This is a genomic window from Phreatobacter sp. GW821-FHT04C01, from assembly GCF_059420385.1.
This window is the reverse complement of the sequence record NZ_JBWKTP010000014.1, coordinates 1-55580: the sequence shown is the minus strand read 5'-3', so window position 1 is coordinate 55580 and position 55580 is coordinate 1. Positions and strand designations below refer to the sequence as shown.

Annotated in this window: 51 protein-coding genes and 1 pseudogene (1 of these 52 running past the window's edge); 27 read left to right on the top strand and 25 right to left on the bottom strand. The window is 67.1% G+C overall.

The features are described from left to right. Positions 1–143: the 5' portion of a flavin reductase gene (locus tag AC07WJ_RS34020; protein ID WP_494939165.1), read on the bottom strand. Its footprint begins 385 nt before the window's first position; the window shows 143 of its 528 coding nt (coding positions 1–143); it begins with the start codon at positions 141–143; the stop codon falls past the left edge of the window. A gap of 331 nt (positions 144–474) precedes the next feature. Here AC07WJ_RS34020 and AC07WJ_RS34015 point away from each other — a divergent pair, with 331 nt between their 5' ends. The 6 genes from AC07WJ_RS34015 (at position 475) to AC07WJ_RS33990 (ending at position 6029) form a co-directional block, all read left to right on the top strand. Next, positions 475–1392, top strand: a complete 918-nt coding sequence (locus tag AC07WJ_RS34015) for a branched-chain amino acid ABC transporter permease (protein WP_494939164.1) — start codon at positions 475–477, stop codon at positions 1390–1392. Positions 1393–1396: 4 nt separating this feature from the next. Beyond that, positions 1397–2806 carry a high-affinity branched-chain amino acid ABC transporter permease LivM gene (livM, locus tag AC07WJ_RS34010; protein ID WP_494939163.1) on the top strand — a complete coding sequence of 470 codons (1410 nt, stop codon included), beginning with the start codon at positions 1397–1399 and terminating at the stop codon, positions 2804–2806. Between the two features lie 32 nt (positions 2807–2838). Continuing rightward, entirely contained in the window at positions 2839–3684 is an 846-nt protein-coding gene (locus tag AC07WJ_RS34005; protein WP_494939162.1) for an ABC transporter ATP-binding protein, read from the top strand. Then, positions 3681–4403, top strand: coding sequence for an ABC transporter ATP-binding protein (locus tag AC07WJ_RS34000; RefSeq protein WP_494939161.1), 723 nt, complete (start codon positions 3681–3683; stop codon positions 4401–4403). The genes AC07WJ_RS34005 and AC07WJ_RS34000 overlap by 4 nt, the downstream gene beginning before the upstream one ends. Then, complete coding sequence (locus AC07WJ_RS33995) at positions 4403–4780, top strand: DUF6867 family protein (RefSeq protein ID WP_494939160.1); 378 nt, start codon at positions 4403–4405, stop codon at positions 4778–4780. Before AC07WJ_RS34000 ends, AC07WJ_RS33995 begins: the two co-directional genes overlap by 1 nt. A gap of 130 nt (positions 4781–4910) precedes the next feature. Continuing rightward, a complete protein-coding gene (locus AC07WJ_RS33990) occupies positions 4911–6029 on the top strand; it encodes a branched-chain amino acid ABC transporter substrate-binding protein (RefSeq protein WP_494939159.1) in 1119 nt (372 codons plus the stop codon). 416 nt (positions 6030–6445) lie between these two features. Here the strand turns inward: AC07WJ_RS33990 and AC07WJ_RS33985 are convergent, their stop codons facing one another. After that, positions 6446–7177, bottom strand: a complete 732-nt coding sequence (locus AC07WJ_RS33985; protein WP_494939158.1) for a cytochrome c biogenesis CcdA family protein — start codon at positions 7175–7177, stop codon at positions 6446–6448. Between the two features lie 188 nt (positions 7178–7365). On the opposite strand from AC07WJ_RS33985, the gene AC07WJ_RS33980 reads away from it, so the two are divergent. Together AC07WJ_RS33980 and AC07WJ_RS33975 are read left to right on the top strand one after the other, a co-directional pair. After that, a complete protein-coding gene (locus AC07WJ_RS33980) occupies positions 7366–8364 on the top strand; it encodes a P1 family peptidase (RefSeq protein WP_494939249.1) in 999 nt (332 codons plus the stop codon). Further along, positions 8361–9020, top strand: coding sequence for a DsbA family protein (locus AC07WJ_RS33975; protein ID WP_494939157.1), 660 nt, complete (start codon positions 8361–8363; stop codon positions 9018–9020). Before AC07WJ_RS33980 ends, AC07WJ_RS33975 begins: the two co-directional genes overlap by 4 nt. Before the next feature lie 10 nt (positions 9021–9030). On the opposite strand, the gene AC07WJ_RS33970 is transcribed toward AC07WJ_RS33975, so the two are convergent. Continuing rightward, positions 9031–9657 (bottom strand): LysE family translocator, encoded by a 627-nt coding sequence (locus tag AC07WJ_RS33970; RefSeq protein WP_494939156.1) that lies wholly within the window; start codon positions 9655–9657, stop codon positions 9031–9033. A 186-nt stretch (positions 9658–9843) separates the two neighbouring features. Between AC07WJ_RS33970 and AC07WJ_RS33965 the strand changes: the two genes are divergently transcribed. Then, complete coding sequence (locus tag AC07WJ_RS33965; RefSeq protein ID WP_494939155.1) at positions 9844–10101, top strand: hypothetical protein; 258 nt, start codon at positions 9844–9846, stop codon at positions 10099–10101. A gap of 63 nt (positions 10102–10164) precedes the next feature. Here the strand turns inward: AC07WJ_RS33965 and AC07WJ_RS33960 are convergent, their stop codons facing one another. After that, positions 10165–10851 carry a DJ-1/PfpI family protein gene (locus AC07WJ_RS33960; protein ID WP_494939154.1) on the bottom strand — a complete coding sequence of 229 codons (687 nt, stop codon included), beginning with the start codon at positions 10849–10851 and terminating at the stop codon, positions 10165–10167. Between the two features lie 227 nt (positions 10852–11078). Further along, positions 11079–12326 (bottom strand): NAD(P)/FAD-dependent oxidoreductase, encoded by a 1248-nt coding sequence (locus AC07WJ_RS33955; RefSeq protein WP_494939153.1) that lies wholly within the window; start codon positions 12324–12326, stop codon positions 11079–11081. 127 nt (positions 12327–12453) lie between these two features. On the opposite strand from AC07WJ_RS33955, the gene rpe reads away from it, so the two are divergent. The 5 genes from rpe (at position 12454) to AC07WJ_RS33930 (ending at position 16827) form a co-directional block, all read left to right on the top strand. Beyond that, on the top strand, positions 12454–13137 hold the full coding sequence (gene rpe / locus AC07WJ_RS33950) for a ribulose-phosphate 3-epimerase (protein WP_494939152.1): 684 nt from the start codon (positions 12454–12456) through the stop codon (positions 13135–13137). Between the two features lie 503 nt (positions 13138–13640). Next, positions 13641–14123, top strand: coding sequence for a hypothetical protein (locus AC07WJ_RS33945; protein WP_494939151.1), 483 nt, complete (start codon positions 13641–13643; stop codon positions 14121–14123). A gap of 51 nt (positions 14124–14174) precedes the next feature. Continuing rightward, a complete protein-coding gene (locus tag AC07WJ_RS33940; protein WP_494939150.1) occupies positions 14175–14879 on the top strand; it encodes a DUF2259 domain-containing protein in 705 nt (234 codons plus the stop codon). Between the two features lie 81 nt (positions 14880–14960). Then, a complete protein-coding gene (purB, locus tag AC07WJ_RS33935; protein ID WP_494939149.1) occupies positions 14961–16268 on the top strand; it encodes an adenylosuccinate lyase in 1308 nt (435 codons plus the stop codon). A gap of 4 nt (positions 16269–16272) precedes the next feature. After that, complete coding sequence (locus AC07WJ_RS33930) at positions 16273–16827, top strand: RBBP9/YdeN family alpha/beta hydrolase (RefSeq protein WP_494939148.1); 555 nt, start codon at positions 16273–16275, stop codon at positions 16825–16827. Positions 16828–16848: 21 nt separating this feature from the next. Here AC07WJ_RS33930 and AC07WJ_RS33925 read toward each other — a convergent pair whose 3' ends face one another. Beyond that, positions 16849–17628, bottom strand: a complete 780-nt coding sequence (locus tag AC07WJ_RS33925; RefSeq protein ID WP_494939147.1) for an HpcH/HpaI aldolase family protein — start codon at positions 17626–17628, stop codon at positions 16849–16851. Positions 17629–17899: 271 nt separating this feature from the next. On the opposite strand from AC07WJ_RS33925, the gene murI reads away from it, so the two are divergent. Further along, positions 17900–18742 (top strand): glutamate racemase, encoded by an 843-nt coding sequence (gene murI / locus AC07WJ_RS33920; RefSeq protein WP_494939248.1) that lies wholly within the window; start codon positions 17900–17902, stop codon positions 18740–18742. A 172-nt stretch (positions 18743–18914) separates the two neighbouring features. Continuing rightward, complete coding sequence (gene rpsD, locus AC07WJ_RS33915) at positions 18915–19532, top strand: 30S ribosomal protein S4 (RefSeq protein ID WP_494939146.1); 618 nt, start codon at positions 18915–18917, stop codon at positions 19530–19532. 386 nt (positions 19533–19918) lie between these two features. Here rpsD and AC07WJ_RS33910 read toward each other — a convergent pair whose 3' ends face one another. The 11 genes from AC07WJ_RS33910 to purC form a co-directional block, all read right to left on the bottom strand. Then, complete coding sequence (locus AC07WJ_RS33910; protein ID WP_494939145.1) at positions 19919–20533, bottom strand: glutathione S-transferase; 615 nt, start codon at positions 20531–20533, stop codon at positions 19919–19921. A 122-nt stretch (positions 20534–20655) separates the two neighbouring features. Next, positions 20656–21810: a hypothetical protein gene (locus AC07WJ_RS33905; RefSeq protein ID WP_494939144.1), complete on the bottom strand. Its 1155-nt coding sequence runs from the start codon at positions 21808–21810 to the stop codon at positions 20656–20658. 217 nt (positions 21811–22027) lie between these two features. Further along, a complete protein-coding gene (gene grxD, locus AC07WJ_RS33900; protein WP_494939143.1) occupies positions 22028–22384 on the bottom strand; it encodes a Grx4 family monothiol glutaredoxin in 357 nt (118 codons plus the stop codon). A 37-nt stretch (positions 22385–22421) separates the two neighbouring features. Beyond that, positions 22422–22655, bottom strand: coding sequence for a BolA family protein (locus tag AC07WJ_RS33895; protein WP_494939142.1), 234 nt, complete (start codon positions 22653–22655; stop codon positions 22422–22424). Between the two features lie 15 nt (positions 22656–22670). After that, positions 22671–24899, bottom strand: coding sequence for a phosphoribosylformylglycinamidine synthase subunit PurL (purL, locus tag AC07WJ_RS33890; RefSeq protein ID WP_494939141.1), 2229 nt, complete (start codon positions 24897–24899; stop codon positions 22671–22673). A 181-nt stretch (positions 24900–25080) separates the two neighbouring features. Beyond that, a complete protein-coding gene (purQ, locus tag AC07WJ_RS33885; RefSeq protein WP_494939140.1) occupies positions 25081–25779 on the bottom strand; it encodes a phosphoribosylformylglycinamidine synthase subunit PurQ in 699 nt (232 codons plus the stop codon). Positions 25780–25827: 48 nt separating this feature from the next. Then, positions 25828–26523 (bottom strand): hypothetical protein, encoded by a 696-nt coding sequence (locus AC07WJ_RS33880; protein ID WP_494939139.1) that lies wholly within the window; start codon positions 26521–26523, stop codon positions 25828–25830. A 94-nt stretch (positions 26524–26617) separates the two neighbouring features. Next, positions 26618–26857 carry a phosphoribosylformylglycinamidine synthase subunit PurS gene (purS, locus tag AC07WJ_RS33875; RefSeq protein WP_494939138.1) on the bottom strand — a complete coding sequence of 80 codons (240 nt, stop codon included), beginning with the start codon at positions 26855–26857 and terminating at the stop codon, positions 26618–26620. A gap of 115 nt (positions 26858–26972) precedes the next feature. After that, on the bottom strand, positions 26973–27521 hold the full coding sequence (locus AC07WJ_RS33870) for a hypothetical protein (protein ID WP_494939137.1): 549 nt from the start codon (positions 27519–27521) through the stop codon (positions 26973–26975). 120 nt (positions 27522–27641) lie between these two features. Continuing rightward, a complete protein-coding gene (locus AC07WJ_RS33865; protein ID WP_494939136.1) occupies positions 27642–28367 on the bottom strand; it encodes a hypothetical protein in 726 nt (241 codons plus the stop codon). A 91-nt stretch (positions 28368–28458) separates the two neighbouring features. Then, positions 28459–29247: a phosphoribosylaminoimidazolesuccinocarboxamide synthase gene (purC, locus tag AC07WJ_RS33860; protein WP_494939135.1), complete on the bottom strand. Its 789-nt coding sequence runs from the start codon at positions 29245–29247 to the stop codon at positions 28459–28461. A gap of 264 nt (positions 29248–29511) precedes the next feature. Between purC and AC07WJ_RS33855 the strand changes: the two genes are divergently transcribed. Further along, complete coding sequence (locus AC07WJ_RS33855) at positions 29512–29832, top strand: DUF1476 domain-containing protein (RefSeq protein WP_494939134.1); 321 nt, start codon at positions 29512–29514, stop codon at positions 29830–29832. A gap of 108 nt (positions 29833–29940) precedes the next feature. Here the strand turns inward: AC07WJ_RS33855 and AC07WJ_RS33850 are convergent, their stop codons facing one another. The 3 genes from AC07WJ_RS33850 to AC07WJ_RS33840 all read right to left on the bottom strand — a co-directional run bounded on the left by AC07WJ_RS33850 (position 29941) and on the right by AC07WJ_RS33840 (position 34333). Further along, on the bottom strand, positions 29941–31233 hold the full coding sequence (locus AC07WJ_RS33850; protein ID WP_494939133.1) for a TadE/TadG family type IV pilus assembly protein: 1293 nt from the start codon (positions 31231–31233) through the stop codon (positions 29941–29943). Positions 31234–31555: 322 nt separating this feature from the next. After that, a complete protein-coding gene (locus tag AC07WJ_RS33845; RefSeq protein WP_494939132.1) occupies positions 31556–32899 on the bottom strand; it encodes a vWA domain-containing protein in 1344 nt (447 codons plus the stop codon). Between the two features lie 231 nt (positions 32900–33130). After that, the gene (locus AC07WJ_RS33840) at positions 33131–34333 is read right to left on the bottom strand and encodes a TrmH family RNA methyltransferase (RefSeq protein WP_494939131.1); all 1203 of its coding nucleotides are present in this window, start codon (positions 34331–34333) and stop codon (positions 33131–33133) included. A 206-nt stretch (positions 34334–34539) separates the two neighbouring features. Between AC07WJ_RS33840 and AC07WJ_RS33835 the strand changes: the two genes are divergently transcribed. The 3 genes from AC07WJ_RS33835 (at position 34540) to AC07WJ_RS33825 (ending at position 38837) form a co-directional block, all read left to right on the top strand. Beyond that, entirely contained in the window at positions 34540–35760 is a 1221-nt protein-coding gene (locus tag AC07WJ_RS33835; RefSeq protein WP_494939130.1) for an NADP-dependent isocitrate dehydrogenase, read from the top strand. Positions 35761–36246: 486 nt separating this feature from the next. Continuing rightward, a complete protein-coding gene (locus AC07WJ_RS33830) occupies positions 36247–38295 on the top strand; it encodes a prolyl oligopeptidase family serine peptidase (protein ID WP_494939129.1) in 2049 nt (682 codons plus the stop codon). A gap of 98 nt (positions 38296–38393) precedes the next feature. Further along, positions 38394–38837 (top strand): GNAT family N-acetyltransferase, encoded by a 444-nt coding sequence (locus AC07WJ_RS33825; protein ID WP_494939128.1) that lies wholly within the window; start codon positions 38394–38396, stop codon positions 38835–38837. A gap of 392 nt (positions 38838–39229) precedes the next feature. Here the strand turns inward: AC07WJ_RS33825 and alaS are convergent, their stop codons facing one another. The 4 genes from alaS to AC07WJ_RS33805 form a co-directional block, all read right to left on the bottom strand. Further along, positions 39230–41887, bottom strand: coding sequence for an alanine--tRNA ligase (gene alaS / locus AC07WJ_RS33820; RefSeq protein WP_494939127.1), 2658 nt, complete (start codon positions 41885–41887; stop codon positions 39230–39232). 253 nt (positions 41888–42140) lie between these two features. Next, entirely contained in the window at positions 42141–43220 is a 1080-nt protein-coding gene (gene recA / locus AC07WJ_RS33815; protein WP_494939126.1) for a recombinase RecA, read from the bottom strand. A gap of 215 nt (positions 43221–43435) precedes the next feature. Beyond that, a complete protein-coding gene (locus AC07WJ_RS33810) occupies positions 43436–43894 on the bottom strand; it encodes a hypothetical protein (protein ID WP_494939125.1) in 459 nt (152 codons plus the stop codon). A gap of 92 nt (positions 43895–43986) precedes the next feature. Beyond that, positions 43987–44541, bottom strand: a complete 555-nt coding sequence (locus AC07WJ_RS33805; RefSeq protein ID WP_494939124.1) for a UCP034077 family protein — start codon at positions 44539–44541, stop codon at positions 43987–43989. A gap of 392 nt (positions 44542–44933) precedes the next feature. Between AC07WJ_RS33805 and AC07WJ_RS33800 the strand changes: the two genes are divergently transcribed. The 4 genes and pseudogenes from AC07WJ_RS33800 (at position 44934) to AC07WJ_RS33785 (ending at position 48437) form a co-directional block, all read left to right on the top strand. Then, positions 44934–45851, top strand: coding sequence for a DMT family transporter (locus AC07WJ_RS33800; RefSeq protein ID WP_494939123.1), 918 nt, complete (start codon positions 44934–44936; stop codon positions 45849–45851). A 127-nt stretch (positions 45852–45978) separates the two neighbouring features. Continuing rightward, positions 45979–46503, top strand: a complete 525-nt coding sequence (locus AC07WJ_RS33795; protein ID WP_494939122.1) for a winged helix DNA-binding protein — start codon at positions 45979–45981, stop codon at positions 46501–46503. Between the two features lie 2 nt (positions 46504–46505). Further along, positions 46506–47948: pseudogene (dnaA, locus tag AC07WJ_RS33790) on the top strand (chromosomal replication initiator protein DnaA); the annotation flags it as partial. A gap of 351 nt (positions 47949–48299) precedes the next feature. Beyond that, on the top strand, positions 48300–48437 hold the full coding sequence (locus AC07WJ_RS33785; RefSeq protein ID WP_494939121.1) for a hypothetical protein: 138 nt from the start codon (positions 48300–48302) through the stop codon (positions 48435–48437). Between the two features lie 27 nt (positions 48438–48464). Here AC07WJ_RS33785 and AC07WJ_RS33780 read toward each other — a convergent pair whose 3' ends face one another. After that, on the bottom strand, positions 48465–49394 hold the full coding sequence (locus AC07WJ_RS33780; protein ID WP_494939120.1) for a LysR family transcriptional regulator: 930 nt from the start codon (positions 49392–49394) through the stop codon (positions 48465–48467). Positions 49395–49601: 207 nt separating this feature from the next. Between AC07WJ_RS33780 and AC07WJ_RS33775 the strand changes: the two genes are divergently transcribed. The 3 genes from AC07WJ_RS33775 (at position 49602) to AC07WJ_RS33765 (ending at position 55191) form a co-directional block, all read left to right on the top strand. Next, a complete protein-coding gene (locus tag AC07WJ_RS33775) occupies positions 49602–50444 on the top strand; it encodes an alpha/beta hydrolase (RefSeq protein WP_494939119.1) in 843 nt (280 codons plus the stop codon). Between the two features lie 308 nt (positions 50445–50752). Beyond that, entirely contained in the window at positions 50753–51904 is a 1152-nt protein-coding gene (locus AC07WJ_RS33770) for an efflux RND transporter periplasmic adaptor subunit (protein ID WP_494939247.1), read from the top strand. Positions 51905–52005: 101 nt separating this feature from the next. After that, the gene (locus AC07WJ_RS33765) at positions 52006–55191 is read left to right on the top strand and encodes an efflux RND transporter permease subunit (RefSeq protein ID WP_494939118.1); all 3186 of its coding nucleotides are present in this window, start codon (positions 52006–52008) and stop codon (positions 55189–55191) included. Positions 55192–55580 lie beyond the last annotated feature (389 nt).

Below are 55580 nucleotides of genomic sequence, written 5' to 3'. Positions count from 1 at the left end.
GCCGTGAAGCCGCTGGTGCCCGCGGGACCCGCGGTCGTCACCAGATGGACATGGCCCGCGACCGAGGCCATGCCGTCGCGATAGGCTTCCGGCGTAATGCTCGCGCCCGGCACGATCATGCTGCGGTTCGTTCCGCCTTCCATCGTCGACACCTCAAATCCCGGCCGGATATAGGCGCTCGGCTGCCGTTCGCCAATCGCGGGCGGGACAATCCTGGCATGACGGCGGTTAATCCTTCGGATGCATCGTCGTCGATCGAATCCAGCAGCCGCAGGCGGTCGCCCCGGTTTCGGGCCGGTACTATCCCATGGTCGCAGAGAAAAACGCGTAACAGCCATTGTCGCCCGGCAGAGCGCTTGCTACCCATTTCATCAGGCTGGTCTCCCAACCGAACCGCGCGGCAGTCGCGGAGGGGCCGGAGGTCGAGCCACGGCGTACCGTTTGCGCCGAGGGGAAAAAAGGGACGGAGTCGGCATGGAAGTCTTCTTCCAGCAGCTGATCAACGGGCTTACGCTCGGATCAATCTACGGCCTTATCGCCATCGGCTACACGATGGTCTTCGGCATCATCGGCATGGTCAATTTCGCCCATGGCGACGTGTTCATGGTGTCCGCCTTCATCGCGCTGATCGCGCTGATGGTGGTCACCACCTGGCTCGGCGTCGGCTCGATATTGCTCGCCTTGCTGATCGTGCTGATCGTCGCCATGGTCTTCACCTCGCTGATCAGCTGGACCATCGAACGGGTCGCCTACCGGCCGCTGCGCGGTTCGTTCCGGCTCGCCCCGCTGATCTCGGCGATCGGCATGTCGATCGTCCTGATGAACTTCGTCCAGGTCGCCCAGGGCCCGCGCAACAAGGCGGTCGATCCCATTCTCAACACGGTGATCACCCTGTTCGACGACGGCACCTACGCGGTGACCCTGTCCTATAAGCAGATCATGATCGCGGTCACCACGGCCGTGCTGCTCACCGTGTTCTGGTGGGTGGTGGCCAAGACGCCGCTCGGCCGGGCCCAGCGGGCCTGCGAGCAGGACCGCAAGATGGCCGCCCTGCTCGGCGTCGATGTCGACCGCACCATTTCGGTGACCTTCGTGATGGGCGCGGCGCTCGCCGCCGTCGCCGGCACCCTCTACCTCGTCTATTACGGCGTGGTGAACTTCGCCGACGGCTTCACGCCCGGGGTCAAGGCCTTCACCGCCGCCGTGCTCGGCGGCATCGGCTCGCTGCCCGGCGCGGTTCTGGGCGGCCTGCTGATCGGCCTGATCGAGACCTTCTGGTCGGCCTATTTTTCGGTCGAATACAAGGATGTCGCCGCCTTTTCCATCCTTGCCGTGGTGCTGATCTTCCTGCCCCAGGGCATTCTCGGCCGCCCCGACGTCGAGAAGGTGTGAGCGCGTGACCATCGCCCCCTCGCCGACCTCGCCCGCCGCCACTGTCGCCACCCCCGCCCGCGACGTCGCCGGCGCGGTCAAGGACGGCCTGTTCGCCGGCCTCATCGCACTTGGCGTGTTCGGCCCGCTGATCGGCTTCAAGACCGTTGCCGACATGCAGAACCGGCTGGTCCTGGAAACCCGCTGGGGCCTGCTGGCGATCATCGTGCTGATCGTCGCGGCCGGCCGTTTCCTGATCTCGGTCTATCAGCGCCGCACCGCGGATGCGCCACCGAGAGCCGGTTTCGTCCTGCCGGCCGCGATCTCCAGCCGCCTGCCGCCGGCGGCCCTCGTCCTCTGCTTCGTCTATCCCTTGATGATCTATTCGCTGACCGGCGGCACGGGCGCGCTGAAATGGGTCGACAATTTCGGCGTCCAGATCCTGATCTACATCATGCTCGCCTGGGGCCTGAACATCGTCGTCGGCCTCGCCGGCCTGCTCGATCTCGGCTATGTCGCTTTCTACGCGGTCGGCGCCTATGCCTATGCGCTGCTGGCGACCCAGGTCATCCCCGCCACCTTCCCCCAGCTCGGGGTCTGGGCCTTCTGGATCTGCCTGCCCATTGCCGGCATGCTGGCCGCCTTCTGGGGCGTGCTGCTCGGTTTCCCCGTGCTCAGGCTGCGCGGCGACTATCTGGCCATCGTGACGCTCGCCTTCGGCGAGATCATCCGGATGGTGCTGATCAACTGGAAGGATTTTTCCAACGGCTACGAGGGCATTTCGACCATCCCGCGGCCGTCCTTCTTCGGCATTCCCTTCAACGCCTCCGACACGGGTTTCGCCGCCGTCTTCGGGCTCGAATTCTCGCCGATCTACCGGACCATCTTTCTCTATTACGTCATCCTCTGCCTGGCGCTGCTGACCGCCTGGGTGTCCACCCGGCTGCGCCGCCTGCCGGTCGGCCGCGCCTGGGAGGCGCTACGCGAGGACGAGATCGCCTGCCGCTCGCTCGGCATCAACACGGTCAACACCAAGCTGACCGCCTTTGCCATCGGCGCCATGTTCGGCGGCTTCGCCGGCTCGTTCTTCGCCGCCCGCCAGGGCTTCATCTCGCCGGAGAGCTTCACCTTCCTGGAATCGGCGACGATCCTGGCGATCGTCGTGCTCGGCGGCATGGGCTCCCTGATGGGAACCGCGATCGCCGCCATCGCCATGATCGGCGGCACCGAATTGCTGCGCGAGCTCGACTGGATGAAGCTGATCTTCGGCAATGATTTCGACCCCGTGCAGTACCGCATGCTGATCTTCGGGCTCGCCATGGTCGCCATCATGATCTGGAAGCCGCGCGGCTTCGTTTCGACCCGCATGCCGACCGCCTTCCTGAAATCCCGCCGCTCGATCTCGAGCGATCTCGTCAAGGAAGGCCATGGATGAGTGATCCCATGAGCCATCCGATGAGCGGAGCCATGAGTGCTGCGGCCAACGCGCCGATCCTCACCGTCGAGCACCTGACCATGCGCTTCGGCGGCTTGGTTGCCGTCGGCGACCTGTCCTTCGAGGCGCGCCGCGGCGAGATCACCGCGGTGATCGGCCCGAACGGCGCCGGCAAGACCACGGTGTTCAACTGCATCACCGGCTTCTACAAGCCGACCGAGGGCCGGATCACGCTGAAGAACCCGGATACGGGCGACTTCCTGCTCGAGCAGATGCCGGACTTCATGATCACCCGGCGCGCCAAGGTGGCGCGCACCTTCCAGAACATCCGGCTGTTCTCCGGCATGACCGTGCTGGAGAACCTGCTGGTCGCCCAGCACAACCCCTTGATGCACGCCTCGCGCTGGTCGATCGGCGGCATCCTGGGCCTGCCGGGCTATGGCCGCGCCGAGAAGGAGGCCATCGCCAAGGCGGCCTACTGGCTCGATCATACCGGGCTGACCGATCGCGCCGACGATCCCGCCGGCGACCTGCCCTACGGCGCCCAGCGCCGCCTGGAGATCGCCCGCGCCATGTGCACCGAGCCGGTGCTGCTCTGCCTCGACGAGCCGGCCGCCGGCCTCAATCCGCGCGAATCGCTCGAACTCAACACGCTCCTGCGCTTCATCCGCAAAGAGCACGGCACCTCGCTCCTGCTGATCGAGCACGACATGAGCGTCGTGATGGAGATTTCCGACCACGTCGTCGTGCTCGACTATGGCCGCAAGATTTCCGACGGCACGCCCGGCGAGGTCCGCGAAGACCCGAAGGTCATCGCCGCCTATCTCGGCGTCGACGACAGCGAAGTCGAGAAGGTCGAAGCGGAGGTCGGGTTATGACGGCGCTTCTGTCGGTTCGCGGCGTCGAGACCTTTTACGGCTCGATCCAGGCCCTGAAAGGCGTCGACATCGATGTCGAGCCGGGCGAGATCGTCACGCTGATCGGTGCCAACGGCGCCGGCAAGTCGACCCTGATGATGACCATTTGCGGCAGCCCGCAGGCGCGTCGCGGCTCGATCGTCTATGACGGCGTCGACATCACGCGCATGCCGACGCATCAGATCATGCGCCGGCGCATCGCCCAGTCGCCCGAGGGCCGGCGCATCTTCGCGCGCATGTCGGTCTACGAAAACCTGCAGATGGGCGCCTCGCTGTCGGATCCGTCCGGTTTCGCCGAGGATCTCGACAAGGTCTTCGCGCTGTTTCCGCGCCTGAAGGAGCGCCGCGACCAGCGCGGCGGCACCTTGTCGGGCGGCGAGCAGCAGATGCTGGCGATCGCGCGTGCCCTGATGAGCCGGCCGAAACTGCTGCTGCTCGACGAACCCTCGCTCGGGCTCGCGCCCCTGATCGTCGCCGGCATCTTCAACGCCATCCGCGAGCTGAACCGCCTGGAGGGGCTGACCGTCTTCCTGGTCGAGCAGAATGCCTATCATGCCCTCAAGCTCGCCCATCGCGGCTATGTCATGGTCAACGGCGCGGTGACGCTGTCGGGCACCGGCGCCGAGCTGCTGGCCCGCGAGGAGGTCCGCGCCGCCTATCTCGAGGGAGGGCGGCACTGATGCAGGGCATTCTCTACGAAGAACCTTCGATCTGGCTGTTCCTGCTGGTCACCATCGTGATGGGCGGCTGGGGCGCCTGGATGACCGGCAAGGCCTGCGCCGAAACCTGGCGCGGCATTCCGCAGACCCTGGTCTATCTCCTGATCCTGGGCCTGGCCATCCGCTTCATCCACTTCGCCCTGTTCCACGGCACGCTCCTGTCCGTGCGCTATTACATCGTCGACACCCTGGTCATCATCGCGATCGGCATCCTCGCCTGGCGCGCCACCCGCGCCCGCCAGATGACGACGCAATATTGGTGGCTCTATCAACGTTCCGGGCCGCTTTCCTGGGCGAAGCGGCCGGCTCCCCTGTCTTCCCGTCCGGAAGGTTCCTGATGACAGCCGGGAACACCAACGAACGGCTGACAATGCGCATGAAAGGGTGTTCGATCCAGCCAAGGGCGGCATCGACCACCCTCGACTTGGGCGTGTACCAAGCTTCAACTCTCTAAGGGAAGGATGAGAGATGACCAAAAAGTTCCTCGCCGGGCTGACGCTCGGCCTGGGTCTGGCCCTGGCGGTCCCCGCCCAGGCGCAGATCCGTCTCGGGGTCGCGGGCCCCATAACCGGTCCTAACGCCGCCTTCGGCGCGCAGTTGCGCAATGGCGTCGAGCAGGCGGTCGAGGACATCAATGCCGCCGGCGGCATCCTGGGTCAGCGCATCGTCCTGTCGGTCGGCGACGACGTCTCCGATCCCCGCCAGGGCGTCAACGTCGCCAACAAATTCGCCGGCGACGGCGTGAAATTCGTCATCGGCCACTTCAATTCCGGCGTCACCATGCCGGCCTCCGAAGTCTATGCCGAGAACGGCATGGTCTATATCACGCCGGCCGCCACCAATCCGCGCATCACCGAGCGCGGCCAGTGGAACGCCTTCCGGACCTGCGGCCGCGACGACCAGCAGGGCGCGGTGGCCGCCGCCTATCTCGCCCGCAATTTCCAGGGCAAGAAGATCGCCATCGTCCACGACAAGACGACCTATGGCAAAGGCCTCGCCGACGAGACCCAGAAGGCGCTCAACGCCGCCGGCATCAAGGAAGTCATCTACGAGGGTGTCAATACCGGCGAGAAGGACTTCTCGGCGCTGATCTCCAAGCTGAAGGCGGCCGGTGTCGACGTCGTCTATTGGGGCGGCCTGCATACCGAGGGCGGCCTGATCGTCCGCCAGATGCGCGACCAGGGCGTCCAGGCGCCGCTGATGTCGGGTGACGGCATTGCCGACAACGAGTTCGCCGCCATTGCCGGTCCGGGCGCCGTCGGCACCCTGATGACCTTCCCGCCGGACCCGCGCCGTCGCCCCGAGGCCGCCGCGATCGTCGCCCGCTTCCGCGACGTCCGCAAATTCGACCCGCAGGCCTACACGCTCTACAGCTACGCCGGCGTGCAGATCTTCCAGCAGGCGGCGATCGCCACCAACTCGCTGGATCCGCGCAAGATCGCCGAATACATGCGCTCCGGCGCGGTGTTCAAGACCGTGATCGGCGACATCTCCTACGACAAGAAGGGTGACATCACCCGCGCCGACTACGTCACCTATACGTGGCGCCGCGATAACGACGGCAAGATCACCTATTTCGAGAACTGAGATCCAATCCGAGGCCTCAAGGCCTCCCGTCCAGAGGGGACGAAGCCCCGCCCGGAGCGATCCGGGCGGGGTTTTTCATGGGCGGTGATGGGCGGGCCGGAGATGTGGCGGAGCTTCGGCAAGCCTGCGTTGACGGCACAGGACGTCATCCCGAACCACAGGAAACCCGGAAGCGGCTCAAGAGCCGCAATTCGCCCCGGTTCGCACCGCCCCCTTCGTCTTGGCCGGCCTTGTGCCGACCATCCACGCATTGCCTTGACCACGGAAGGCGTGGATGGCCGTGACAAGCACGGCCATTAACGCAGTGTGAGCCAAAGAGCCGGGCGATGTCCGCTCCGGCGCCCAGATGGCCAAATCTGAGACGGTCAGGGGCAGGAGGCGGCGGGGGACGCGAGCGATAGCGCAAACCCCTGCCCTCACCCGATCGCGGCGAGCCCCGGGAAGGTCTCGAGCAGCCAGAAGGCGGCGGTCGCCATACCGCCGGTCAGGAAGGCGATGCCGGTCGCCACCAGCAGACCGCCCATCATCATTTCGATGACCCGCAGCCGCTTCTTGACCGCCGCCGCGAACCGGATGAAACGGCGGATCGCCAGAGCCGCGAGCACGAAGGGGATGCCGAGGCCCACCGAATAGGTCGCCAACAGCAGCGCGCCGCGATAGACGGTCATCTCGGAGGCGGCCACCGCCAGGATCGCCGCCAGCACCGGCCCGATGCAGGGCGTCCAGCCGAAGGCGAAGGCAAGGCCCATGACATAGGCGCCGGCCGGACCGGCCTTCGGCACGATATCGACCTTGGCTTGCCGGTAGAGCAAGGGAATGCGGAACAGGCCGAGGAAATGCAGTCCCATGATGATGATGGCGACGCCGGCGACGCTGGCGAGCGTCGCCGAATGGACCCGCAGCACCTGGCCGATCATCGAGGCCGAGGCGCCGAGCAACACGAAGACCGTGGTGAACCCGGCAACGAAGACCAGCGCCAGCGACACGGCGCGCTTCACCAGCGCGCGGTCGGCATCGACCTCGGAGAGATCGTCGAGCGTCGCTCCGGTCAGATAGACCAGGTAAGGCGGCACGAGCGGCAGCACGCAAGGCGACAGAAAACTGACGAGGCCCGCGATCAGTGCCGCGGGAATGGTCACATCAGGCATTCAGGATCCGCCACGCTGTTGCCGCCGAAGTCTTCCGTCGCATCGGGATGATGCTGCGGCGAAGGCCGGTTGGCCATTCGCCGGAAGCCTTCTCGTCTATCGCCCTCTTCGGCCAATCGGAAGCGTTGACTTCGGTTGATCGCACAGGCGTGATCGTTCGTGATAACCACCATCGGGTTTACATCACCGTGCTGAATGCCATTACCGACGTTGCCGGCCTGACCATCGGCCATGCCACCGATCTCGTCCGCGCCACCGGCGTCACCGCGATCATCTTCGATCAGCCGGCCGTCGCCAGCGTCGACGTGCGCGGCGGCGCGCCCGGCACGCGCGACACCGATCTCCTGGGACCCGACAAGACCGTCCAGGCCATCGATGCCATCGCGCTCTCGGGTGGTTCGGCCTTCGGGCTGGAGGCGGCCGCGGGCATCGGCGCCTGGCTCGCCGCCCAGGGGCGCGGCTTCGTCATCGGTCCCGCCCGCGTGCCGATCGTGCCCGGCGCCATCCTGTTCGACCTCATCAACGGCGGCGACAAGTCATGGGGCCGTTATGCGCCCTATCGCGAACTCGGCTTCGCCGCCGCCGAGGCGGCCCGATCCGGCCCGGTCGCCATGGGTACCGTCGGGGCCGGCACCGGCGCCACCACCGCCGATCTCAAGGGCGGGCTCGGCACCGCCTCCGCCCTCTCGCCCTCCGGCCACCGGGTCGGCGCGCTGGTCGCGGTCAACGCGCTCGGCAGCGTCACCATTGGCGCGGACCGCCATTTCTGGGCGGCGACCGACGAGCAGGACGGCGAATTCGGCGGCCTCGGCCTGCCCTCGCCCTGGCCGGCCGACGCCAACCGCGTGAAACTCAAGGGCACCACGGCCGCCAACACCACCATTGCCCTGGTCGCGACCGACGCCATCCTGACCAAGGCGGAAGCCCGCCATCTCGCTGTCATGGCGCAGGACGGCCTCGGCCGCGCCATCCGGCCGATCCATACCCCGCTCGACGGCGACACGGTCTTTGCCGCCGCCACCGGCCGACTGGCGCTCGCCGACATGGCGCGCGACATGGCCTTGATCGGCGCGACCGCCGCGAGCGTGCTCGCCCGCGCGGCGGCACGCGCGATCTATGAGGCGACCCCGCTCGACGTCCCCGGTGCCCTGCCGAGCTGGCGCACGCGATTCGGAGAACGGCCGTGACCACCCCGACCGCCCCCGACGCCACGCGCGTCACCTATCTGTTCGATCCGCTCTGCGGCTGGTGCTACGGCGCCTCGCCCATGGTGCGGCAGCTCGCGGGAACACCTGGCATCACGATCGAACTGGCCCCGACCGGGCTGTTCTCCGGCGACGGAGCGCGGCCGATGGACCAGGGCTTTGCCGCCTATGCCTGGTCGAACGACCAGCGCATCGAACGGCTGAGCGGCCAGCGCTTCACCGAGGCCTATCGATCGAAGGTGCTCAACGCTCCCGGCCAGATGTTCGATTCCGGGCCGGCCACCCTGGCGCTCACCGCCGTGGCCCTGACCAGGCCGGATGCCGAGCTTGCCGCGCTGAAGGCGATCCAGGAGGCCCGTTATGTCGACGGCCGCGACATCGTCTCGATCGCCGGCCTCGCCCAGATCCTGCGCGAGATCGGCCTCGATGCCGCCGCCGGCCTGCTCGCGGCGCCGGGCGACGACCTCATCGCCGCTAACCGCGCGCGCACCAGCAAGGCGCGCCAGATGATGAGCGCCTTCGGTGCCCAGGGCGTGCCGACGCTCGTCGTTACCGACCAGCGCGGCCGACGGATGCTGAGCTCCAACGCCTTGTTCGGCAGCTATGACGACCTGCGCGCAGCGATCGGCGCGGCCTGACGGCCGGCGCTCAGTTCTGCCCGGCGCGCAAGCCGACGGTGGCGATGCCCGCACCGATCAGCAGCGTGCCGCCGACCCGGTTGAACAGGCCGATCGCCCGCGCATTCGCCACCAGGCCGCGGGCCTTGGCCGCGACCAGCGCATAACCAAAGGCGTTGGCGAAGGCGAGCACCAGGAAGGTCGTCTCGAACACCAGCATCTGGGTGAGGAAATCCACCTTGGGATCGAGGAACTGCGGCAGGAAGGCGACGAAGAAGGTGATGCTCTTCGGGTTCAGCGCGGTGACCAGCCAGGCATGCCCGAGCATCTTGGCGGCCGAGACCGCGTCATGGCGCGGTTCGGCCTGCAAGGCGCCGCCGGCGCGCCAGAGCTTGATGCCGAGCCAGATGAGATAAGCGGCACCGACCCATTTCAGCACGGTGAAAACAGTGGCCGAGGTCGCCAGCAGCGCGCCGACGCCGAGCATCGACAGGGTCATCGCGGTGAAATCGCCAAGCGCCACGCCGACCGCCATCGGCAGCGCGGTGCGCCAGCCCTGGCCCAGCGCATAGGAGACGACCAGCAGAACCGTCGGTCCGGGAATGAGCAGCAGAATGGTGGATGCCGCGGTAAAGGCGAGCCAGGCTTCGATGGTCATGACGGTTCTCCCAGAGGTCGCGAGGGACTAAGCCACGGGTGAGACAGGCTGTCGAGAGAGTTCGCGCGGATCGCGAAAGGTGTTCCTAACCATCCGCCGAACAACCCCGGGGCAGAGCGTCCCGATTAACGAAATCGGCCGGTGGAATGGCTTACGATACCGGATTGAACGAGGGAGCGTGTCGCCATGATCCCAGTCATCAATGGCTATGCTTGCGTCACCAGCGAGGACGCCGCCTTTGCCCGCCGCGGGCTCGACCCGCAGAACCCGACCAACGACCCGGCGATTGCCGACGAGCTCGCCGCAAGCGTCGGCCGCGCCGTCATGCCCGAGGACACCTTCGACGCGCTGGTCGCCCATCCCGAGGCCGTCGCCGAACAGGCCCACGCGGCGATCAGCCCGCCACGCTCGGGCCCGGGCCGGATCTTCGACTTCAAGGCCTGAGCAGCGGAAAAGCTCAATACAATCAACCCTCTCGCTCCGGGAGAGGGTCAATTCCGCGGCGCCCTAATCAGTCCGCCGCGCCAGCGCCTCCGCCGCCCGCTTCGAGATCGCCATCCGCTCGGCGATGAAGGGCTTCAGCGCCTCCGTCACGGCCCTCACGGTCTCGGCCGGGGCCGATGACGGCGTGCCGCCGGCAAAAGGCGGCGCCGGGTCGTATTCCATGCCGAGCTGGGCGCGCCGCGCCCGTTCCTCGCCGAACAGCATGGCGGTCAGCGTCAGGCCGAAATCGATGCCGGAGGTGACGCCGGCGCCGGTCACGCGGTTGCGGTCCACCACCACCCGCTCGTGAACCGGCGTGACGCCGAACAAGGCGAGCTGGTCGATCGACGACCAGTGGCAGGTGGCGCGATAGCCGGTCAGCAAGCCGGCCGCCGCCAGCACCAGCGATCCCGTGCAGACCGAGGTGATCCAGGTGGCGCCTTGCGCCTGGGCGCGCAGAAAATCCAGCGTCTCCCGGTCTTCCATCAGGCCCATCTGGCCCGGGCCGCCCGGCACGAACAGAATGTCGGCCTGCGGGCAGTCGGCAAAGGTCTTCGAAGGCATGAGACGCAGGCCCGACGCATCGCCGACCGGCTCCGCGGTCTTCCAGACCAGGTCGACCTCGAGTTCCCTGTACCGGGTGAACACCTCGAACGGCCCGGTCAGGTCGAGCTGGGTCATGCGCGGGAAGGCGAGCATCACGACATGCATGGACGACACTCCGGCAGGCGACGGTCCGGTGCGGCCGTCGGCGGCGATATCGGGCGTCGGGCAAGCTGCCCGACGCCGGGAAGATTGCCAGCGACCGGCGCGGCGCGAAAGCCGTCCATCGTCCGGCCGCGACGAAGGCGCTTTTCGGCACATCTCGATCGAGCTGGCCGGCCGGGACATCGCTTTCGGTCACGACGCCGCGAACCTGGCTCGTGCCGGATCCCGGCTCAGCTCCAGCGGCCCATCCGATAAGGCGTCAGGTCGACATGCGGCGGCTCGCCCGACATGGCCGAGAGCAGCGCCTTGGCGGTCGCCGGCCCGAGCGTGAAGCCCCAGTGGCCGTGACCGAAGGCGAACCACAGGCCCTCATGGCCCGGGGCCGGACCGATGACCGGCCGCGAATCCGGCGTTGCCGGGCGACGGCCCATCCAGGGCTCGGGCTCCACCGGCTCGCCGAGATCGAACAGCGCGCTCGCCGCGCGGAAGGCCCGTCCGAGCTGCACCGGCGTCTTCGGCGCGTCGGCGAGCGCGATCTCGACGCCGGTGGTCAGCCGGATGCCCTGCTCCATCGGACAGAGCACATAACCGACATCCTCGTCGCAGACCTGGCGGGTCAGGAAGGCGTTGCCCTTCGGCTGATAGTGCCGGTGATAGCCGCGCTTGGCGGCCAGCGGCACCGAATAGCCGAATTTGCCGACGAGGTCGCCGGACCAGATGCCGAGCGCCACCACCGCCTGGCGCGCCACGACACGGCCCTCGGCGGTGTCCACCGCGAACCCCTCCGGCACCTTGGCGAGCGTCATGGCATCGCCCTTGGCGAGCCTGCCGCCGGCCGCCACGAAAGCCTCGGCATAGGCCTTGGTGACGCCGCCGGGGCTCGACACCGTATCGGCATCCTGCTGCCAGATCGCGCCGGCGAAGTCGCCCTTCAGATGCGGCTCCAGCTCCAGCGTCTCGCCCTTGCTGAGCTTGGTGCTGCGGATGCCGAACTCCTTGGCGAGCTGCAGCCGGCGGTCCTGGGCGTCGAGGCTGGCGCGATGGCGATAGAACTCCAGCCAGCCGTCCTGGCGGAAGAACCGCTCGGCGCCGGCGATCCGGGCGAATTCGCGATGGCTGCCGACGGCTTCCGCGAAGAACGGCCGCATGACACGCGCGGTCTCCTCCAGCTTGTCGGGCGCCGACCAGCGCCAGTAGTCGAACATCCAGCCGGCCACCTTGGGCAGCGCCGAGACGTGATAATGCGAGGCGGTCTCGCCGTTCAGCGCATGCTTGAACAGCGTCGGCAGGTCGCGCGGCATGGCCACCGGATAGAGATTGCCGCCGTCGATGACCCCGGAATTGCCGTAGCTCGTCTCTTCCCCCGGGCCGCGCCGGTCGACCAGCACCACCGAAAGGCCGCGCCGGCGCGCCTCGAGCGCCGTGGAAACGCCGACCATGCCGGCGCCCAGAACCAGAACATCATGGATTTCAGTCATCACCGGACCATCATTGTCATGCGGCCGCCACAGTGCCGTCTCGCACTGCGGCAGACAAGCGCGGATCAGCTCCTCATTGCCCGCGCACCTTGCCGCATGGTACCGGCTGCGCGACACGGAGACTGCGATGACCAAGCCCATCCTGATCGCCCCCTCGATCCTGGCCGCCGATTTCTCGAAACTCGGCGAGGAGGTGCGCGCCGTCGACGCCGCCGGCGCCGACTGGATCCATCTCGACGTGATGGACGGCCATTTCGTGCCGAACATTTCCTTCGGGCCGGACGTGATCAAGGCCATGCGGCCGCACACGCAGAAGGTCTTTGACGTGCACCTGATGATCCAGCCGGCCGATCCCTATCTGGAAGCCTTCGCCAAGGCCGGCGCGGACATCATCACCGTCCATGCCGAGGCCGGCCCGCATTTGCACCGTTCGCTGCAGGCGATCCGCCAGCTCGGCAAGAAGGCCGGCGTCTCGCTCAATCCTTCGACGCCTGAGAGCGTGCTCGACTATGTGCTCGACATCACCGACCTGATCCTGGTCATGACGGTCAATCCGGGTTTCGGCGGCCAGGCCTTCATCGCCTCGCAGGTCGACAAGGTGGCGCGCATCAGGCAGATGATCGCCGGCCGCGACATCGTCATCGAGATCGACGGCGGCGTCACGCCGCAGACCGCCCCCCTGGTGGCCGCCGCCGGCGCCGACGTGCTGGTTGCCGGCTCCGCCGTGTTCAAGGGCGGCCCGGCACATTACGCCGCCCATATCGAGGCGATCCGGGTCGCCGCCGACAGCGCCCGCGGCACGATGGTGTGAGGAGCGGCCGCGTGAGACGGGCCGCGACGCGCAATGTCGCCGGCCGGTCCAGTACACAGCCGTCAAAGGCCATTCTCGTCTTGGCTGGGCTTGTCCCGGCCATCCACGAATTCAACGCGGGCGACCCGCGCCGAGCTTCGTTGAATTGTCGACGAGAGCCTTTCGGAACAAAAGTCGTGGATGCCCGGGACAAGCCCGGGCAAGACGATGCGAGAACCGCTCCGCCTTTTCGGCAATGCGGGCATATCTGCTCGATCGCCAATCGCCGACCATCTCCCTCCCCTGCCCCAAGGTGATTCAGACCCCGTCAACGGCTGGCCGGTAAGCTTCCGGTCATGGCGACGACTCAGGCAGCGAATGTTCAGGAGAACGGTGCGGACGAGGCCGGCGAGGCGCCGGTTCGCCGGCCCCGGCGACCGCGCTCGGCCGCCAATCCCGCGGCGGCGCCCCGGCGCACGGCCAAGCCCGCGCCTGCGAAAGCGGCTGCCGCGAAGCCGGCGCCCATGCAGCAGGACGACGGCCCCTGGCGGCGCGCGCTGAAAGTCGGCTTCTGGGTCATGCTGGTGGCGATCGCCGCCGCCGCGACCTTGTCGATCCGCGCCGGCCATGCGCCGTCCTGGCGCAGCCTTTCGGTCGTCTGCCTGCAGGCCGTGCCGCTCTTGCCCGGCATGGCGCTGTTCTGGCGCGCGCTGGAGGCCCTGCGCAGCCGGTTTGCCGGCGCGCCCCTGGCGCTCTGGCTTGGTCTCGCGCTGATCGGCGCGGCAGCCACCATGCTGATCGCGCCCGGCATCGTCTTCGCCATCCATTCCCGGTCGCTGGCGATCGCCGAGGACCTCGACGGCGAGATGACCGTCTGGCACCACCTCTTCGGCCTCGGCTACGCCTTCTCGCTTTACGTCGCAACGGCGTTCCGGCTCTGGTGGCCGTGGGGCGCCCTGCTGCCGGTCATGGTGGCGGGGCTGTTCTGGCGCGCCCACCGGCGCTGATTGCCCGGCCGCGCCACTCCTGTCAGGCTGTGACCTGACCGGGAGACGTGGATGATCCGCAGGTTGATGCTGCTCTGGGCCGTGCTGGCCTCTGTCCCGGCGGCGGCGGGCGATATCGCGACCCGCTCCATTCTCGGCTTCAATGCCGACGGCAGCCGCTTCGCCTTCGAGGAATATGGCACCGCCGACGGAAGCGGTTTCCCCTATGCCAATATCTATGTCGTCGATACCGCGCGCGACGCCTGGGTCGCAGGCACGCCGGTGCGCGTCCGCCTCGAGGACGAGACGAAAACTGTCGCCGAAGCGCGCGCCGCGGCGGCCGCCCGCGCCCGGCCTCTGCTGTCGGGCATCGCCGCCCCGGGAGAGCTGGTTGCCAGCAATCCGATCTCCGAGCTTTCCGCCGATCCGCACCGCGTCCGCTTCGTGCCGCGGATCGTGCATCCGCCCGTCGATCCGCCGCTGACGCTCGAACTGACCGAATATGGCCTGCCTTCGCCATCGCCTTATGACGAAACCAATGGCTTTCGACTGGTGCTGCGGACGGCGGAGACCACGCGCACCCTGCACGAGGACAAGGCGATCCCGCCGAGCCGGGGCATTCCGTTCAACTACCGCATCGCCGACGTGATCACCTACCATCCCCCTGTCGGCAGCAATGCGGCGCCGGTCCTGGTCGTGCTGATCCTGGTCCTGGCCAAGGGCTTCGAGACCCCCGACGGCCGCCATCTCGCGGTGGCGGCGACGCTTGCACCGTGACGTGGCCGCCTTGCCGATTTGCCGCGATGGCGCGCGCCTGCTAGACCGCGCGCTATCCCCTTTGTCCGCCGAGGCCCCGCGATGATCCCGCGCTATTCCCGTTCCGAGATGACCGCCATCTGGGATCCGCAGACCAAGTTCCGCATCTGGTTCGAGATCGAGGCGCATGCCTGCGACGCGCTGGCCGAGCTCGGCGTCATTCCCAAGGAGGCCGCCGCCAATATCTGGGCGCGCGCCAAGGACGTCACCTTCGACGTCGAGCGGATCGATGCCATCGAGCGCGAGGTCAAGCACGACGTCATCGCCTTCCTGACCCATCTCGGTGAATTCATCGGCCCCGACTCGCGCTTCGTCCACCAGGGCATGACCTCCTCGGATGTGCTCGACACCTGCCTGAACGTCCAGCTGGTGCGCGCCGCCGACCTCCTGATCGCCGACACCAAGGCCCTGCTCGCCGCGCTCAAGCGCCGCGCCTTCGAGCACAAGCTGACCCCCACCATCGGCCGCTCGCACGGCATCCATGCCGAACCGACCACCTTCGGCCTGAAGCTCGCCCAGGCCTATGCCGAGTTCGACCGTTCGCTCGGCCGCCTCGAGGCCGCGCGCGAGGAGGTCCGCACCTGCGCCATCTCGGGCGCGGTCGGCACCTTCGCGCAGATCGATCCGCGGGTCGAAGAGCATGTCGCCAAGGCCATGGGGCTGAAGGTCGAGCCGGTCTCCACCCAGGTCATCCCGCGCGACCGCCACGCCATGTTCTTCGCCACTCTCGGCGTGGTCGCCTCCTCGGTCGAGCGCCTGGCCACCGAGATCCGCCACCTGCAGCGCTCGGAAGTCCTGGAAGCGGAGGAATATTTCTCGGAAGGCCAGAAGGGCTCTTCCGCCATGCCGCACAAGCGCAACCCGGTGCTCACCGAAAACCTCACCGGCCTCGCCCGCCTGGTGCGCGGCATGGCCATGCCGGCCATGGAGAACGTCGCGCTCTGGCACGAGCGCGACATCTCGCATTCCTCGGTCGAGCGGATGATCGGCCCGGACGCCACCGTGACGCTCGACTTCGCCCTCGTCCGCCTCACCGGCGTCATCGACAAGCTCCTGGTCTATCCTCAGACCATGCAGAAGAACCTCGACCGTCTCGGCGGCCTGGTCCATTCCCAGCGCGTGCTGCTGGCCCTGACCCAGAAGGGCGTGTCGCGCGAGGACGCCTACCGGCTGGTCCAGCGCAACGCCATGCCGGTCTGGCGCGGCGAAGGCGACTTCCTGACGCTGTTGAAGGCCGATGCCGACGTGCGCAAGGCGCTGAGCGAGGCCGAGATCGAGGAAAAATTCGACCTCGGTTATCACCTGAAACATGTCGATACGATCTTCAGCCGGGTGTTTGGAGCGAGCTGATCCGATGCGCACTGCCGACACCGATATCCTGATCGTTCCCGGCTACACCAATTCCGGCAACGACCATTGGCAGTCGCGCTGGGAAGCCAAGCTGCCGACCGCCCATCGGGTCAATCTCGGTGACTGGCACAAGCCGGACAAGGCGCGCTGGGTCGACAGCCTGGCGACCGCGGTCGCTTCCTGCAGCCGTCCTGTCGTGCTGGTCGCCCATTCGCTCGGCGTCATCGCCGTCGCCCACGCCGCCCCGCTATTTCCGGCCGGCGTCGTCCACGGCGCCTTCCTGGTCTCGATGCCCGATATCGAGCAGGGCCTGGACATTCCTGAGGTCGAGCGGGCCTTCGCGCCGATCCCGCGTGAGCCGCTGCCCTTCCCCTCGGTGCTGGTCGCCAGCCGCAACGACCGCCATTGCAGCTACGAGCGCGCCGAGGATTTCGGCTATGCCTGGGGCTCGGCTTTGTCGGACGCCGGCGAAGCCGGCCATATCAACTCGGCTTCCGGCCATGGACCATGGCCGGAAGGATTGATGCGGTTCGCTGGCTTCATGAAGACGCTCGGCTGACCGGAGGCGCCGGTCCGCGGCTCAGCCGCGGACGACCTTGAGGGCTGCCTGCGCGCCGCCACGGATGATGATGGCGTCATTGACCAGCGTAATGAAGCCCCAGCCCTGGCCCGCCAATTCCTTGGCCTTCTCGAAGCTCGGCGCATAACAGCCGGTCAGCTTGCCGGCCTTCTTCGCCGCTTTCATGATCGTGTCGAAGGCATCGACCACCACCGCGTTGTTCGGGTCGAGCTTGGCGCCCTTGAGCAAGGTGATCGAGAGATCCGAGGGGCCGGCGAAGACGCCGTCGATGCCCGGCACGGCCAGGATGTCGTCGACCGCGGCGAGCGCCGCCGTGGTTTCGATCATGGCGAGCGTCACCGTCATCGTATTGGCCTGCTGCAGGTATTCCTGCGGGCCGAGGCCGGTGAGCTGCTGGAACCGGTTGCCGCCCCAGGAGCGGTCGCCGAGCGGCGGGTATTTGGTCGCGGAGGCGAAGCGCTTGGCGTCGGCAACCGAATTGATCATCGGCGCGATGATGATCTCGGCGCCGACGTCGAGCAGCCGGGCCGCGCCACCGAAATCCTCGAGCGCGACGCGGACGCCGGCCGGCTTGCCGGCATGGTTGACCGCCGAGATGCCGCGCATCGCGCCCATCAGGTCGATCGAGGAATGCTGCATGTCGAAAGTGACGGCGTCGAAGCCCTCGCGCGCGATCGCATCGGCGATCAGCGGCTCGGGCATGCTCAGCCAGGCGGTGAACAGGCTCTCGCCGGCGCGGAGCCGCTGGGCCAGCGTGTAGGGTTTCGGCGTCTGGTGCATCAAGTCCTCCCGGGGTTTTCGACGATTAAGTGGCCGGGATTGGATCGATCCGTCAACGCCAAGATGGTGCGCATCTGCGATGTCTTGGGCCGGCCCGGCGCGTACACCCCGGCGCACCGGCGCGGCGGCGTCCGCGCTGGCAAAAACTTAACGCTTTTCAACCAAAATCCGGCCAATTGTCGCGTGAAGGTTCGTGATGCGTATCACCTTCGATCCAAAGTCCCGGGACCTCGGGCCGTTCGGCCCGACAGCCTTCGACCCCTTTGCCGGCATGCACCAGACCATCAAGCCGAGCGCCGACATCGCCTCGCGCGCCCCCACCATCCTTGTTTTCGATTCCGGCCTCGGCGGACTCACCGTCCATCGCGAGATCGCCAGGGCGCGGCCCGATGCCCGCTTCGTCTATTGCGCCGATGATGCCGCCTTCCCCTATGGCCGGCTCGACGAGGACCATCTGATATCCAGGGTCCTGGCCGTCATGGAGCGGCTGATCGCCGCCCATCGGCCGGATTGCGTCGTCATCGCCTGCAACACCGCCTCGACCCTGGTCATGCCGCATCTGCGCCAGCGCTTCGCCCTGCCCTTTGTCGGCACGGTGCCCGCGATCAAGCCCGCCTGTGAGCAATCGGCATCACGCCTCGTCAGCGTTCTGGCGACCCCCGGCACGGTCGCCCGCGACTATACCAAGGCGCTGATCGCCGAATTCGGCCTCGGCTGCGCCGTGACGCTGGTCGGCTCGCCCCGGCTGGCGAGCCTCGCCGAGGCGGTTATGCGCGGCGAGCCTGCCGACGAAGCCGCGATCGCGGCCGAGATCGCACCCTGCTTCGTCGTCGAGGACAAGCGGCGCACCGATTCGGTCGTGCTCGCCTGCACCCACTATCCGCTGCTGGTCGAGACCTTCCGGCGCGTCGCGCCTTTCCCCGTCGCCTGGATCGATCCGGCGCCGGCCATCGCGCGCCGGGTCGTGCAATTGCTCGGGCCGGCCCGCCATGCGGCCCACCGGCTGCCCGGCATCGCCTTGCTGACCGATGGCGCCGCGCGCGCGGCGCTCGCGCCGGTCTTTTCCGGCTTCGGTCTCGCCGAAACCCGCGTCGATCCGCTGCCGCTTCATTGACATCGCCGGCCGCTGTCGGTATGGACGCCGCTTCTCGACGGATCGCTCTCGGGCGAACCGCTGGGATTTTGCGCACCCGCGATCGGGCTTCGGCCTGGTCTGTCGTGTTCCCCTGGAGGGGAGCAAGAGGAGGGCGCGTCTCCTATCGAACGAAAACGACAAGGGACACGCGATGTCGAAGCGTCACGCCGCCAAGTATAAAATTGACCGCCGGATGGGCCAGAATATCTGGGGTCGTCCGAAGAGCCCGGTCAACCGCCGCGAATATGGCCCGGGCCAGCACGGCCAGCGCCGCAAGAGCAAGCTCTCGGACTTCGGCACCCAGCTGAAGGCCAAGCAGAAGCTCAAGGGCTATTACGGCAACATTTCCGAGAAGCAGTTCCACGCGACCTATACCGAGGCCGTGCGCGTGAAGGGCGATACCGGTGAGAACCTGATCGGCCTGCTCGAGCGCCGCCTGGACGCGGTCGTCTACCGCGCCAAGTTCGTGCCGACCGTGTTCGCCGCGCGCCAGTTCGTCAACCACGGCCACATCAAGGTCAATGGTCGCCGCGTCAACATCCCGTCCTACAAGGTCAAGGTCGGCGACGTGATCGAGGTCAAGGAAGCCTCGCGCCAGATGATCCTGGTGATGGAAGCCGTCCAGTCCGGCGAGCGCGACGTTCCCGACTACCTGAGCGTCGACCACGGCAAGATGTCGGCCACGCTGGCGCGCATCCCGACCCTGTCGGAAGTGCCCTACGCGGTTCAGATGGAACCCTCGCTGGTCGTCGAATTCTATTCGCGCTGATTGGTTTCAGCCACCGAGACTGCAAAAAGGCCGCTCTTCGGAGCGGCCTTTTTCGTTGGGGGGAAGTGGTATGGGGGCGAAGCCGTCCAACCGGTCGCCGGAGGCTCTCTATGTCATCCCCGGCGAGCGAAGCGAGGGGAAGGGGATCCAGGAGTTGCAGGGCTGAAACCTCGACGCTGCGAAACCTTCGGGACGAATCGCCTACCTATGCACGGATTCATGCGCTGAAAGCGCAGCCAAGCGGCCCCTGGATCCCCTTCCCCTCGCTTCGCTCGGCCGGGGATGACGTAGTGCATAAGCCGGAGGTCCGTGGCAATCGGAGGCGGCGAGCCAAGCGAGCGCCTTAAAGCTGCAGGGCCCCTCGCCTTCGCCAGCCCCCTCCCTCCTCACGGCGTCTCCCTGTCGATCGGCCAGTGCTTGAACACGTCCGTCGCCTCGCAGCGCGCGGCGTGTGCCGCCAGCGCCGGGAAGGCATCGGCCGGGACCGCGTCGGGAATGGTGAAGCGGATGAAGCCCCAGGCCACCGCCGCGCCGATCGAACCATGGCTCCAGGGTTCGGGTCCGCCCTTCCATTGGTCGCAGGCGATGATGTCGAGGGCGGCCAGCGCCTCCTCGAGCTGCTCGCGCACCCGGTCGAGCCAGGGCTGGTAGCGGATCGCCTCGGGGCGCTTGCGCTCATATTCGATGCCGATCGCCTTTTCGCAGGTGACGATGGCAAGCCCCGTGGCGCGCAGATCGGCGACCCGGGCTGCGGCCGCGGCCGGGCGCAGCGACCGGCCCGCGACATCTTCCAGGTGCTGGATGATCAATTGCGATTCCATCAGCACGGTGCCGTCGTCGGCGACCAGCGACGGCGCCTTGATCAGCGGATTGATCGCCCGAAACCGGTCCATGTGCCGGAACACCGAAACCGACTGGTGTTCGAAGCGAACACCGAGCAGCGTCCCGGCGATCGCCGCGCGCCGCACATAGGGACTGTCGAGCATACCGACGAGTAACATCGAGACCTCCTGCCGTTGCGGCAGAAGGTGATCGAGAACGGGAGCGCTAGCAAATGGAGTGATCTGATCGGAGGATCACCGGATTTGATGGATGCTCCCCGGCCAAGGAGTTCCCGGCACGCTCACCAGGAGCGGCGCGGACCGTCATCGATATGGATCAGGCCATTGCGATAACGCTTCACGCCGCCGAGTTCGGGGCGCATGCGCAGGAACGCGATGACCGCCGCGCCATTGCCGCTGACGCGGAAATCGGCCGCCCGGCAATCCTTGTGATAGGAGCCACGCCAGTCGTCGGTGCGGACGAAACGGCCGTTGCCGCGATCGGTCGAGCGCACCAGGATCGGCCCGAAGCGCATGGCGACGTCGTTCAGCGCGCGCCGGACCACGGGCGGCAGGCAGGTCAGCGGCACGCCGGGATCCGGCATGACCCGCTCGCCGGCAATGCCGGTATTGCGCTCGACGCCCGGCGTGCCCGGCAGGAAACGCGGCCAGTCGCGCGCGCCGCTGTCGGGCGGCAGCGAAGCCAGCACCGGCCCGCGCGCCGGCGTCGGCGTCGATACGACCGGCGGCGCCATGGCGGGCGGAGCGCCGGCGGGCGCGGCGGGAATCGTCATGGTGGTCGCGGTGCCGTGCGAGGCGAGCACCACGGGGCTGGAGGAGGTCGAAGCCAGCACCGGCGCGGTCGCCACGGCCGGGGCCGGCGTCGCGACGGCGGCGGCGATCGCCGCTTCGCCGGCCGGCCGCGCCACGGGAACCGGTGCGGCGAAGGCGACCACGGCCGCCGGCAGCGCCGCCGCCTCCTGAGCCTCGACCGCGCGCGCGGCCGAACGCGAGAAGGCGCCGGGAATGATGATGCGATCGCGCGGCTCGTCATCCGGCCAGACCTGGGCCGGGGCGGCGGTCGTGGCCTCCTCGACGGGGGCCGGCGCCGCGGCCATGGCCTGCGGCAGCGTGGCCATGCCGGCGGCGATGGCGGCCGGCGCCGAGGCCTGGGTGATCATCACGCGCGGCGCGGCCGCCGGGCGCGGCAAGGGCAGCGGCGCGGCCAGTGCCGCCGTCTCGTGCTGCAGCTGGCCATTGCCGGCGGCCGGCGGCACGGCGGCGCGCGGCGTCGGCGCGATGAAGGTGGGAGAGAGGAGATTGAGCGGCGCTCCGACACCGGAGGCGTGGCCTGCCTGAAACCCGAGGCCCTGCTGGGCGAGCGCCGCGCAGGGGGCGCCAAGGGTCAGGCCCAACGTCACGGCGGCAACTTGCGATCGGAACAGGGCAGCTGTCATGTCGGTCGGGCGCTCTTAAGGCTTACGATCGCGCCATGCGCGATCCTGGGCTTTGCGAAGCGCCGGCCAGCGGCGCGCGACGGAGAGGAGGCCAGCGACGCAGCGCCTCCGTTCTTGCTCCTGTCGCAATCGATTGTGGCAACTTCTGGGCAAGGGTCTCTCGACGGCCTCCTGGACCGTCGAGCGGCAGCCGGAATCCGGCCGGAAAGATGCGCGATCAGCTCGCCAGGTCGCGAACCGGAACGCCCTTGCTCTTCATCAGCTCGAGCAGTTCGCCCGACTGAAACATCTCGCGGGTGATGTCGCAGCCGCCGATGAACTCGCCCTTGACGTAGAGCTGCGGGATGGTCGGCCAGTTGGAATAGTCCTTGATGCCCTGGCGGATATCGTCGGCATCGAGCACGTTGACGCCTTTGAAGGGAACGCCGAGATAGTCGAGAATCTGGACGACCTGGCCGGAAAACCCGCACATCGGGAACTGCGGCGTGCCCTTCATGAACAGCACGACGTCGCTGCCCTTCAGTTCGGCATCGATCTTGGCATGAGCCGGGTTGGTCTGCGCTTCCGTGGTCATGGCGTTCTCTCGCTCAACGATGAGACTTGATTGGAAATCAATGGGGTGCGCTGGTCGTCAGCGCAAGGGCATGCAGCACGCCGCCCATCTTCCCCTTCAGCGCCGCATAGACGATCTGGTGCTGCTGGACCCGCGACTTGCCGCGAAAGCTCTCCGAGACGACGGTCGCCGCGTAGTGATCGCCGTCACCGGCGAGGTCCTTGATCTCGACGGAAGCGTCGGGCAACGCGTCCTTGATCATCTGCTCGATATCGGCCGCCGCCATCGGCATCGTCGTCGCTCCCTCTCAGGCCGCCTGCCCCATATAGGCCGGCAGCCACGACTCGAACCGCTCGGCCAAGTCCTTGATCAATATGGGTGCCTCGCCGGGGAGGGTCAACGCGGACCCGCCCGTCGTACCCAGGCGCGTCAGCATGACGCCGGCGCCGGCGGCACGCGCCGCCAGCCGGTCCATGTCCTGGGCCTTCACCGTCAGCGCATAGCGGGCCTGGTCCTCGCCGAACCAGAAGCCATGCGCCGGCACTTCGTCCGGCACGCTGTCGACGGTGATGCCGATCTTGCCGGCCATCGCCATCTCGGCGAGCGCCACCAGCAGGCCGCCGTCGGAAACGTCGTGGCAGGCGGTCAGCATTCCCTCGGCGATCAGCCCGCGGATGAATTCGCCGTGGCGCCGCTCGAGCGCGAGATCGACCGGCGGCGGCGCGCCCTCCTCCCGGCCCAGGATGTCGCGCAGATAGACCGACTGGCCGAGCCAGCCGTCGGTATTGCCGAGCACGAAGACCTCGTCGCCGGCGGCCTGCAGCGCGACGCCGACGCTCTTGGTGAAGTCGTCGATGACGCCGACCGCGCCGATGGTCGGCGTCGGCAGGATCGCCCGGCCGAAGGTCTCGTTGTAGAGGGAGACATTGCCCGAGACGACCGGGAAGTCGAGCGCCCGGCAGGCTTCCCCGATGCCCTGGATGCAGCCGACCAGCTGGCCCATGATTTCCGGCCGCTCGGGATTGCCGAAATTGAGATTGTCGGTGACCGCCAGCGGCGTGGCGCCGACCGCGGAGATGTTGCGATAGGCTTCCGCCACCGCCTGCTTGCCGCCCTCGACCGGATCGGCCTCGCAATAGCGCGGCGTCACGTCGGCGGTCATGGCGAGCCCCTTCGGGCCGTGCTCGACGCGCACCACGGCGGCATCGCCGCCCGGGCGCTGCACGGTATTGCCGAGGATGATCGAGTCATATTGCTCATAGACCCAGCGCTTGGAGGCAAGGTCCGGCATGCCCATCAGCTTGACGAGCGCCGCGCCGTTCGACAGGGGCGGCGCGATGCTCTCCGGCTCGATCGCCGCCTTGGGCGCGGTCGGCACGTGCGGCCGGTCATAGAGCGGCGCCTCGTCGCCCAGCTCCTTGATCGGCAGGTCGGCCTTGACCTCGCCGTGGTGCTTGACCACGAAACGCAGCGTATCGGTGGTGTGGCCGATGACGGCGAAATCGAGCCCCCATTTGCGGAAAATGGCCTTCGCCTGCTCTTCCTTCTCGGGCTTCAGCACCATGAGCATGCGCTCCTGGCTCTCCGACAGCATCATCTCGTAGGCCGTCATGCCGGTTTCCCGGGTCGGCACGTTTTCCAGGTGCAGCTCGACGCCGAGATCGCCCTTGGCGCCCATTTCGACCGCCGAACAGGTCAGGCCGGCCGCGCCCATGTCCTGGATCGCGTTGACGCAGTCGAGCGCCATGATCTCGAGGCAGGCTTCCAGCAGAAGCTTTTCGGCGAAGGGATCGCCGACCTGCACGGTCGGCCGCTTCTCCTCGGCACCCTCGCCGAATTCGGCCGAGGCCATGGTGGCGCCGTGAATGCCATCACGGCCGGTCTTGGAGCCGAGATAGACGATCGGCATGCCGACCCCGGTCGCCTTGGCGTAGAAGATGCCGTCGGTCCTGGCGAGGCCGACCGCCATGGCGTTGACCAGGCAATTGCCGTCATAGCGGGTGTGGAAACCGACCAGGCCGCCAACGGTGGGCACGCCGAAGGAATTGCCGTAGCCGCCGACGCCGGCGACCACGCCGGACACCAGATGGCGGGTCTTGGGATGTCCGGGATCGCCGAAGCGCAGGGCGTTCAGGGCCGCGATCGGCCGGGCGCCCATGGTGAAGACGTCGCGCAGGATGCCGCCGACGCCGGTGCCCGCGCCCTGATAGGGCTCGATATAGCTCGGGTGGTTGTGGCTCTCCATCTTGAACACCGCGGCCAGGCCGTCGCCGATATCGATGACGCCGGCATTCTCGCCCGGCCCCTGGATCACCCAGGGCGCCTTGGTCGGCAGGGTCTTCAGGTGCAGGCGGCTCGACTTGTAGGAACAATGCTCGTTCCACATGGCCGAGAAGATGCCGAGCTCGGTAAAGGTCGGCTCGCGGCCGATCAGCGCCAGGATCCGCTGATACTCGTCCGGCTTCAGCCCATGGCTCGCCACCAGTTCCGGGGTGATCTTCGGCTCTGGAATGCTCTTGGGTTCGTTCGGGTTCATGCCGTCTTCCGCCGCGGGGCCAAGCTCATGCCGGCCGCGGACCTTGGCGTCGCCCGTCCTGCCACCGGCTCAAGCGATGCAAGTAACCGCCGCGGGCTCATTTCGCAACGGCGAAACGGTCTGCCATGCCGGGATCGAATGGCCTGTCCGCAATTTCCCGGCGGGCCGGCGGCACCGCCGATCAGGCGGTTTCCAGCGCCTCGGCCAGGCTTTCGAACAGCGCCCGGCCATCGGTCGAACCGATCGCGGGATCCACATGATTCTCCGGGTGCGGCATCATGCCGAGCACCCGGCCATTGTCCGAGACGATGCCGGCGATCGCATTCATCGCCCCGTTGATATTGGCGGCCTGCGAGACCACGCCGGCCGTGTCGCAATAACGGAACAGCACGCGGCCTTCCGCCTCCAGCCGCTTCAGCGTCTCGTCGTCGGCGATGTAATTGCCCTCGCCATGGGCCACCGGCACTTCGATCACCGCGCCGGCATTGTAGCGCCGGGTGAACGGCGTATTCGACCGCTCGACCCTGAGATGAACGTTGCGGGCGATGAATTTCAGCGAGGAATTGCGCATCAGCGCCCCCGGCAGGAGACCGGCCTCGCACAGGATCTGGAAACCGTTGCAGACGCCGAGCACGAGCCCGCCCTTGGCGGCATGGGCCCTCACCGCATCCATGATCGCGGCACGCGCGGCGATCGCCCCGCAGCGCAGATAGTCGCCATAGGAGAAGCCGCCGGGCAGGACCACCAGATCGGTGCCCGCGGGCAGCGCGGTATCGCCGTGCCAAACCATGGCCGGCTTGACCCCCGAGGTCAGCTCCAGCGCATAGGCGATGTCGCGCTCGCGATTGGAGCCGGGGAAGACGATGACGGCGGCTTTCATCGGAAGTTCTCCTTCAGCGCGGACCCCTACCCGACCGGCGCGCCGACGTCAAAGCCGTGGCGCCGGCGAAGCGGCGGGAGCCTGCGGCGCGGTCGTCTGGATGACCTGGGTGGCGCCCTGCCCGTCCGGACGCGGCCCTTCCCGGATATCGATGCGATCGAGGATCTGGTCGCGGTTGCGCCGGGCGAGCGCCCGGTCGGTCGAGAATGACTGGACCGAGATCATCAGGTTGCCGGCAAAGGCGAAGCCGCCGACCTGATAGATCACGGGCGACCCGGCATCACGCCGGCGCTCGATTTCCACCGCGATGCCGGGCTGTCCCTTGAAGGTCGCGACCCGGCTCAGGATGATTCGATGGCGCGCCCCGTCGCCGCGCGCGGACGCCACCAGTTCGTTCAGTTCGTTGCGGCCGGGCATCTGCTCGGTGGCGATGCGCTCCAGCGCGGCCCGGTCGGGCGCGCGCGTCTGGGTCGGGGTATAGGAGACCACCGCGAAAGCCGGACTCGGGCAGGACAATTGCCGGCAGACATGGAAGGTCACCTGCTGCGGGGGCCGGTTCGGCCGCCTGAGCGCCCCGGAGCGGATCAGCCATTTGTCCGGATCGATCGGCCGCTCGGAAATGCGCGAGGCGCCGGGTGCGATCGGCGTGTTGGGATCGACGGCGCGAAAGCCGGTCTGCGCGCCCGTCTGGGCACAGGCGCCGAGCGAGACGGCCAGGAGGGCGGCGAGCAGAGGCGTTTTCACGGGGATATCCTGAGGCCCGGGACGAGCCTCGGTTTTCCCATCGGGGCCCGCTTCCGTCCATGAGGAATTGCACGGAGGGACTGGCCCTCCGAGGTCACAGGATCTCGATGCGGTAGTTCTCGATCACCGTATTCGCCAGCAGCTTGTCGCAGGCCGCCTTGATCGCGGCCTCGGCCGCGGCCTTGTCGCCGCCATCGAGTTCCAGGTCGAACACCTTACCCTGGCGGACGCTGTCGATGCCCTCGACGCCCAGGCTCTTCAGCGCGCCTTCGATCGCCTTGCCTTGGGGATCCAGGACGCCGGTCTTCAGCGTGACGGTGACGCGGGCCTTCATCGCTTGGCACTCCTCGGCGGCTCGGCGGGATCCGGTCCCTCTAAACCGTGGCGCGCGCCGGATCAATGCGATCGCCGGCTCATTCTCCCGAAAACCGCCGTACCCCGCGCAAACCTCAGCGCGCCGGCGCCGGTTTGCCGCCGATCTGGGCGGCCAGCATCACCACCGGCAGGAAGACCTGCAGGTTGGCCCGCGCCATGCTCTCCACCGTGGCGGTCGAGACCAGGCTGTAATGGCGCTGGCCGTCGGAGAACACCGAGGTCGCCAGATATTCGCGCCGGCCGTCGGCATGACTGATCGTCTTGACCGCGGTCTGCACCTTGGCGCCGGCGACCTCGCTTTCGGCGATCTCGACGAGGTCGACCCGCAGCACCCGGCCGCCACTGCCTTCGACCATCCTGCGGTTCATCGATTCGTTCTGGGCGCGAAAGACGGCGAGGCTCGGCAGCGGCCCGTCCGGCTGCTGGCGATAGCTGGCCACCGACCCCTGGCCGCAACTGGCCGGGGCCGTGCAGCGATAGAACACCGTGCCGGTCGGGGCGACGCTGCGCTCCCAGCCATCGAGCGACATGGCGACACCCTGGGCGCGCGCCGCCCCGCCCGATACGGCCAGGGGCACGGCAAGGCAACCGGCGGCGACGATCGAGAGCAAGGCACGGCGCATGATGGTCTCCAGGGGCGGCCCGGCGCATCGCCGGGCTGCGCCACGATGCCCGGGCAAGGTTTCGGCTTGATCACGCGGCCTCGGCCACGCTGAAACAGCGGCAGCGGCCAGCCGTGGCCGTCATTGCGCCAGGCTGAGCACCGGCAACACGGCATCCGCACCCGACGTCCGGCGCAGCCGCGCCGCGCCACGCGCCGGCTCCTGGAACTGCCGCGGGTTCGACAGGTTGGCGTCGGCCGCGGCCTTCACCGCTGTATCGACGACCCCGGGCCTGGCCCCGATCACGACCACCACTCTCAGCCGGTCGCCCCAGGTCCGGGCCAGCACCGCCGCATGGGCGACCCGCGCGTCACCCTCGGTGCGGCGAATGGTCAGCGTGAAGCCGCTCAAGGCGCGATGGCGCAGGCGATGGGCGGTGGCGGTGACCGGCCGCGGCATGCGCCGCGCGGCGATCGCCGGCGGCACCGAGCGGTTGGCCTCGGCCACCAGCCGGCGCCGGGTCTGGTTGCCCGCCACCACGATCCGCGCGAGTTCGGACGGGTTGCGCAAGCTGCGCGTCAGGCTGCGCGCCTCGGCGCCCCGTGCCTCGAATATGGCAACGGCCACCTTGGCCGGGCAGGTCTCGGTCTCGCACATGCCGACGGCGCGCGGCACCACGGTATCGCGGGTGAGCCAGATGCCGACCGGCACGAACATCCAGGGATTGTCGCCGCCCTCGCTGCCGGTTTCGATCGGCCGCAAGCCTTCGACGACCACGGGCGCATAGGCACAGGAGGCGAGCATGGTGAGCGACGCCACTCCGGCCGCCACCGCCCGCATCACCTGCCCAAGCACGCCAAACGTCATTGCGGGTCTCGTTGCCCCGGGGGTCGGACACTGAAACGGGGACCGCGAGGCCCCCGTTCGATCGTCGTTCGGCCTGGCCGCGCGGCCGGCGCTACTGCACCAGCACCGGGCCGGTCGCCCGCTCGTTCTCGCCCATGACGCCAAGGCGCCGGGCGACTTCGGTATAGGCTTCGATCAGGCCGCCCATATCCTTGCGGAACCGGTCCTTGTCCATCTTGTCGCTCGACTTGATGTCCCACAGCCGGCAGGAATCCGGCGAGATCTCGTCGGCGACGACGATGCGCATCAGGTCGTTTTCCCACAGGCGCCCGCATTCCATCTTGAAATCGATCAGGCGGATGCCGGCGCCGAGGAACAGGCCGGACAGGAAGTCGTTGACGCGAATGGCGAGCGCGATGATGTCGTCGATCTCCTGGGGTGTCGCCCAGCCGAAGGCCGTGATGTGCTCTTCCGAGACCAGCGGGTCGTTCAGTGCGTCGTTCTTGTAATAGAACTCGATGATCGAGCGCGGCAATTGGGTGCCTTCCTCGATACCGAGCCGGGTCGACAGCGAACCGGCGGCGACATTGCGCACCACCACCTCGAGCGGAATGATCTCCACCTCGCGGATCAACTGCTCGCGCATGTTGAGCCGGCGGATGAAATGCGTGGGGACGCCGATATCGTTCAGCTTGAGGAAGATATATTCGGAGATGCGGTTGTTCAGCACGCCCTTGCCGTCGATGACCTCATGCTTCTTGGCATTGAAGGCCGTCGCGTCGTCCTTGAAGTGCTGGATCAGCGTTCCAGGTTCGGGCCCCTCGTACAAGACCTTGGCCTTGCCTTCGTAGATGCGGCGTCGGCGGCTCATTGGGATATACCGTGGCTTGAGGAAGTCCATCTCTCTCCGGGGCTCCGGGCTGCCGGTGACCCGCAGCGGGACGGGCGAGCGCTGGTCGCAATCGAGGGAATCGAAAGCGCGGGCGCTTTTGCCCGCAAGTCTCTCCTATCCGATCGTGCGCCGCAGCACAACGACGCCACCGGTCCGGAATTCGCGACCTGCGACGCCTTTGCTCTCGCCAAAGTGGGGAGGCCGCGCCTATATGCAAGCCCGTGGGGTCAGCCCCCAGGCCATTCCGATGTCAAAGCAAGAGACCATTGCGCCATGAGCACTTTCGACAAACGCGAGGACGAGTTCGAAAAGCGATTCGCCCATGACGAGGAACTGCGCTTCAAGGCGACGGCCCGCCGCAACAAGCTGCTCGGCCTCTGGGCCGCGGAAAAGCTCGGCAGGACCGGCGCCGAGGCCGATGCCTATGCCAAGGAGGTCGTCCAGTCCGACTTCGAGGAAATCGGCGACCACGACGTGCTGCGCAAGGTCAAGGCCGATCTCGACAAGGCCGGCGTCGACCAGTCCGAGCATCAGATCCGCCGGACCATGGACGAGCTGATGGCCATCGCCGTCGCCCAGATCAAGGCCGGCTGAGCCGGCTCCGCACGATGCCGTGACCGGCCCGCCATTCGGCGCCGCACGGCATCGGCGCAGGCCCGAAGAACCGGCCGGGCGCGTCGTTTTCGGCTGCCGGCGCCTCGCCTATTGCGTCAGGCGTCCGGAGGCCACCGCCTTTTGAAACAGCGCGCTCATCGCGCTCGCGATGCCGTCCGTCGGGCTCACCTCGAAATAGAGGCCCGGCGAGGCGCAGCTCTGCATCCGCGTCCCGATGGTGCTCTGGAACGGCGCGATCCAGCTGTTGTACCAGCTGTTGGTCGGCAGCGGCAGATAGGTGGTGTAGAGCACGGCGATCTTGATGCCGCGGTTCTTGATGGCGGTGCAGCCGGCCGTGTTGATCGGCTCCTGGCAGCGCCCGCCGGTCGTCGACCGGGTACAGGTGCTCGGGTAATAGGCGTCGGCGACGCCGTCGGAAACGAAGAACAGCACCTTTTGCGGCGCCGCCGCGGTCGAGCCGTCGCCCGGCGCGGGAATGGCCTGGTTGACCGCCGCCAGGGTGCCGTTGAAATCCGAGCATTGATCGTTGTTGTAGCCCTGGCTCGGGATCGTCATCAGATCGATCGCCGAAGCCGCGGTCTTGGCGCTCGACAGGCTGGCCGTCAGCGTGGTGATCGTGGTGAAGCCGGTCAGCACGCAGGACGAGCCGAACGTGTAGATCGCCGCCCGGAACTGGTTCGGCACGGTCGCCGAGGAGGTCGCCGTATCCATCAACTGCTGGGTCGCCTGCCGCACCACGTCGATGCGCATGGTCACGCCCAGCTTCTTGGCCAGCGTATAGTAATTGCCCGTGGGGTCGGACAGGTCGTGGCAGGCGAAGCCGCATTTGTCGGAGGTATTGGCCACCATGGTGGCGACATCGGCCGGGGTCGCGCCGACGCCCATCGACGGCGTGTTGTCGAGCAGCAGGTAGAAATCGATATAGGCCGGCAGGTTGGACGTCGCGTAGGACGTTCCCACCACCGTCATCGTCTTGAAGCCGGCGAGCCCCATGAACGAGGTTTGCAGGGTCGCGCTATAAGTGACGACCGCCGTGCGCCCGAGGCCGTTATCGGTCACCGTGGCGCTGACGGTGGTCGTGCCGGTCCGTCCCTTGCCGCCGGTTTGGGCGTTGAACGCATTGACCGCGTTGACCTGGGCCGCGGCCGCCGTCAGCGTCAGCGAGGCCTTGTTGACGGCGGCGAGCGCCGCCATGTCGGCCGCGGCGTTGAGCTTGGCCTTGGCCTGCGCCGCGACGCCGTAATCGACCGCCGCGCCGATGCACAACAGGATCGGCAGGATCACGATGGCGAAGATCAGGATGACCGAGCCCCCGGCCTCGCCGCGAAACCGCGCCGCGGCGGCGCTGAGCCGGCCGGGCAGCGCAACTGTCGGCGCCATGCGTGCTGACGCCGCACGACGCAGGCTTGACGGCAGGAGGCCAAATTTCGACATGGCGGGTATCCAGCAACCGACTTGCCCGACTCCTAGGCAGCCGTCCTTTAAGAACCCCATAAATGCCTGATCGAAATGCCGGGTGATTCACGCAAATTGCGCGTTATTTATTCATAGCTGCGCATATGGTTTACGCAACGTAATCGATCCGCGTGCCCGATGCCCGCCGGCGCCGGGACAAGCCAGGGACAAACGTTTGGACAGGCGCCGAACGGACGCCTGTCCATGCGCGGGAGAAGTGCCGCGGAGTGCAGCCGGCGGCCCGTCGTCAGATCGACAGGCGCATCTGGCTGATCAGATCGGTAATCGCCCGGAACGCCGAATTGATGCCGGCCGCCGAGGTCACCGGGAAATAATAGGACTGGTTGCCCGAGGCCGGGGTCGCGCAGGCCTTCAGCAAGGCCTCGTCGCCGTCGATGACGCGGATGGTGAACAGCGTGATGCTGCGCGGGCTGGCGTTCTTGATCGCATCGCACATCAGTTTCGAGCGGGCATCGATCGACGACGACGAGGTGGTGAAGCGGTTCTCGGTATTCTCGCCATCGGTCAGCAGCACCATGAAGCGCAGCACTTCCGGGTCGGCGCTGGTCGTCTCGGTGAACGGGTTGTTGGCCGAGAGCGTCGCCAGCCCCAGTTGCATGCCGATGGTCACATTGGTATTGCCGGAAGGCTGCATCTTGTCGATGACCGCCCGCAGCGTATCGAAATTCGAGGTCAGCGGGTTCATCTGGGCGAGCGAACCGGTGCCGCAGGCGACCGCGCGGTAGCGCGTCGCGTCGCTGGTCGGAGCCGCGTCATTGACATCGTTCGGCTGGTCGCGGTCGGTCATGCAGCCGGTCCAGGCCGATTGGGTCGTCCTGAGCTTGCTCGCCAGGTCCGCATTGTCGAAGCGGATCCAGTTCGAGGTGCGGAACGCCGTGCCGACCGTGCCGGTGCCGATATTCACCTGGGTGTCGAACGGCACGATCGAGATGCGCACCTGCTCGGTGGTCAGGCGCATCGCCTCCATGTCGAGCAGGAACTGGCGCACGGCCTTCTTGAGCTCGGTCATCTTGCCGCTCGAGCTCATCGAGCCGGTATTGTCGAGCACCAGCGCGATTTCCATGCGCGGCGTCTTCCAGCGCGCCTGCGACACGACGTTGACCGCCATGTCCTTGATGCCGATGAGGCCCCACATCTCCGTCGCCAGGGAACTGTCGACCTCGACGCGGACGCTGTTGCCGTCCTTCACCACCCGGATCGCGCCGATCACATTCCTGGCGCCGGTGCCCAGATTGGCATTGACCGCGCGCGTCACCGCCGCCGTCAGCTCGGCCTCGGTCATGCGGGTGGCATTTTTCGCGGCGATCAGCGTCGCGGCGTCGACCGCCGCCTGCAGCTTGGCGCGGGCGGTCGATGCCCGGCTGTAATCGACGGCGCCGCCGATCATCGCCATGATCGGCACGATCGCCACGCAGAAGATGATCAGCACATTGCCGCGTGCGTCGCCGCGGAAACGCCGGGCGCGCTCGAGCGGCCGGCGCATCAGCGCGACGATACGCGTCGATGCGGAGACCCGTGACGGTCCGCCGTCACCGCGAAAACAGGTACGCCAGGCGCCGAGGAGGGACATGACTGAACGGTCCAGGGGGCGGCACGCCGGACGTCCGGCGGCACGCGTCGCATGGCTGCTGTCCTATGTAAAAACCCTTTAAGAAGCTCGTAAGCCGATCGCCGAAAAATGGGTCAATTCGATTCAAATTGGCGCAATCGGTGAAAGTCCGCGCGCATGGTTGACGCAACGTAATTCAACAGGGCGCCGATGGAGGCCATCGGCCCGCCCGGGCCGCCTGTTCCGGAACGGCTAGGCGCGCGGCGCCTGTGGCGCGATCCCGGCCAGCCGGTCGAGCGTTGCGCCGAGGTCCGCCTCGACCTCGTGAGCCGGCAGGATCACCACCTGGTAGCCCCTCTCGGTCAGCCAGTGCCGCTTTTCCGCGCGGCTCGCCGCGGCAGCCTCGCCCTGGGTCAGCGGCTCCAGGTCGATCACCAGGCGCAGGTCGAACGACACGATATCGGCGACATGCGGGCCGATCGGCACGGCGCGCCGGAACCCGCGGCCGGCAAAGCGCCGGTCTTTCATCATGGCTTCCCACAGGAGCCGCTCGGCCTCGGTCGGATTGCGCCGGAGCAGCCGGGCGATGCCGCGCACCGGGGCGGTGGCACCGCTCTTGTCGGCGGCCGCCTGCTCCAGCATGGAGCGCAGCGTCTCGGCACCGTCCTTGTCGAGCGAGCCCGAGCGCGCCGGCCCGCGGGCCCCCTCGGCGATGCCTGAAATGGCGCCATGCAGCGTCGCCAGGTCCTGGCGCGACGGATTCATGCGCTGGATGATGTTGCGCAGGTTGACCACCATGCTGTCGCGCTTTTCCGGCGGGCGGAAGAAGTCGACCCGGTCGAGCTCGCGTTCGAGCATGGCGTAGAAGGCCGCGAACTGGGCCTTCGCCGCCGGCTTCGAGCGCTCCATCATGGTGAAGGGCAAGGCCGCGTCATGGGCCTGGGTGAACCATTCGTAACCCAGCACCAGCACGGCCTGGGCGAGGTTCAGCGAGGAGAAGTCCGGATTGACCGGATAGGTCAGGATGGCGTCGGCCAGCGCCACCTCCTCGGCCAGCAGCCCGTTGCGCTCGCGCCCGAAGATGACGCCGACGGTCTCGCCGCCGGCGACCCTCGGACGCATGGCGGCCACCGCCTCGCGCGGCCCCAGCACCGGCTTGACCTGGCCGTGCATGCGGGCGGTGGCGGCATAAGCGAGCGTCAGGTCGGCGATCGCCTCGTCGAGCGAGCCGAACAGCTCGGCTTCATCAAGGATCCGGTTGGCGCCGGAGGCGGCAGGGTAAGCCTTGCCGTTCGGCCAGCCGTCGCGCGGCGAAACCAATCGCAGCCGTGCCATGCCGAAATTCGCCATGGCGCGGGCGGTCGTGCCGATATTCTCGGCCATTTGCGGCTCGACGAGAATGATGACGGGGCTGCCCTTTTCACGGGCGAGGCGGGTGATGTCGATACCGGGCATGGAGGTCTTTCGATCGGTCGGGCGGCGCGAGCCTATAGACGGGAATGGCCGCGATGTCGCGCCGCGCTGCAACACAGGCCATAGCCCATACGAGAATTTCGGGCTAAGAGGCACGCGCCAGTCACGGGAGCGCTGGATCTTTCGGGCGCATGTCCGGATGCACCGTGGCTGAGTCCTCCTCCGCTATGCGCTCTCAAGGCCGACCCATGTCGAAGATCAAGGTCGCGGGTACAGTTGTCGAACTCGACGGCGACGAGATGACCCGCATCATCTGGGACCTCATCAAGAAGAAGCTCATCCATCCCTATCTGGATGTGAATCTCGAATATTACGATCTGAGCGTCGAGCACCGCGACGCCACCAATGATCAGGTCACGGTCGACTCGGCCAATGCCATCAAGAAGCATGGCGTCGGCGTCAAATGCGCCACCATCACGCCCGACGAAGCGCGCGTGAAGGAATTCGGCCTGAAGGAGATGTGGAAGTCGCCCAACGGCACCATCCGCAACATCCTCGGCGGCGTCATCTTCCGCGAGCCGATCATCTGCAAGAACGTGCCGCGCCTGGTTCCCGGCTGGACCCAGCCGATCATCGTCGGCCGCCATGCCTATGGCGACCAGTACCGCGCCACCGATTTCAAGTTCCCCGGCAAGGGCACGCTGAGCATCAAGTTCGTCGGCGAGGACGGCAACGTCATCGAGCGCGAAGTGTTCAAGGCGCCGGGCGCCGGCGTCGCGCTGGCCATGTACAACCTCGACGAATCGATCAAGGATTTCGCCCGGGCCTCGTTCAATTACGGCCTGCAGCGCAATTACCCGGTCTACCTGTCGACCAAGAACACCATTCTCAAGGTCTATGACGGGCGCTTCAAGGACATCTTCCAGGAGATCTTCGACGCCGAGTTCAAGGCCGAGTTCGACAAGCGCAAGATCACCTACGAGCACCGCCTGATCGACGACATGGTGGCGGCTTCGCTGAAGTGGTCCGGCGGTTATGTCTGGGCCTGCAAGAACTATGACGGCGACGTCCAGTCCGACATCGTGGCCCAGGGCTTCGGCTCGCTCGGCCTGATGACCTCGGTGCTGCTGACCCCCGACGGCAAGACCGTCGAGGCGGAAGCCGCCCACGGCACGGTGACCCGCCACTACCGCGAGCACCAGAAGGGCAAGGAGACCTCGACCAATTCGATCGCCTCCATCTTCGCCTGGACCCGTGGCCTCGCCCACCGCGCCAAGCTCGACGGCAACGCCCAGCTGCAGCGTTTCGCCGACGAGCTGGAAAAGGTCTGCATCGACACGGTCGAGGCCGGCGACATGACCAAGGATCTGGCCCTGCTGGTCGGCGCCGACCAGAAGTGGCTCTCGACCACCGGCTTCCTCGACAAGGTCTCCGACAACCTGTCGGCTGCCATGGGCAAGTGGAACTGAGATCCGGGACCTCGGGTCCTTTGGTGACATGACGACCAGGCCCGGCGGATGGCGACATCCGCCGGGCTTTTGTTTGCGGCCCATGGCGACGACGCGTTCCTGCTGCCAGGCTGCAGAATCGACCCTCTCCCAGAGAGAGAGGGTGACGCCGTCAGGCGCCGGGTGAGGGGCCGTCCATCTCCGGAGGGGGCTCTCTGCGGCGCGAGCGTAGGGCCAGTCCTGCGCTCTCACGCCCCTCACCCGGCAGCTGACGCTGCCACCCTCTCCCTCTGGGAGAGGGTCGATCCATTGGTGCTTTTCCCCCTTCGGTGCATGCCGCCCCAAAGCGAGCCGCATGCATCCCATTGCCCCCGACCTGCGCGAATGGCCCAGTCGCGCCAACAAGTCGCCTTGCGCCTCAATTGCGCCGAACCCACATCGTCTGATCGAAGCATTGGCCCGGCGCAGCGCCGGGCTTTCTCGTTTCGCAACGCGATGGGGCAAGGCATGAATTTTCCTGGTGGCGAGGACCCGTTGCTCTGGCTGGAGGATATCCATGGCGGGCGGGCGACGGCCTGGGTCGACCAGGAGAATGCCCGGACCGACAAGGCCTTTCGCGATGCCGGTTATGACGCCGACGTCGGAACCGCCCTGGCCATCCTGAATGCCCAGGACAAGATTCCCTTCGTCGCGCGGGTCGGCGATCATCTCTACAATCTCTGGCAGGACGAGGCCCACAAGCGCGGCCTGTGGCGGCGCACGACGCTTGCGAGCTACCGTACCGACCGGCCCGACTGGGACGTGCTCATCGACCTGGACGCCCTTGGCGCCGCCGAGGGCAGGCCCTGGGCCTATGGCGGCGCGGAATTGTCGCCCGATCGCACGCGTGCGCTCATTCGCCTGTCAGCCGATGGCTCGGACGCCGCCGAGACCCGCGAGTTCGACATGGCGACGCGTCGCTTCGTCGAGGACGGTTTCCTGATCCCGGCGTCGAAGGGCCAGGCGAGCTGGCAGGATGCCGACACGCTGCTGATTTCGGCGGCGATCGGCGCGGCCAATACCACCCGCGCCGGCTATGGCCGCACCGTCAGGCGCTGGCGGCGCGGCGAGCCGATCGAGACCGCGGAGACGATCTTTTCGGTCGAGGAGCAGGACGTCGCCGCCTGGTTCTACGTTCAGCATCGCCCCGGCCACGACTATGTGTCGTTCACCCGGATGATCGATTTCACCCGCACCGAAACCTTCATCGAGCGGCGCGGCCTGGCCCGCGCCCGGCTGGACCTGCCCGAGGAGGTCTCGCTGTCGATCTATGCCCGCCGCCTGATCGTCGAGCCGAAGCGCGACTGGACGGTGAATGGCGCGATCATCCCGGCCGGTGCCCTGGCGGTCTTCGATCTCGCCCGGTTCATCGACGGCGACCGGACGTTCGCCGTGATCTTCAAGCCCACGCCGACCCGCGCGCTGCAGCAATGGATCGAGACCCGCCACGGTGTGGTGCTCGACATTCTCGACCAGGTGCGCAGCCGCCTGGTGCTGGTTCGCCCGCAGGGCGACGACTGGGTCGAGGAGCCGATCGCCGGCCTCGCCGACAATGCCGCGATTTCGATCGCCCCGCTCGGCGGTGAGAACGATCCGGATCTGGGTACCGACGTCATGCTCACGACCATGGCCTTCGACCGTCCGCCGACCTTGTCCTTGTGGACCGGCGCCGGCGCGCCGGCCGTGCTCAAGCAGGCGCCGCACCGCTTCGACGCCAAGGGCGTCGAGGTCCGCCAACACCATGCGACCGCCGCGGACGGCACGCAGATCCCCTATTTCCTGGTCGGACGCGACCTGGGCTCGTCCACCCCGCGCCCGACCTTGCTCAGCGGTTACGGCGGCTTCGAGATTTCGGTCACGCCGAGCTATCCGAGCCTGGCCGGCAAGCTCTGGCTCGAGCGCGGCCATTTGCTGGCGGTCGCCAATATCAGGGGCGGTGGCGAATTCGGTGCAAGCTGGCACCAGGCGGCAAGGCGCGCCACCAAACATGTCTCGCATGACGATTTCGCGACCGTCGCCCGCCATCTCGCCGAGACCGGCGTCACCACCCCTGCCCGGCTCGCGGCGCGCGGCGGCAGCAATGGCGGCCTGCTGGTCGGCAACATGCTGACCCGCTACCCCGAATTGTTCGGCGCGATCTGGTGCGAAGTGCCGCTGCTCGACATGGCGCGCTACACCAAATTGCTCGCCGGCCAGAGCTGGATCGCCGAATATGGCGATCCCGACGATCCCGCCGAATGGGCCTTCATCCGCGACTTCTCGCCCTATCACCTGGTCGCCGACGGCAAATCCTATCCGCCGGCGCTGATCACGACCAATCGTACCGACGACCGGGTCCATCCGGGCCATGCCCGCAAGATGGCGGCGCGCCTGGAACAGGCGGGCGCGCCGGTCTGGCTGCGCGAGACGGTCGCCGGCGGCCATAGCGGCGCGGTGGATTCGCAGACCATCGCGGCGACCACCGCGCTCGGCTTCTCGTTCCTGCGCCACACCATCGCGGCCGAAGCGGTGGCCTGAACCGACGGCCGATCAGCACCGTTCATTCCTGCAATCACTTTTCGGCAATGGACGGAACAGGCCGAAGCGCGGCATTGGAAGCCGAGGAGGAAAAGTCCATGCCCGTTACCATTCGCCCGCTGACGCCGTCCGACCGCGCCCAGTGGGAGCCGCTCTGGCGCGGCTATCAGACCTTCTACAAGACCGATATTCCCCAGGCGACGACCGACGTCACCTGGGCGCGCTTCCATGACGCCGCCGAACCGATGGCCGCCTTCGGCGCCTTCGACGGCGACCGCATGGTCGGCATCGTCCACACCATCCTGCATCGCTCGACCTGGACGACCGGCGACTATTGCTACCTGCAGGACCTGTTCGTCGACCCGGCGGTGCGCGGCACCGGCGCAGGGCGCGCGCTGATCGAGGCGGTCTATGGCTATGCCAAGGACAAGGGCGCGAGCCGCGTGCATTGGCTGACCCATGAGACCAATGACCACGCCATGCTGCTCTACGACCGGATCGCCGACAAATCCGGTTTCATTCAGTACCGCAAGATGCTCTGATCACACGACAAAGGGCGGCCGATGGGGCCGCCCATTTCGTTTGATGGCATGCCCGGGAACCCCGACGCCACCCCAAGGCAAAGCAATTGCTTTGCCGGGGGCGAGAGCAGCGGGGGGAAGCCCGAGAACCTCGACGTCACCCCCGGCCGAGCGAAGCAAGGGGAAGGGGGTCCAGGAGCCGCTTCACCGCGCTCGCGGTGCATGGTTCAGGTGATTTCGCGGCGTTGAAGAAGGTGCTCTTCAACCCCTGGATCCCCTTCCCCTCGCTTCGCTCGGCCGGGGATGACGTAGAGAACGTGCCGTCAGTCATCTACGTACGCTCGCCCCGCCAGCAAGCGCAGCACATCCTCCCGCCGAGGCGGCACTGACCGCCCCAGCCTGGACTCCGAGCCTCACCCGGCCGCCAGCGCGGCCTCGATCGCGGCGAGTGCTTCCTCGGCCTTGGATCCGTCGGGACCGCCGGCCTGAGCCATGTCCGGCCGGCCGCCGCCGCCCTTGCCGCCAAGGGCCTCCGAGCCGATCTTGACCAGGTCGACGGCATTGAGTTTTGCCGTCAGGTCGGCGGTCACGCCGACCACGAGGCCCGCTTTGCCGTCTTCGGTGACGCCGACAATCGCGACCACGCCCGAGCCGACCTGCGCCTTGCCGGCATCGGCCAGGCCCTTCAGGTCCTTCATGTCGATGCCGGTGACGCTCTTGGCCAGCAACCTGACGCTGCCGACCGTCTTGACCGGATCGGCGGCGCCGGCGCCGCCACCCATGGCGAGCTTCTTCTTGGCCTCCGACAATTCGCGCTCGAGGCGCTTGCGGTCCTCGATCAGGGTTTCCAGCCGCGCCTCGACATCGACGATCGGTGCCTTCATCAGGCCGGCGACCGCTTCGAGTTTCTTCGCCTGCTGGCTCAGGTGATGGCGCGCGGCAGTGCCGGTCATCGCCTCGAGCCGGCGCACGCCGGCCGCGACCGCGCTTTCGCCGACCACCGAGATCAGGCCGATATCGCCGGTGCGCGCCACATGGGTGCCGCCGCAGAGTTCGACCGACCAGCCCGACGCATTCGATCCCTCCGGCGTCAGCCCCATCGAGACGACCCGGACCTCGTCGCCATATTTCTCGCCGAACAGCGCGCGGGCGCCCGAGGCGATGGCGTCGTCGACGCCCATCAGCCGGGTGACGACCGGCGTATTCTCCAGGAGCACGCGATTGGCGATGTCCTCGACGCGAGCGAGCTCCTCGTCGCTGATGGGCTTGGGATGCGAGAAGTCGAAGCGCAGCCGGTCGGGCGAGACCAGCGAGCCCTTCTGCGCGACATGGTCGCCGAGCACCTGGCGCAGCGCCTCGTGCAGCAGATGGGTTGCCGAATGGTTGGCGCGAATGGCGCCGCGCCGGCCATGGTCGACATCGAGCTGCAGCGCCTGGCCGGGCTTCAGCGTGCCCTCCTCCACCGTCACCACATGGATGAACAGATCGCCGAGCTTCTTCTGGGTGTCGGTGACGCGGGCGCGCACGCCCTCGCCGGCCAGCACGCCGCGGTCGCCCTGCTGGCCACCGGATTCGCCGTAGAACGGCGTCTGGTTGAGAATGACCAGGCCCGCTTCGCCCGCCTTCAGCTCGGAAACCTCGGCGCCGTCCTTCAGCACCGCCAGCACCTGGCCTTCCGCCGTCTCGGTATCGTAGCCGAGGAAGTCGGTGGCGCCGGTCTTTTCCTTGATGCCGAACCAGACCGTGTCGGTGGCGGCTTCGCCCGAGCCCGCCCAGGCCGCGCGGGCCTTGTCCTTCTGCAGCTTCATGGCGGCGTCGAAGGCGGTGGTATCGACCACGATGCCGCGCGGCCTGAGCGCATCCTGCGTCAGGTCGAGCGGGAAGCCATAGGTGTCGTAAAGCGTGAAGGCGGTGTCGCCGGAGAACACCGCGCCCTCACCGAGCGCCTTGGACTCGTCGTCGAGAATGGCGAGGCCGCGCTCCAGCGTCTTGCGGAAGCGGGTTTCCTCGAGCTCCAGCGTCTCCGAGATCAGGCCCTCGGCGCGCACCAGCTCCGGATAGGCCTGGCCCATCTCGCGCACCAGCACCGGCACCAGCTTGTGCAGCAGCGGCTCCTTGGCGCCGAGCAGCGAAGCGTGGCGCATGGCCCGGCGCATGATCCGGCGCGCGACATAACCGCGGCCTTCGTTCGACGGCAGCACACCGTCGGCGACCAGGAAGGAGGAGGCGCGCAGGTGGTCGGCGATGACCCGGTGCGAGATCTTGAACGGTCCATCCGGCTCGACGCCGGTGGCCACCGCGCTCGCGCCGATCAGCGCGCGCATCAGGTCGATTTCGTAATTGTCATGGGTGCCCTGGAGCACGGCGGAAATGCGCTCCAGCCCCATGCCGGTATCGATCGAGGGCCGCGGCAGCACCAGGCGCTCGCCGCTCGGCAGCTCCTCGTATTGCATGAACACCAGGTTCCAGATCTCGATGAACCGGTCGCCGTCCTGTTCGGCCGAGCCGGGCGGGCCGCCCCAGATCTTGTCGCCGTGGTCGTAGAAGATTTCCGAACAGGGTCCGCACGGGCCGGTGTCGCCCATGCGCCAGAAATTGTCCGAGGTCGGGATGCGGATGATCTTGGAATCCGGCAGGCCGGCGATCTTCTTCCACAGCTGGAAGGCGTCGTCGTCCTCGGAATAGACGGTGACCAGCAGCCGCTCGACCGGCAGCTCATATTCCTTGGTGATCAGGTTCCAGGCGAGTTCGATCGCATGGTCCTTGAAATAGTCGCCGAAGGAGAAATTGCCGAGCATCTCGAAGAAGGTATGGTGCCGGGCGGTATAGCCGACATTGTCGAGATCATTGTGCTTGCCGCCGGCGCGCACGCATTTCTGCGCGGTGGTGGCGCGCGAATAGGGCCGCTTCTCGACGCCGGTGAAGACGTTCTTGAACTGCACCATGCCGGAATTGGCGAACATCAGCGTCGGATCGTTGCGCGGCACGAGCGGCGAACTGTCGACGACCGCATGGCCGTTCTTGGCGAAGAAATCGAGGAAGGTCTTGCGGATCTGATTGACGCCGGTCATGGCCCGAACTGAGTGTTGGGACGGGAAGCGCCGTCCGATGTCGCATTGGCCGGTGTTTCTAGAGCATTTTCACCACAAGAGGGAACCCGGATTTGCTCATGGCTCGGCGCCGTGCCGTCGCCAGGGGGCGCTGCACCCCGGCCGAGCCGCGAGCCGGCCACGTCTCGCGCCACGAAAGCAGCGCCTTGCGCCCACGAAAAAGGCCGGGACGAACCCGGCCTCGATCGCGATATGGGACAATGGCGGCGCGCCGTCACACCGGCTCTTCGCCATCCGCATCCGCTTCGACCTCGCCCAGGATCTTCTCGGCGATCAGTCCGGAATTCTGCCGGATCGCCGCTTCGATCTTGGCCGACATGTCGGGGTTCTGCTTCAGGAAGGTCTTGGCGTTCTCGCGGCCCTGGCCGAGCCTTTGGCTGTCATAGGAGAACCAGGCACCCGACTTCTCGACCACGCCGGCCTTGACGCCGAGGTCGATGAGCTCGCCCATCTTGGAGACGCCCTCGCCATACATGATGTCGAATTCGACCTGCTTGAACGGCGGCGCCAGCTTGTTCTTGACCACCTTGACGCGGGTCTGGTTGCCGACCACCTCGTCGCGCTCCTTGATCGCGCCGATGCGGCGGATGTCGAGGCGCATGGAGGCGTAGAACTTCAGCGCATTGCCGCCGGTGGTCACCTCGGGCGAGCCGTACATCACGCCGATCTTCATGCGGATCTGGTTGATGAAGATGACCATGGTGTTGGATTTCGAGATCGAGGCGGTCAGCTTGCGCAGCGCCTGGCTCATCAGGCGGGCCTGCATGCCCGGCTGGTTGTCGCCCATCTCGCCTTCGAGTTCGGCGCGCGGCGTGAGCGCCGCCACCGAATCGACCACCACGATGTCGATCGCGCCCGAGCGCACCAGTGTGTCGCAGATTTCCAGCGCCTGCTCGCCGGTATCCGGCTGCGAGATCAGCAGCTCGTCGAGATTGACCCCGAGCTTGCGCGCATAGACCGGATCGAGCGCATGTTCCGCGTCGATGAAGGCGCAGGTGCCGCCACGCTTCTGGCCCTCGGCGATGGTGTGCAGCGCCAGCGTCGTCTTGCCCGACGATTCCGGCCCGTAGATCTCGATGACCCGGCCGCGCGGCAGGCCGCCGATGCCGAGCGCGATGTCGAGACCGAGCGATCCCGTCGAGATCGTATCGATCTCGATCGACTTGTCGCTCTTGCCGAGCCGCATGATCGAACCCTTGCCGAAGGCCCGCTCGATCTGGGACAGGGCGGCGTCGAGCGCTTTGGTTTTATCCATGGAAGAACCTTCAACGAGTCGCAGTGCGGCCTGACTCATGGCGTGAGCTCCTTCGTGCGGCAAGGGGTATGGCTGGAATCTGCCTGTGAATCGACCGTACACGGTTTGTTCTTAACAGCAAGTTCTTTTTTTGTTCTCCCTGGCAAGCCCTGACGGGCGCGGGCATCTACATCTCGGGCATGGCGATACCCGGCATGACCGCCCGCCGCTCCGGCCCGATTCTCCGGCCTGCCGGACGGATACCGGCATGAGCATCAATGCGAGTACGGCCCGGTGAAGCGGTGGTTGTCCGTTCTCGGCGCCCGTTCCCGTTCCGGCGCGGCGCTGGTCTGGAAGCGCCGCCGCACCAGCCCCCATTGAATGGCGATCATCAGCCCCCAGCCCGTCATCACGCTCGCCGACAGCGGCAGGCTGTCGCGCACCGCCAGCGCGGCCCCCCTGCCCTGGACGTCCGTGCCAAGCCCTGTCAGGCACAGGAGCAGGAGAAACCCGGCCATGAGCAGCGAAGCCTGGTCCAGCGCCCGCGGTTCCGAGCCGAGCCAGAAACAGAGCCCCAGGATCCAGAGCGAGACGCAGGCCAGAAGCGGGGTGATGGCGTGGGCCGCGACATAGTCGATATCGCCATGGAAGATCCCAAAAGCGGCCTGGATGACCGTGCAGCCGCCCAGGACAGACAGGACGAAGGCATAGACGAACAAAACGCCGGTCCTCATCGCCCCTCCGATCCATGCCACTGCGGCAGGCCCATTGAGCACCACGATCGCTTTCTCGGCAAACCGCGGGTGGGCTTCCCACCCGGCGGCCGTCACGCCGCCGGCACCGCCTGCTTCACCCCGGAAGAACGGCCAGATCCGACGGAAGCCTGGCGGCGGTCCCCCACCGGTGCCGGCGCCCCTGTACGCCCGGACGGAACGGTGACAAGAGCGCCCTCGCCTGGAGAAGCGTCAAAGCGCGCCGCCCGCGTGCGCGCCGCCTGGCTGAACACGAATGTGAAGATCCGGCCGGCGACGGCGTTGCCCAGCGCATCCGTGAAAGGCAGCGGCGTGCATCTGCGGAGCGCCTCGGTAATGGCGACCGCCACTTGCTCCCGGTCGGCGCCGACCTCGAATGCCTGATAGGTCAAGGCGGGCCTGCCGATCACGCTGCCCCAGCGGTTGAAGCTCATCCGGATCGTGACCGTATAGGAACGGGTCACCTGCGGCGTGCTGAAACAGGCGCGCAGCGCCGGGCCGATCTCGCGCAGGGTATTGATCTTCGGCCGGTTGTCGGTGGGCGCGGCCGCCTGGGCATGGGCCGGTTCGGCGGCGGCCTGGCACGCAAGCCAGGTGGCGATCGCAGCGAGAATGATCCAGGGTTTCATCGACATGGTCCCATGCGCGCCGGAAGCGCTCGCGTGCCGCCGCTTCGGCTGCCGGAACCCGTTCACCATCCGACCGCAAGCCGGCATCACGTCCCACCTCTCCCCGTCCGCGCGTCTCGCAGCGCCGGCGACGCGTGTCGGGCCAAATCATGGCCGTCATGCCCGAACCGCCGTGTCCCCCGCAGTCCCGCCGGCGAACGGCTCGATCCGTCGGCCACGGTCATAGTCGTTCCCATTCACGCACGAGATCAATGTGATTTTTCGACTGCCCCAGCCGCGCGGCTGCCATGACGAGCCGGTCACCGCGCGGTTTTTGCTTGGCGGCGCGGCCGCCGCCTCCTAACCCCGATCCCGTGGCGGCAAACAGGCCTCCGGGCGCACGGAGCGATCGCGTGACGGTTGAGACAGTCAAGACCGGGCAGCCGCCAGCGTCCTCCGCGGCGCTTGCCATCGGCTTCGTGCTGCTTTCGGGCCTGCTCTACGTGTTCGGCTATTCGCTGTCGAAGACGCTGGTCAACACCTATGGGCTCAGCGCCCTGCAGGTGACCTTCCTGCGCTGCGCCCTGGTCCTTGCGGTCAGCCTCGCCGCCATGCCCTGGCCGGCCAGCGGCGTCACCTGGGCGCGTCTCTGGCGGCCGCAACGCGCCTGGGAGCAGCGGGCCGCGGCCGCCGCCCTGGTCGGCTCGAACGTGCTGGCGGTGCTGGCCTACAGCATGATGCCGGTGACGGCCGCCTCCGCTCTCGGCTTCACCGCGCCGCTGCTGCTGACCGCGCTTGGCGGGCTTGTCCTGCGCGAGCGGATTTCGCTTGGCCGTGGGCTCGGCGCCGCCCTCGGTTTTGCCGGAATGCTGCTGATCGTCAGGCCGGATGCGGGCGCCGTCTCGCTCGGCATCGCGGCGTCGCTCGGCGCCGCCACGGCCTATGCGGTCTATCAGTTGCTGGTGCGGCGGCTGCGCGCCGTCGCCTCGAGCGTCGACACCGCCATGCAGGTGGCGCTGGTCGGTGTCATCCTGCTCGCCGGCACCATGATCTGGTTCTGGCGCACCATCAGCCTGGACGCGTTCGGCGTGGTCGCGCTCTTCACCTTCGTCCAGACGGCGGCGCTCGCCAGCATCGCGGCGGCGCTGCGCCGCAGCGAAGCCTCGCGGCTCGCCCCCTGGCAGTTCTTCAGCCTCATCTGGGCCATGCTCATGGACGCCGTCATGTTCGCCACCTGGCCTTCGATCGGCTCGCTGCTGGGCGGCACCCTGATCATCGCCGGCGGATTGCTGGCCCAGGGCGGCCTGGCGCGCATGCGCCTGCCGCGCTGAGGCAGGGCCGCGGCTCCGCCGGATAGCCCCAAATATTGGAGGCATTTTCGCCCGATGTGCGAGCGTTTTCTCGTCGAACCGATCGGACTCTCTTGTTAGGCTGTGGGAAGACAGCCGGGGAGCACATATGGGCTCTGAAAGGAACAAGCTGATCCAGGAAATATGGGCCGCCCTCAATTGGGAGACGATGAGTTCCCGCGCCTGGGCAAAATGCTTTGCCGGCTTTCAGGATCTCAAATCCGACGATTACCGCCAGATCGCGCTCCTCGTCTCGCTGTGGTCATCCATTCATCCCAACGAATGCACCTTGGCGAAGATTCAACGAACCATCTCGCAACGGGATCTTCTCGATCAGAAGACAATCGCCACACGCGTGCAGAGATTGATCGACTGTAAACTTCTGGAAACCACACCTCACCCAACCGATCGGCGGAAGAAATTGATCAGGCCCACACGGGCTCTCCGTGATCCGCTCTCCGTCTACAGCGAGATGACGAAAAACATCGCAGCGAAAATCAACGACCAATCGACAAGAAGTGCGATAGCGCGCCAATTGGACGACGATATAAACTTTAATATTCTGGATTACCTCTGCACGGAAGACGGCGAAGCGGACCAGATCGGGCATGATCTGCCGACCCGCTCCCAATAGCGATGGAGACCGTCGTGTCCGCGATCCCGACCGACAATCAGGCTGATCGGACGAGCGCGGATGCCGATAGTGCCGCGTTCTGGCAGAGGGTGCGCCGCCGCTTGCACGTGAAATTTGGCGAGGACGTTTTCAGCAGTTGGTTCAGGAGCATCGAGATAGACCAGGCCGCGGGCCATGGTGTGTGCCTGTCGGTGCCCTCCCAATTCCAGAAGAGCTGGATCGATCATCACTATCTCGACGACATCGCCGCATGCTGGCGCGAGGAGACGGGTTATCCCACGCGTGTCGTGGTGACCGTTCGCCACGTGCCGATCCAAGGTCAGCCCCGCCATGGCCTGAGGGCAGAACGGGGGATGGTCGCGACGCCTCGCCCTGTGGAACGCGATCGACACGACGCACCGAGCGTTTCAAGTATCGGCTCGCCGCTCGACCCGCGGCTGACCTTCGACAGCTTCGTGCAGAGCCGGTCCAACAGCCTCGCGCGCATCGCGGCGCTGCAGGTGGCGCAGTCGCGCGCGACCGACAGCGTGCTGTTCAATCCGCTCTACATCCATGCCGGGGTCGGGCTCGGCAAAACCCATCTGCTGCAAGCGATCGCCGGCACCGGCCGGGCATTCGGCCGGCGCAGCCTCTATCTGACCGCGGAGAAGTTCACCTTCGGCTTCGCCGCCTCGCTGAAGAACCAGACAGCGGCCGCCTTCAAGGAGACGCTGCGCAATATCGATCTCTTGATCATCGACGATCTGCAATTTCTGCAGGGCACGCATATTCGCGTCGAATTCTGCCACACTCTGGACGCGCTGATCGATGCCGGCCGGCAGGTCGTGGTCGCTGGCGACCGACCGCTCTCGGATCTGCAGGACTTCGACGAACGCCTCCGCTCGCGGTTGGCGGGCGGCCTGGCTGTCGAGATTGGCGCGCTGGACGAGGGCCTCCGTCTCGATATCCTCAAGCAGAAGCTCACCCAGGCCCAGGCCCGGTACCAGGGCTTCGACGTGTCGCGGACCGTGCTCGATTATGTCGCCGCGCAGGTGACGCAAAACGGGCGCGACCTCGACGGCGCGCTCAATCGCTTGCTCGCCTATCATCGCCTGACCAACCAGCCTGTGACCATCGAGATGGCGGAACGCTCGATCCGCGATCTCGTCCGGATCGCCGAGCCCAGGCGCGTCAAGATCGAGGAGATCCAGAAGATCGTCGCGCAGCACTACAACGTCAGCAGGGCCGACATGCTGTCCTCACGCCGAACTGCCACCATCGTCCGCCCGCGGCAGGTCGCGCTATATCTGGCCAAGATCATGACGGCCCGGTCACTGCCGGAGATCGGTCGCCGTTTCGGCGGGCGGGATCACACCACGGTCCTTCACGCCGTGCGCAAGATCGAGGTTCTGTCCGCTCAGGACAGTGAACTGGTTACAGAACTGGACACGATCAAAGCCCGGATACTTGGAACGGGCGCCTCGGCAGACGCGGTGACCAGCCCGAATGAGCAAACGGTGATTGGCAATGTGATCGTCCTTGGGCAGCGAGCCCAGGCGACAGGCTCCGCGCACAACACCGGTTTTGCTGGGGTGGTGGACGACATCCTGAACGGGCCCGATGAATTGCTCGCGTCCTCGGGCGAAGACGACGGCCCACAGGAAGAGAAAAATTCGATGCCTGATTGACGGGTAAGAATACCGCTCGACGAAGCAACTCATGATTTGAGCACAAATTTTACTGACAAAAACTCCAGGAGATAAAAGCTACGTCACCCCATATCATCCGACATCGGATAAAAGAGATTGGAGGGAGGCGTGCAGAACTCGAGAAACAAGCTGTCGTTCAAAATAAAAGGCATCGTCGAAGGTGCGGCAGAAGGGCCGATTGGCATCGCCGCCCTTTGTCTGTTGTTTTTCGTCGTCATGTTCATTGCGGCCCAAAAAGTCGGATGAGACACAAAATTCGGACGCCGACCGCCCTCACCGCTCCGGTGCCCCACGCCGCTTCAACCGTTCGTCCCGTGCGAACAGGTCGGCGATCCAGTCGACGAAGACGCGCAGCTTGTTGCTGAGGTGCCGGTTCGGCGGATAGACCACGTGCAGCGGATAGAGGCCGATCGTCCAGTCGGTCAGCACCGGCTTCAGCCGGCCGTCCAGGAGATAGGGCCAGGCCATGAACACCGGCACCTGGGCGATGCCGAGGCCGGCGAGCGCCGCCGCCAGGAAGGCATTGCCTTCGTTGAGCGCGACGACATGGCGTCCGCGGATCTCGTGCTGTTCGCCATGGGCCGCGAAGTCGTGGGTCTCGATGCGGCCGGTGCGCGGATGCATGAAGCCGATCATGTAATGGTCCTGCTCCAGGTCGAGCGGATGCCGCGGTTCGCCATGGCGGGCGAGATAGGACGGCGCGGCGCAGGTCATCATGTGGATCTCGGCGATGCGGCGGGCGACCAGCGACTGGTCGGTAATGGTGCCGGCGCGCACCACGCAGTCGACGCCTTCGGCGATCAGGTCGGCCACCCGGTCGGAGACGCCGAGGTCGATCTGGATCTCCGGATAGCGGGCATGGAAATCCGGCAGCGCCGGCACGATGATCAGGGACGCGGCCGCGGTGCCGACATCCACCCTCAGGCGTCCCTGCAGGCTCGCCTGCGAAATCGTCATGCTGGCGTCGAGCTCTTCGACGTCGGCGATCAGCCGCACCACCCGCTCGTAATAGGCCGCGCCGTCGGGCGTCACGGTCACCCGCCGCGTCGTCCGGTTCAGCAGCTTGGTGCGGACATGCGCCTCCAGTGACTGGACAAGCTTGGTGATCGTCGGCTTCGGCGTGTCCAGCGCCTCGGCCGCCCGGGTGAAATTGCCGGTTTCGACGACCCGGACGAAGGCGCGCATGGCGGCGAGCTGATCCATGTTCATATCCTCGCATGCGCGAAGGGCCCGGCCGGCAGGCAGGGCATTTTCGGGCTATTATTCACCAATAGAAATAATGAAGTCATTTTAGACCCATTTATTGGCCGCACAAGCGTTCCTACCTCGTGTGCATCGCAGCATCACAAGGCCATTCCGGCCTTGTCGGGGTCTTTGGCCCGGTGGTGCCGCGAGGAGGCTTCGGGTCAGATGACCATCGGCAGGATCGACGACACCATTCTGAGCGGCACGCCGGCCGAGATGCGCGTGCGCATCTACCGCGCCGACCGCGCAGAGCGTGTCGCGCCGCTGGCGCTGCACCTGCATGGCGGCGCCTTTGTCGGCGGCACGCTCGACGACGGCGCGGTGGTCGCGACGCTCCTGGCCGAGGCCGGCGCGGTGGTCGTGTCGCTCGAATATCCGCTTGCCCCGGGCAATCCCTTTCCGCACGCGCTGGAGGCCGGCTACCGCGCCCTGGGCTGGCTCCACGATCATCGCGCCAGCCTGTCGGCCAAATCCGCGCGGCTCTATGTCGCCGGCGAGGAATCGGGTGGCAATATCGCCTCCGCTTTGGCCTTGATGGCCCGTGACCAGCAGTCGCCGCCGCTCGCCGGCCAGATCCTGCTGTCGCCGATGCTCGACCCCTGCCTTGCCACCAGTTCGATCCGCAAGGCCGATGCCGGGCCGGTTGGCTGCAAGTGGGCCGACGGCTGGCAGGGTTATCTCGGCTCGGCCGACAAGGCCTCGCACCCCTATGCCGCGCCGCTCGGTTCGTCACGGCTCGGCGCTCTGGCACCGGCCCTGGTGCTGACCGCCGAGGACGACCCGATGCGCGACGAGAGTCTGCGTTATGCCGAAAGGCTCGGTGCCTGCGGCGTGCCGGTCGAGCATGGCGTGCTGCCTGGCCCTACCGGCTGGCCCTGCGCGATCTGCGGCTGCGGCGATCTCACCGCCCCCTGGGTCGGCGAGCTCCGCCGGCGTTTTGTCGAGTTCTTCGCCGAGACCGCCCACCGGCGGTCGCAGGCTCCCACTCTCCTGCCCGTCCGGGCCTGACGGACCGAGGTGCGCGATGTCCCCGACCGCGCACCGATGTCCCGCACCCGCACGAAAATATTCCTCTCCGAGGTGTCGAAGATCGGCGTCTCGAAACGTCTTTTCGTCAGCAGATTGCATTCCGGGAGTTCACCGTGACCGATATTTCGCCCGCACAGACCCAGATCGTTTCATCCTCCAAGAGCGTTTCCACCGATCCCCAGATTGACCCGGCCACCGCCAGGCTGCACGCCGCCGTCTGCACCGACGAACCGGCTGCGCCGGCCGCCCGGCGCTCGAGCCTCGGCGGCAAGATCGCCGCCGGCCTGATGGTCGCGGCGGCGGTCGCCACCGGCGTCGCCGTGTTCGGCCCGCCGACCCAGAAGGCCCGGGCCCAGGATCCGCAGGTGACCGCGGCGCCGGCCATGCCGGTCTCGGTCGCAACCGTCGAACCGCGCGACGCCATCGCCTGGGACGAGTTCTCCGGCCGGCTGGAGGCGGTCGAGCGGGTGGATGTCCGCTCGCGTGTCGCCGGCGCCGTGCAGGCCGTGCATTTCCGCGAGGGCGCGCTGGTCAGGCAGGGCGACCTCCTGATCACCATCGATCCGGCGCCCTATGCGGCGGAGGTCGATCGCGCCGAGGCCCAGGTCACCGCGGCGGAAGCGCGCGTGGCGCTGGCCAAGAGCGAACTGGCGCGCGGCCAGCAATTGCTCGATTCCCGCGTGGTGTCGGTGCGCGACCTCGACCAGCGCACCAATGCCTATCGCGAGGGCGAGGCCAATCTGCGCGCCGCCCAGGCCGCCCTGCAATCGGCCAGGCTCAATCTGAGCTACACGGAAGTGCGCGCGCCGGTGGCCGGCCGCGTCGGCCGGCTGGAGATCACCATCGGCAACCTGGTCGCCGCCGGCCCAGGCGCGCCCATGCTGACCACGCTGGTCTCGGTCAACCCGATCTATGCGAGCTTCAACGCCGATGAGCAGGCGGTGGCCCGGGCGCTCGACTCGCTCGGCGCCGGCGCCAATGTGACCGGTGAGCTCGACCGCATCCCGGTCGAGATGTTCACCGCGACGCGCGCCGGTGAAAGGGTGCGCGGCCGGCTGCAGCTGGTCGACAACCAGGTCGATGCCCGCACCGGCACCGTGCGCATGCGCGCCGTCTTCGACAATCCCGACGGCGCTCTGATGCCCGGCCAGTTTGCCCGGCTGCGCATGGGCCAGGCCCGCTCGGAGCCGGCCTTGCTGATCTCGGAGCGCGCTGTTGGCACCGACCAGGACAAGAAGTTCGTCTTCGTGGTCGATGCCGACAACAAGGCGACTTATCGCGAAGTGATGCTGGGCAATGTGACGGACGGCCTGCGCACCGTCACCAGCGGGCTCAGGCCGGGCGAGCGCATCGTCGTCAACGGCCTGCAGCGCATTCGCCCCGGCGACCGCGTGGCGCCCGAGCCGGTCGCCATGGATGCGCGCGTCGCCCAGCGCTGACCTCCTGCCAGCAGAACCCCTGGCCGGCCTTCGGGCCGGCCGCCTCGCGGCCATCCGGCCGGTGAGCCGACTTCTTTCGCCCCGCCTCGCGGGAGGACGCCATGAATCTGTCCAAATTTTTCATCGACCGCCCGATCTTCGCCGGCGTCCTGTCGATCCTCATCTTCCTCGCCGGCCTGATGGCGCTCAGGGTCATGCCGATCTCCGAATATCCGGAGGTTGCGCCGCCTTCGGTGGTGGTGCGCGCGCAATATCCCGGTGCCAATCCCAGGGTCATCGCCGAGACGGTGGCGACACCGATCGAGGAGGCCATCAACGGCGTCGAGGGCATGCTCTACATGTCCAGCCAGGCGACCACCGACGGCCTGATGACGCTGACCGTCACCTTCCGCCTCGGCGCCGACCCGGACAAGGCCCAGCAGCTCGTGCAGAACCGCGTCTCGCAGGCCGAACCACGCCTGCCCGAAGAGGTCCGCCGCCTCGGCGTCACCACGGTCAAGAGTTCGCCCGACCTGACCATGGTCGTACATCTCCTGTCGCCGAACGACCGCTACGACATGACCTATCTGCGCAACTACGCCATCCTCAACGTCAGGGACCGGCTGGCACGCATCAACGGCGTCGGCCAGGTCCAGCTGTTCGGCGGTGGCGACTATTCCATGCGCGTCTGGCTCGACCCGCAAAAGGTCGCCGAGCGCGGCCTGTCGGCCGGCGACGTGGTGCGCGAGATCCGCGCCCAGAACGTCCAGGCCGCCGCCGGCGTGGTCGGCGCCTCGCCGAGCGTGCCCGGCCTCGACCTGCAGCTGTCGATCAACGCCCAGGGACGGCTGGCGACCGAAGAGGAGTTCGGCGACATCATCGTCAAGACCGGCGCCAATGGCGACGTCACCCGGCTGCGCGACATCGCCCGGCTCGAGCTCGGCGCGTCCGAATATGCGCTGCGCTCGCTGCTCGACAACAAGGCGGCGGTGGGTATCGGCATCTTCCAGGCGCCGGGCTCCAATGCCCTGCAGATCTCCGACGACGTGCGCCACACCATGGCCGAGATCAAGCGCTTCATGCCCGACGGCGTCGACTTCCGCATCGCCTATGACCCGACCCAGTTCGTCCGGGCCTCGATCGACGCGGTCATCCACACCTTGCTCGAGGCGATCCTGCTGGTCGTGCTGGTGGTGATCCTGTTCCTGCAGACCTGGCGGGCCTCGATCATTCCCTTGATCGCCGTGCCGGTGTCGATCATCGGCACCTTCGCGGTGATGTATGTCTTCGGCTTCTCGATCAACGCGCTGACCCTGTTCGGCCTGGTGCTGGCGATCGGCATCGTCGTCGACGACGCCATCGTCGTGGTCGAAAATGTCGAGCGCAATATCGAGGAAGGCCTCTCCCCGCGCGAGGCCACCTACCGGGCCATGCGCGAGGTCTCCGGCCCGATCATCGCCATTGCCCTGGTGCTGGTCGCGGTGTTCGTGCCGCTCGCCTTCATCACCGGCCTGACCGGCCAGTTCTACAAGCAGTTCGCCCTGACCATCGCCATCTCCACGGTGATCTCGGCGATCAATTCGCTGACCCTGTCGCCGGCGCTCGCCGCCCTGCTGCTCAAGGGCCACGACGCTCCGAAGGACCGGCTCACCCGCGCGCTCGAATTCGCTTTCGGCTGGCTGTTCCGCGGCTTCAACCGGGCCTTTGCCCGCGGTTCGGCCGCCTATAGCGGCGGGGTGCGCCGGATCGTCTCGCGCAAGGCCGTCATGATGGTCTTCTACGCCGTCATGGTGGGCATGACCTTCGTGCTGTTCCGGGCCGTGCCGGGCGGCTTCGTGCCCGGCCAGGACAAGCAATATCTGGTCGGCTTCGCCCAGCTGCCCGACGGCGCCACGCTCGACCGCACCGAAGAGGTGATCCGCCGGATGAGCGAGATCGCCATGAAGCAGCCGGGCGTCGAGAGCGCGCTCGCCTTCCCCGGCCTGTCGATCAACGGCTTCACCAACTCGTCCAATTCCGGCATCGTCTTCGTCACGCTGAAGCCCTTCGAGGAACGGCGCACGCCGGATCTCGCCGGCGGCGCCATCGCCATGCAGCTGAACGGCAAGTTCGCCGCCATCCAGGAGGCCTTCATCGCCATGTTCCCGCCGCCGCCGGTGGCGGGCCTCGGCACGATCGGCGGCTTCAAGCTGCAGATCGAGGACCGCGCGGGCCTCGGCTATGGTGTGCTCGACGAGGCCACCAAGGCCTTTCTGGCCAAGGCCAGGGCGGCGCCGGAGCTCGCCGGGCTGTTCTCGTCGTTCCAGATCAACGTGCCGCAGCTCTATGCCGATATCGACCGCACCAAGATCCGCCAACTCGGCGTCGGCCTGACCGACGTCTTCGACACCATGCAGATCTATCTCGGCTCGCTCTACGTCAACGACTTCAACCGCTTCGGCCGCACCTATTCGGTCAGGGTCCAGGCCGACGCGCAATATCGCGCGCGGGCCGACGATGTCGGGCAGTTGCAGGTGCGCTCGGGCAGCGGCCAGATGATCCCGCTCGCCGCCGTGCTCAAGGTCAATGCCAGCGCCGGTCCGGAACGCGCCATGCGCTATAACGGCTTCGCCACCGCCGACATCAATGGCGGCGCGGCCCCCGGCTACTCCACGGGCGAAGCCCAGGCGGTGGTCCAGCGCATCGCCCAGGAAACGCTGCCGCGCGGCATCAGCTTCGAATGGACCGACCTGACCTATCAGGAGATCCTGGCCGGCAATTCCGCCTTCCTCGTGTTCCCGCTGGCGATCTTCCTGGTCTTCCTGGTGCTTGCCGCCCAGTATGAAAGCCTGACGCTGCCGCTCTCGATCATCATGATCGTGCCGATGGGCCTGCTCGCCGCCATGACCGGCGTCTGGCTGACCGGCGGCGACAACAACGTCTTCACCCAGATCGGCCTGATCGTGCTGGTGGGCCTGTCGGCGAAGAACGCCATCCTGATCGTCGAATTCGCCAGGGAACTGGAATTCGGCGGCCGCACGCCGGTGCAGGCGGCGATCGAGGCGAGCCGGCTTCGGCTCAGGCCGATCCTGATGACCTCGCTCGCCTTCGTCATGGGCGTGCTGCCCCTGGTCACCTCGACCGGCGCCGGCGCGGAAATGCGCCATGCCATGGGTGTCGCGGTGTTCGCCGGCATGCTCGGCGTCACCCTGTTCGGCCTGTTCCTGACGCCGGTCTTCTACGTGCTGCTGCGCGCGCTGACCGGCAATCGCCAGCTCAAGCTGCATGGCGAGGTGCCGCACGCGGCCGCCGACGCCAGCGCCGCCTGAGGCGAAACGGCGAGACTATTCAAGATGCTGGAGCGCGCCGCCGATTCATTGTCGGAGGTGCGCTCCAGACCCGACCACCTCCCGGAACCCCTGCCGAGCGCAGCGAGGGGAAGGGGGTTCGGGGGCGGCCCGAACGACCGATGCCCGCCTCATCGGTCGCCAAGGCCCGCAGGCGACGAAACCGGCGCGCGTGGTCTTGCCACCCGTCGATCTCGTCTCCCGCAACTCCCGGGCCCCTTTCCCTCACTGCGCTCGGTCGGGACGAGGCGAATGGGGATGAAGCGTAAAGCGCAGCGAAATCAACCCTCTCCCTGTATAGACGGGAGACATCCGAGACAGGTGTTCGGAGACATCCGAGACGGTTCAATCATGGTGGTTTGTGACTGTGA

What these genes read in the sequence shown, in the direction of transcription:
- AC07WJ_RS34015 (WP_494939164.1), top strand. Translation starts at nt 475, where the DNA reads ATGGAAGTCTTCTTCCAGCAGCTGATCAACGGGCTTACGCTCGGATCA.
- AC07WJ_RS34005 (WP_494939162.1), top strand. Translation starts at nt 2,839, where the DNA reads ATGAGTGCTGCGGCCAACGCGCCGATCCTCACCGTCGAGCACCTGACC.
- AC07WJ_RS34000 (WP_494939161.1), top strand. Translation starts at nt 3,681, where the DNA reads ATGACGGCGCTTCTGTCGGTTCGCGGCGTCGAGACCTTTTACGGCTCG.
- AC07WJ_RS33995 (WP_494939160.1), top strand. Translation starts at nt 4,403, where the DNA reads ATGCAGGGCATTCTCTACGAAGAACCTTCGATCTGGCTGTTCCTGCTG.
- AC07WJ_RS33990 (WP_494939159.1), top strand. Translation starts at nt 4,911, where the DNA reads ATGACCAAAAAGTTCCTCGCCGGGCTGACGCTCGGCCTGGGTCTGGCC.
- AC07WJ_RS33985 (WP_494939158.1), bottom strand. Translation starts at nt 7,177, where the DNA reads ATGCCTGATGTGACCATTCCCGCGGCACTGATCGCGGGCCTCGTCAGT.
- AC07WJ_RS33970 (WP_494939156.1), bottom strand. Translation starts at nt 9,657, where the DNA reads ATGACCATCGAAGCCTGGCTCGCCTTTACCGCGGCATCCACCATTCTG.
- AC07WJ_RS33965 (WP_494939155.1), top strand. Translation starts at nt 9,844, where the DNA reads ATGATCCCAGTCATCAATGGCTATGCTTGCGTCACCAGCGAGGACGCC.
- AC07WJ_RS33960 (WP_494939154.1), bottom strand. Translation starts at nt 10,851, where the DNA reads ATGCATGTCGTGATGCTCGCCTTCCCGCGCATGACCCAGCTCGACCTG.
- AC07WJ_RS33955 (WP_494939153.1), bottom strand. Translation starts at nt 12,326, where the DNA reads ATGACTGAAATCCATGATGTTCTGGTTCTGGGCGCCGGCATGGTCGGC.
- rpe (WP_494939152.1), top strand. Translation starts at nt 12,454, where the DNA reads ATGACCAAGCCCATCCTGATCGCCCCCTCGATCCTGGCCGCCGATTTC.
- AC07WJ_RS33945 (WP_494939151.1), top strand. Translation starts at nt 13,641, where the DNA reads ATGCAGCAGGACGACGGCCCCTGGCGGCGCGCGCTGAAAGTCGGCTTC.
- AC07WJ_RS33940 (WP_494939150.1), top strand. Translation starts at nt 14,175, where the DNA reads ATGATCCGCAGGTTGATGCTGCTCTGGGCCGTGCTGGCCTCTGTCCCG.
- purB (WP_494939149.1), top strand. Translation starts at nt 14,961, where the DNA reads ATGATCCCGCGCTATTCCCGTTCCGAGATGACCGCCATCTGGGATCCG.
- AC07WJ_RS33930 (WP_494939148.1), top strand. Translation starts at nt 16,273, where the DNA reads ATGCGCACTGCCGACACCGATATCCTGATCGTTCCCGGCTACACCAAT.
- AC07WJ_RS33925 (WP_494939147.1), bottom strand. Translation starts at nt 17,628, where the DNA reads ATGCACCAGACGCCGAAACCCTACACGCTGGCCCAGCGGCTCCGCGCC.
- murI (WP_494939248.1), top strand. Translation starts at nt 17,900, where the DNA reads ATGCACCAGACCATCAAGCCGAGCGCCGACATCGCCTCGCGCGCCCCC.
- rpsD (WP_494939146.1), top strand. Translation starts at nt 18,915, where the DNA reads ATGTCGAAGCGTCACGCCGCCAAGTATAAAATTGACCGCCGGATGGGC.
- AC07WJ_RS33910 (WP_494939145.1), bottom strand. Translation starts at nt 20,533, where the DNA reads ATGTTACTCGTCGGTATGCTCGACAGTCCCTATGTGCGGCGCGCGGCG.
- AC07WJ_RS33905 (WP_494939144.1), bottom strand. Translation starts at nt 21,810, where the DNA reads ATGACAGCTGCCCTGTTCCGATCGCAAGTTGCCGCCGTGACGTTGGGC.
- grxD (WP_494939143.1), bottom strand. Translation starts at nt 22,384, where the DNA reads ATGACCACGGAAGCGCAGACCAACCCGGCTCATGCCAAGATCGATGCC.
- AC07WJ_RS33895 (WP_494939142.1), bottom strand. Translation starts at nt 22,655, where the DNA reads ATGCCGATGGCGGCGGCCGATATCGAGCAGATGATCAAGGACGCGTTG.
- purL (WP_494939141.1), bottom strand. Translation starts at nt 24,899, where the DNA reads ATGAACCCGAACGAACCCAAGAGCATTCCAGAGCCGAAGATCACCCCG.
- purQ (WP_494939140.1), bottom strand. Translation starts at nt 25,779, where the DNA reads ATGAAAGCCGCCGTCATCGTCTTCCCCGGCTCCAATCGCGAGCGCGAC.
- purS (WP_494939138.1), bottom strand. Translation starts at nt 26,857, where the DNA reads ATGAAGGCCCGCGTCACCGTCACGCTGAAGACCGGCGTCCTGGATCCC.
- AC07WJ_RS33870 (WP_494939137.1), bottom strand. Translation starts at nt 27,521, where the DNA reads ATGCGCCGTGCCTTGCTCTCGATCGTCGCCGCCGGTTGCCTTGCCGTG.
- AC07WJ_RS33865 (WP_494939136.1), bottom strand. Translation starts at nt 28,367, where the DNA reads ATGACGTTTGGCGTGCTTGGGCAGGTGATGCGGGCGGTGGCGGCCGGA.
- purC (WP_494939135.1), bottom strand. Translation starts at nt 29,247, where the DNA reads ATGGACTTCCTCAAGCCACGGTATATCCCAATGAGCCGCCGACGCCGC.
- AC07WJ_RS33855 (WP_494939134.1), top strand. Translation starts at nt 29,512, where the DNA reads ATGAGCACTTTCGACAAACGCGAGGACGAGTTCGAAAAGCGATTCGCC.
- AC07WJ_RS33850 (WP_494939133.1), bottom strand. Translation starts at nt 31,233, where the DNA reads ATGGCGCCGACAGTTGCGCTGCCCGGCCGGCTCAGCGCCGCCGCGGCG.
- AC07WJ_RS33845 (WP_494939132.1), bottom strand. Translation starts at nt 32,899, where the DNA reads ATGTCCCTCCTCGGCGCCTGGCGTACCTGTTTTCGCGGTGACGGCGGA.
- AC07WJ_RS33840 (WP_494939131.1), bottom strand. Translation starts at nt 34,333, where the DNA reads ATGCCCGGTATCGACATCACCCGCCTCGCCCGTGAAAAGGGCAGCCCC.
- AC07WJ_RS33835 (WP_494939130.1), top strand. Translation starts at nt 34,540, where the DNA reads ATGTCGAAGATCAAGGTCGCGGGTACAGTTGTCGAACTCGACGGCGAC.
- AC07WJ_RS33830 (WP_494939129.1), top strand. Translation starts at nt 36,247, where the DNA reads ATGAATTTTCCTGGTGGCGAGGACCCGTTGCTCTGGCTGGAGGATATC.
- AC07WJ_RS33825 (WP_494939128.1), top strand. Translation starts at nt 38,394, where the DNA reads ATGCCCGTTACCATTCGCCCGCTGACGCCGTCCGACCGCGCCCAGTGG.
- alaS (WP_494939127.1), bottom strand. Translation starts at nt 41,887, where the DNA reads ATGACCGGCGTCAATCAGATCCGCAAGACCTTCCTCGATTTCTTCGCC.
- recA (WP_494939126.1), bottom strand. Translation starts at nt 43,220, where the DNA reads ATGAGTCAGGCCGCACTGCGACTCGTTGAAGGTTCTTCCATGGATAAA.
- AC07WJ_RS33810 (WP_494939125.1), bottom strand. Translation starts at nt 43,894, where the DNA reads ATGAGGACCGGCGTTTTGTTCGTCTATGCCTTCGTCCTGTCTGTCCTG.
- AC07WJ_RS33805 (WP_494939124.1), bottom strand. Translation starts at nt 44,541, where the DNA reads ATGAAACCCTGGATCATTCTCGCTGCGATCGCCACCTGGCTTGCGTGC.
- AC07WJ_RS33795 (WP_494939122.1), top strand. Translation starts at nt 45,979, where the DNA reads ATGGGCTCTGAAAGGAACAAGCTGATCCAGGAAATATGGGCCGCCCTC.
- AC07WJ_RS33780 (WP_494939120.1), bottom strand. Translation starts at nt 49,394, where the DNA reads ATGGATCAGCTCGCCGCCATGCGCGCCTTCGTCCGGGTCGTCGAAACC.
- AC07WJ_RS33775 (WP_494939119.1), top strand. Translation starts at nt 49,602, where the DNA reads ATGACCATCGGCAGGATCGACGACACCATTCTGAGCGGCACGCCGGCC.
- AC07WJ_RS33770 (WP_494939247.1), top strand. Translation starts at nt 50,753, where the DNA reads ATGGTCGCGGCGGCGGTCGCCACCGGCGTCGCCGTGTTCGGCCCGCCG.
- AC07WJ_RS33765 (WP_494939118.1), top strand. Translation starts at nt 52,006, where the DNA reads ATGAATCTGTCCAAATTTTTCATCGACCGCCCGATCTTCGCCGGCGTC.